Here is a 57,179-nt window from a genome sequence, read left to right as displayed (position 1 = left end):
AACGAGACCCAGAACACCGAGTCCTGCACCGCGAAGACATGTCCGCGCAGCGCGTCGTCGACATCGACTTGCATCGCGGTATCGGTGCACAACTTGACCACCTGTCCGGCCACGGCGAGGAAGAATCCGCACACCACCATCACCGGCACATGCAGGCCAACCCCGGCGACCTGGATGCCCGCCGCAATCGCCAATGCGCCGTTGGCCGCGGTGTAGCGTCCCCATCGCCGCACCACGATCGGGGTCAAGGCGTTGGCCAGAAACGAGCCGGCGCCCGCCGCGGCGACGAACAACACCGCACTACCGAGCCCACCGACGGACACGCCACCGGTGTGGCGGACCAACAGCAGCACCAGCAGCGTGTTGACCCCGAACACCATGCGATGGGTCGCCAGCCCGGCCAGGGTCGCGGTCACCGTTGGGCGGGCCAGCGTGGTGCGCGCGCCGTGCAGCCACCCGGTGACCACCAGGTAGAGGACCGATCCGTGAATGGCACGTTTGGTGTCGTCGGGCCCGAGGACGCGGGCAGCGAACCGCAGTGACAGCAGCAGCGCGATCGAGACCGGGACCATCGCCAGAGTGATGATGGCGGCTGCTCCGTGGTCGCCGCTGCCGAAAAGCCAGCGTGGCACCAACATGAAGTTCGCGCCCGCGAACGCCGCGACCGCGCCCACCGCGGTGGCGATCGAATTCATCGTCACCACCTCTTCGCGCGGCACCAGGTGCGGCAGCGCCGCCGACAAACCGGAGGAGACGAACCGCCCGAAGCCGTTGACGATCAGAGCGCCGCACAAGACGGCCGGGTCACTCGTCCCGAGGGCCAACAGGCCCGCGACCGCACCCACCGACCCCAGCCGGCCCAGGTTCGCGCCGACCAGGACCAGCCGGCGATCCCAGTGATCCAACAGCGCGCCGGCGAACGGGCCCAGCAGGGAGTAGGGCAGGAACAGCACCGCGAACGCGCTTGCGATCGCCAGCGGGCTGGCGGCACGTTCCGGATTGAACAACAAGGCCCCCGCCAGACCCGCCTGGAAGAGGCCGTCACCGAACTGGCTCACGGCGCGCAGCTCCAGCAGCCGCTGGAAATCGCGCAGACTGCGCAGCGACCGCCAGACCGCGACGGACGGGCGGGTGTGAGTCACTGGACCTACTTCCACGGTGCGGCCAGGCGGCCTACCGCCGCGCCTGAGACCCCGAAAAACCAGACTACAAATATCGAACAGCGCGCGGCTTGTTAGCCACGTCGACCTCGCGTGGATGCGATGATGGTCTGGTGGCGCAGCACGAAGATCCCGAGGACTATGTCGCCCCCACCGCGCACCGGGTGCGGGCGGGCACCCTGCTGCTGGCCAACATCGATCTTCTGGAGCCGACCTTTCGCCGCAGCGTGATCTACATCGTCGAGCACAACGAGGGCGGCACCTTGGGGGTGGTGCTCAACCGACCCAGCGAGACCGCCGTCTACAACGTGCTGCCCCAGTGGGCGAAGCTGGCGGCCAAGCCCAAAACGATGTTCATCGGCGGGCCGGTGAAACGTGACGCGGCGCTGTGCTTGTCGGTGCTGCGGGTCGGCGTCGAGCCGGACGGTATACCGGGCCTGCGGCACGTGGCCGGCCGATTGGCGATGGTCGATCTCGGCGCGGATCCCGATGCGATAGCCCCGCTGGTCGAAGGTGTGCGGATCTTTGCCGGGTACTCGGGGTGGACAATCGGGCAGCTCGAGGGCGAGATCGAGCGCGACGACTGGATTGTGTTGTCGGCATTGCCGTCTGACGTTTTGGTGCCGCCCCGGGTGGATCTGTGGGGCCGGGTGCTGCGACGCCAGCCGCTACCGCTGTCCCTGCTCGCCACCCACCCGATCGATCTCAGCCGCAACTGAATTCGTTGCCAGCTGTCAGCGGCAGGGCAAGGTGCAGCTCGCGCAGTCGCCCGCGCAGTGTGCTGCGGCCGCTTCACGACGCAGCGCATACCGTGCGCTCTGCCACGACCCCACGGCCACGGTGCCCACCGCGCCTGCGACGCAGACACCGACCAGCACGACGGCTGCCCGGTGCGGCCCGGCCAGCGCCACCGCACCGCCGGCCGTGAGCATGACCGCCGCGGCAAGCTGAGTCGGCGCAATCGAACGCGTGACCCATTGCGGGTCGTCGGCAGCACCCGACCTCGACAACGACCGCAACCCGAGCACGCCAGACACGAGCGCTGCACACAGGCAGACGACTCCCGCGATCAGCATGGGATCACGATACGAGGCACCGAAAGTCAGTGCGCGGCGGGAGGGACTCCCGGGACGTGCGGCAGCGGGGCCAGGCCGGGCATGCCGGCAGCGGGTGCGGACGGCACGGCAGGTGCCGGTGGCGTGGTGGCCGAAGCGGCACCGGGCACACTCACCCGGAACCCGTTGACAATCGCGTCGGTGGCCGGCGCGTCGGCGACGGCTTGGGTGACACCGGTCGTCACCGCCAGCGACACCAGATACTGGTCGGGTCCGGCGGCGGCAATGACATGGCGCCGAGATGTGTTGAGCGTCATATCGTTCTGGCGGTATGTGCCTTCGATGACCGACGACGGGAACCCGCAGAAGTCGGCCAGGCTGGCGTTGGTGGTCTGCCACGCCGGCAGTTGCTGGCTGTCGACGAACCCGTGGGTGATGGCCTCGCGCGGGTCGAAGTTGCCGATCAACTTGTACACCACGACCTGCGCGTTCGACGTGTACAGGCTATTGCGGGTGGGCGAGCGGTCGGCGATGACCGCGAACGCGTCAGGCACGTTGGGGTCGGGTACCGGCGTCCAACGCGGCGGCAGCGGCAGGGTGATATCGAGCGCTTTCAAGTTCTGTGGTTGTTGCGGTTCGAGTTTGACGCCATTGCTGTCGAAGTATTCGCGCAGCGTTCCGCTGGTGGCCGGGACGATCGTCGGTGGTGCCGGCGCCGCCACGGGCAGGGGCGCAGCAACTTGGCTCGGCGCCGACGGAGCTGCACCCGGGATGGCGCTGCCGACGTAGCCCAGGGTGTTCGGCGACGCGTAAGGCGGCGTGGGAACGGGTGCGGGGGTGGGCGCGGGGGAGAACACCGGGTCTGCAGCTGCGGTCGCGCAGGCAAATCCCACCAGCCCCACGACACCGACAGCAGTGCTTGCCACCAGTACCCGCAAGCTGCGGGCGATCTGCATCATGAGAGTCGGTCCTTCCCAACGGTGCGGCCTTGACGGCGACTGTAACCAGGGGCGACGGGCGCAGCCAGGCTTGGAATAGACCTGGAATAGACCTGGAATGAACCTCTGATCGGTCCGCGACGGAACCGAGACCATCTCGTGGCCGGCAGGGGCCGAGCGTGGCCCTTATACCCTGTGCAAGTGACCGAATCCCCGATCGAGCCCGACTCCGAAGTGCCGCGGTACCGCTACACCGCGGAGCTGGCCCGTCACATCGAACAGACCTGGCAGGACAACTGGGCCAGGTGGGGAACGTTCAACGTGGCCAACCCGGTCGGGTCGCTGGCGCCGACGGACGGCTCGACGGTGCCCGAGGACAAGATGTTCGTCCAGGACATGTTCCCCTATCCATCGGGGGAGGGTCTGCACGTCGGCCACCCGCTGGGCTATATCGCCACCGATGTGTACGCCCGCTACTTTCGGATGACGGGCCATAATGTGCTGCACGCGCTGGGTTTCGATGCTTTCGGTTTGCCCGCCGAGCAGTACGCGGTGCAAACCGGCACCCACCCGCGTGAACGCACCGAGGCCAACATCGTCAACTTCCGGCGTCAGCTGGGCCGGCTCGGTTTCGGCCATGACGCCCGACGAAGCTTTTCCACCACTGACGTCGAGTTCTACAAGTGGACGCAGTGGATTTTCCTGCAGATCTACAATGCCTGGTTCGATGTCGACGCCAACAAGGCTCGGCCCATCGCCGAGCTGATCGCGGAATTCGAATCTGGCGCGCGGACTTTAGATGACGGGCGGGATTGGTCGACGTTGTCCGCCGGTGAGCGGGCCGACGTGATCGATAGTCACAGACTGGTGTATCAGGCAGATTCGATGGTCAACTGGTGTCCGGGCCTGGGCACCGTGCTGGCCAACGAAGAGGTCACCGCCGACGGGCGTAGTGACCGCGGCAACTTTCCGGTGTTCCGGAAACGGTTGCGGCAGTGGATGATGCGGATCACCGCCTACGCTGAGCGGTTGCTCGACGACCTCGAGCTGCTGGACTGGCCGGAGAAGGTCAAGACCATGCAGCGCAACTGGATCGGTCGCTCCACCGGAGCAGCCGCGCTGTTCAGCAGCCCTGCCGGCGATATCGAGGTCTTCACCACCCGACCCGACACCCTGTTCGGCGCCACCTATCTGGTACTTGCCCCCGAGCATGAGCTGGTCGACCGGCTGGCCGCCGCCGATTGGCCGGCCGGCGTGGACCCGCGCTGGACGTTCGGAGCGGGCACACCCGTTGCCGCCGTTGCCGCCTACCGCAAGGCCATCGCGGCCAAATCTGATTTGGAACGCCAGGAAAACAAGGCGAAAACCGGTGTGTTCCTTGGCAACTACGCCATCAACCCGGCCAACGGCCAACAGGTGCCGATTTTCATCGCCGACTATGTGCTGGTCGGCTACGGCACCGGGGCGATCATGGCGGTACCGGGCCATGATCAGCGGGACTGGGAGTTCGCCCGCGAGCTCGGCCTGCCGATCGTCGAAGTCATTACCGGCGGCGACATTTCCCAGGCCGCCCACACCGGTGACGGCGTGCTGGTGAACTCTGACTATCTCGACGGGATGGACGTCGCCACGGCCAAGGAGGCCATCACCGCGCGGCTGGAATCCGAGGGGCGCGGCTGGGCCCGCGTCGAGTACAAGTTGCGGGACTGGCTGTTCGCGCGGCAGCGATATTGGGGTGAGCCGTTTCCGATCGTTTACGACGAGGACGGACGGCCGCACGCGCTGGACGAGTCCGCGTTGCCGGTGGAGCTGCCCGACGTCCCGGACTACTCGCCGGTGCTGTTCGACCCCGACGACGCCGATAGCGAACCGTCGCCGCCGCTGGCCAAGGCGACCGATTGGGTGCATGTCGAGCTCGACCTCGGCGACGGGCTGAAGTCCTACACCCGCGACACCAACGTGATGCCGCAGTGGGCCGGCAGCTCCTGGTACGAGTTGCGCTACGTTGACCCGCACAACCCGGATCGGTTCTGCGCCAAGGAGAACGAGGCGTACTGGATGGGTCCGCGACCGGCCGAGCACGGACCGGACGACCCGGGGGGTGTCGACCTTTACGTCGGCGGCGTCGAGCACGCCGTGCTGCACCTGCTGTACGCCCGGTTCTGGCACAAGGTTCTCTACGACCTGGGCCACGTCACCTCACGCGAGCCGTACCGCCGGCTGGTCAACCAGGGCTACATCCAGGCGTTCGCCTACACCGATGCCCGCGGCTCCTACGTGCCGGCCGCCGAGGTGATCGAACGCGACGGCAAGTTCTTCTACCCGGGACCGGACGGCGAGATCGAGGTTTTTCAGGAATTCGGCAAAATCGGTAAGAGCCTGAAGAATTCGATATCGCCCGACGAGATCTGCGACGACTACGGAGCCGACACGCTACGTGTCTACGAGATGTCGATGGGTCCACTGGAGGCGTCCCGGCCCTGGGCCACCAAGGATGTCGTGGGTGCGCACCGGTTTCTCCAGCGGGTATGGCGGCTGGTTGTCGACGAGCAGACCGGCGAAAACCGCGTCGACAATCATGCCGCGCTGCAACCCGATACGCTGCGGCCACTGCATCGCACCATTGCTGGTGTCTCCGAAGACTATGCGGCGCTGCGGAATAACACAGCGGTGGCCAAGCTGATCGAATACACCAATCACCTGACCAAGACCTACCGCGATGCGGTGCCGCGCGCAGCGGTCGAACCGCTGGTGCTGATGCTGGCGCCGTTGGCGCCGCATGTGGCCGAGGAGTTGTGGCAGCGGCTGGGCAACACCACCTCCCTCGCGCACGGACCGTTCCCGGTGGCCGACCCGGCCTATCTGGTCGACGACACCGTCGAATACCCGGTGCAGGTCAACGGCAAGGTACGCGGCAAGGTGGTGGTGGCCGCCGACGCCGACGCGGACACCCTGCAAGCCGCCGCGCTGGCCGACGAAAAGGTGCAGGCGTTCCTGTCGGGAGCCAAGCCGAAGAAGGTCATCGTGGTACCCGGCCGGCTGGTGAACCTCGTCGTCTAAAAGGTCTGCTCGCGCGAGGTTAGCGCTGGCGGATCACCACCTCGTGGACGTGGCCGTCGGGCGGGGTGGCCACCACGTTCGCGACAACTTCGGCGACGGTCTCCGGCCGCAGGAACCGCGTGGGGTCGTACTCGCCGCCCTCGAACGCGACCAACTCACGCTGCATGTCGGTGTCAACGCGGCCGGGATAGACGGTGGTGACCCGCAGCGCGGATTCGTCGGCGCGTAGCGAATCAGCGAACGCGCGCAACGCAAACTTGCTGGCCGAGTACGACGCCATCCCGGGTGACACCGCCCGCCCCGAGCCGGAATTGATGAACACCACCTGGCCGCGGGAACGCCGCAGCGCCGGCAGCAGCGCCAACGTAACAGCCACAGCTCCAACCACATTGACCTCGAAAGTGGTGCGCCACTGGTCGACCGTGCTTTCGCCGACGTGAGCGGGCATGGACACACCGGCGTTGTGCACCAGCACGTCGAGCTCGGTGATCGACTAGGCGGCAGAGCGGATCGCCTCGGCGTCGGTCAACTCCAACGGTAGCGTCGTCGCATTCAGGCGGCGCGCAACGGCATTCAACCGATCAGAGGGCCGGCCCGCCAGCAACAAGGTGTGCGTGGTGGCCAACGCGGTGGCTATCGCGGCCCCGATACCTCGGCCGGCGCCGGTGATGAGTGCGCTGGGCATCAGCGAAGTCGTTGCCGCGCTACGGCCTTCACGCCTGCTCTTGCTGGGGTGGTGCCGCAGGAGGAGCCGGCTCACGGGCCGCCAACCGCTCCAGCGGCGTGAGCGCCTTGGTCAGGGTTTCCAGGTCGGCCTCGCTGAGCTGGCTGAGCATCCCGGCCAGCGCGGAAATCCGGTTGGCCAGCGACTCACGGTGAACGGCCAAGCCGCGCGGAGTGATATCGACCAGCACAGCGCGTAGGTCGGACGGGTCACGCGACCGCTTCACCAGGCCGATCTTCTCCAGCCGTCGAATCGCCACGGTGGTGGTGGGTGTGCGAACCCGTTCGTGCGCGGCCAGATCGGTCATCCGGATCGGGCCCTGGTCGAGCAGTGTCACCAAGATCGACAACTGCGCCAGGGTCAGCTCGCCGGCAGCAGCCGCACCGGCGCTGGGGTCACCGCGGCGCAAGATGGAAAAGAGTTTCGATAGCGTTCGGTGTAGACCCTCAGCCAGCTGTGTCACCTCTGGCACGGTGGCTTCACGTTCCGCCATAATTCGCCAGTCTAACCGGATAGCCCCATGGCCACCCGAAAACCGTTTTCCAGCGTTACAGCACTTGGGAGAGAAACCGCTGGAGCCGCTCGGTTTCCGCCGATTCGAATATCTGGTCGGGCGCGCCGGTTTCCACCACCGCGCCGTGATCCATGAAGACGACGGAATCGGCCGTCGACCTGGCGAAACCCATTTCATGGGTGACGACGACCATCGTCATGCCCTCCTCGCCCAGTTCGGCGATCAACGCCAGGATGCCCTTGACGAGTTCCGGGTCCAGCGCTGAGGTCGCCTCGTCGAACAGCATGACCTGCGGGGCCATCGCCAGCGCGCGGGCGATCGCCACCCGTTGCTGCTGGCCGCCGGACAACGCGCTCGGGCGGCTGTGCGCCTTGTGTTTCATGCCGACTCGGTCCAGCTGCGCCAACGCCTGTTGCCGCGCGGCCTCGGCCGGCAGCCGCTTGAGCTTGCGTGGCGCGAGCATGACGTTGTCCAGCACACTGCGATGCGGGAACAGGTTGAAGTGCTGGAACACCATCCCGATGCGCTGGCGCAACTGGTTGGGGTCGTCACCGAGCACCGACCGGCCGTCGAGCAGGACATCGCCGCTGTCGGGTTCATGCAAGCGGTTCAGGGTCCGAAGCAACGTCGACTTACCCGAACCTGACGGCCCGATCACAGCCACGGTGGTGCCTGCCGGCACGTCGATGTCGACCCCGCGCAGCACGGTGTTCCGACCGAATGACAGACGAATTTCCTTGCCCGCCAACGATACCGGCGGCGGACGGTCCTGGCCCTCGGTCACGTCATCTCCTGTCCGGTTGCCGATGCGATGCGGTCCAGCGGGTCCTCCGGCTCAGCCGGTGCGCGCCCCTGCCGTAGCCGTTTGTCGACGTAGTTCACCAGGTGGGTCAGCGGGATGGTCAACGCCAGATAGAAGATTCCGGCGGCCACCAACGGCGACAGGCTGCCGGTCTGTGCATTGAGGTCACGGCCCACCTGGAACAGCTCCCGCTGACCGGCGATCAGGCCCAGGAAGTACACCAGCGCCGAGCCTTTCAGCAATGCGATGAACTGGTTGACCAATGCCGGCAGCACCCGGCGAATGCCCTGCGGCACTACCACCAGCCGCATCGAGGACCGATAACTGAGGCCCAGCGCGCGAGAGGCTTCCAGCTGGCCGGGCTCGACGCTTTGGATACCGGCGCGGAAGATCTCGCCCACATAGGCCGCAGCCGTCAACCCCAGCGCGACGATCCCCAGCGGATACGGATTGTTGTTGGTCAAGCCGCCGACGATCGGCCCCACGCCAAGGCCTATCAGCAAAATGATCACCACTTCGGGCAGGCCGCGGAAGATGTCGGTGTACACCCTCGCCGGCCAACGCAACCACCGCGAGCGTGAGATCCCGGCCACCGCCAGCATCATCCCGACCGCCAGGCCGATGACACTGGCGCTGACGGTCAGGAGCAAGGTGTTGGGCAAGCCGGTCTTGAACAGCAGCGGGATGGCTCGCTTGTACATCTCCCAGTCGAGGAAGGATTCCCGCAGCTGGGCCAGCGTGGACGTGGGCACGGGCGGTCCGGCCTTAGGCCGGTGATGATGCTCGGCGATCCTGGCGAAGTCCGGCAGGTGCGGGGTCAGCGCCTCTTTCGACCCCGGCTTCCAGTCCGGTGGTAGCGGTCGGGGAACCCACTCGGAGTACAGGGCGGACCAGGTGGCGTCGGCGATGACGGCGTCCAGCCCCGAGTTCAGCGCAGCGATCAGCGGCCGGTTTTCCTTCGCGACCGCGTAGGCCACGAAATCGCCCTCGCTGAAGGTGTTGGCGACGATCACCGCGGGGCCGCCGGGCCGCACCGCGTTCATCGCCTCCAGCCCGCCGGCAACCCACGCGTCGATCTGGCGGGTCTTCAGGCTCGCATACGCGGTGGTGAGGTCGGGGAATTTCACCGGCTGCAGATGCAGGGTCTCCACGATGTAGGCGTCCTGCACGGTGCCTTGAACGACGCCGATGCGCTGACCGGGCGCCAGGTCATCGAATCCGGTGATCGGTGAACCGGGCTGGACGACAAGCGCGGCATAGCCGAAGTCGTAGCCATTGGTGAAGCTGACCGTGCGCCGCCGCGCGTCGGTGGCCATGATCGACGCCGAGCCGACGTCGAAACGGTGGCTGGCGACTTGGGCCAGCAGACCCGAGAACTCGGTGCCGACGAATCGCACCCGCAAGCCCAGCTTGGCGGCGATGGCGCGCAGCAGCTCGTTGTCGAAACCGCTGAACTGGCCGTTGGCGTTGATGCAGACGTTGGGCGGAGCCTCCGACAGGGTGCCGACGGTCAGGGTTCCCGGGGTGATGAGACCCAACGACCTGACGTCCACCGAACTCAGCGGCTCCACGTTCTCGGTCGTGTACTTATCCTCCCGCGGACGCTTGGCGGTCGACAGTTTCGGCGGCAACTCGGTCGCGCTTTGCAGCCCCGGCGGGGCGCATCTCGTGTCGGCGCGGGCCAGCGGAGCCGACCCGAGACTGCAAACCAACAAGACCACCGCGAGCACTGCTGACAACCTGCCGGCGTGGACATCCATAACCGCAACGTACCGGCCGGTTTGCTCCGGCCGCGGCAGCGCCGGGCCGCATCAGGGTGGGTCGATGGTGTTGTCCGACGGCTCGAGCACACCGCGGCGCACCAGTTCGGTCACCATGACCTTGGCCATCAATGCTGCACCCCCGCTGCACGCCGCCCGCGCGGCGGCGGGCTCGCGGTGGTGGATGGCCGAGGTTTCGTCTTCGTAGAACGGCAGCATTTCGGTCGTGAGATTGGGATAGCTCAGCAAGAAGCTGTGCGGAATCAGTCCTTGCGACGCCCGGATGGCCGCGTGCAGCCGTGGTCCGGCGTACTCGTCGTTGACCGCGGTTCGGTAGTCGCGGGCCGCCTGCTGAAATGCCCGTGGCTCCTTCGCATTACGCAGCGCGCGCATTAGGTTGTCGAGCTGGCCGAGGATATGCGGGGTGGGATTGGCGGCGGCCCGCGCCGAGGCCATGCCGGTCAGCATTCCGTGCAGCTCGTAATGCTCGCGGATGGTGTCTGCGTCGAACCGCTCAACGAACGCGCCGCGGTGGTAGCTGGTGGACAGCAGCCCGTCGTGCTCGAGCTGGACGATGGCCTCTTGCACCGGGACGCGGCTCATCCCGAGATGCTGCGCAATTTCATTGCGGTCGACGCGATCACCGGTGCGCAGCTTGCCGGTCAGCACGAGTTTGAAGATGTGCGCGACGACCAAGTCTTTTTCCTTGGCCCCGTACTTCTTCGGCATGCTATCAACGCCGATCGCGCCACCGGCACAAGGCTTCCGCGCCGCTCAGATCGTAGTCTGGTCCGTCGCAGCCGATGGTCAACAGCGTCACGCCACGCTCGAGCATTTCCTCCGCCTCGGCGATCAGCTCCTCGGCGCTCCTGCCGCGCCCGGTCTCGCCGCCGACCGCGGCGGAGCGTTCAATGCTGTCCGGATCGCGTCCGACGGCCGCGCAGTGGTCGGCCAGCACCGCCGACTTCTTCGGATGGGTTTCGGCGGTGGCGAAGCTGTGCCAGATGTCGGCGTGCTCGGCGACCAGGCGCAAGGTCTTACGCTCGCCCTCACCGCCGATCAACAGGGGAATGTCGCGGGTGGGCGGCGGATTGAGCTTGGGCAGACGCGATTTGATCCGCGGCAGCGCACCGGCCAGGTCGTCCAAACGGCTACCGGCGGTACCGAATTCGTAGCCGTACTGGATGTAGTCTTTGCGCTTCCAGCCCGACCCGATGCCCAGGATCAGCCGGCCGTCGCTGATGTGGTCGACGGTGCGGGCCATGTCGGCCAGCAGTTCGGGGTTGCGATAGGAGTTACAGGTCACCAGCGCTCCGATCTCGATGCGCGACGTCTGCTCGGCCCAGGCGGCGAGCATCGTCCAGCATTCGAAATGGGCGCCGTCGGGATCGCCGTAGAGCGGGAAGAAATGGTCCCAGTTGAACGCGATGTCCACGCCGATGTCTTCGCAACGGCGCACGGCGTCACGGATCTGGTCGTATCGCGGCGCGTGTTGTGGCTGCAGTTGCACGCCGATGCGGATTGCACGATCGCGAGAAGTCATAGCACTACCGTAGGGCCCGAGCTGTTACGCACAACACACCGAGTTCCGCTACGGCGGTTTCGATACCATCAGCATCACCATCGGCATCGAAATAGTCCCCAGTGGGTGGTCAGGAAGGCCGATCGATGCGCATTGCGGTCACCGGTGGAACGGGGTACCTGGGCGCGCACATCGTGCGCGCGTTACTGCAGGCCGGCCATCAGGTGCGGCTGTTGGTCGCCCCTGGCGACTCGACGGCCGTGTTGGATCGATTCCGGGCGCTCGGGTCGGTGACCGTGGTCGTCGGCGACGTCCGGGCGGCCTCGACGATCGAGGATCTTCTTGTCGATGCGGACGCGCTGCTGCACGGTGCGGGCATCGTCGGTACGGATGAGCGTCGCGCCCAGCTGATGTGGGAAGTGAATGCTTATGCCACGGAAGCGATTTTGACTCGTGCGGTCGACCTCGGGCTCGATCCGGTGGTGCTTGTCAGCAGCTACAGCGCGCTGTGGCCGCCGCCGGACGGCATCATCACGCCGGATTCGCCCACCGCATATGGGCGCAGCGCGTACGCCAAGACCAAGGGATACGCCGACCGGGTCGCCCGGCGACTACAAGACACCGCAGCGCCGGTTGTGGCGACTTATCCGTCGAGTGTGGTCGGACCCGCGTTCGGAACAGCTCCGGGTGTCACCGAGCGGGGCTGGTCCCCGATCGTTCGATGGAGGGTCGCGCCGCGGGTGCGCGGCGGCATGCAGATGGTGGACGTACGCGACGTTGCCGAGGTGCACTCGCGCATCATGACGGCCGGTCGCGGTCCGCGCCGATACGTCTGCGGCGGACAGTTGCTCAGTTTCGATGAGATGATCGACGCGCTCGAAGCGGGCCTGGGCCGGCCAATACGTCGCATCGGCTTGTCACCAAAGCTGTTGCGCGCCATGGGCCGGCTTGCCGACGTTGCCGGTCGGTACGTGCCGCTCGGTGACGGCCTCAGCTACGAGGCGGCGGCACTGCTCACCGCCGCAACGCCCACTGACGACACCAAGACGCTGCGAGAACTAGGGATCAGCTGGCGGCCCCCCGCAGCCGCCATCATCGAGTCATTGCGAACCGGACGCGGCGACCCTCAGCGCCCGCCGAGTACTCCGGACACGAGCTCGATCAATGCCCGCGGTTGATCACTTTGCACGGAGTGCCCCGAGTTCTCGACGACGTGCGCCCCGCGGAAGTGCCTTGCGCGACGGCTCAACTCGGCGACGTCCTCGTCGGTGACAAAGCCTGACGCGCCGCCGCGGATCAGCGTGACGGGCGCGGTCACGGCGTCGACGTCGTCCCACAGGCTGGCGAAGTCGGGGAAGTTCCGGATGGTGTCGTAACGCCAGGTCCAGCGGCCGTTGTCGAGTTGGCGCGAGTTGTGGAAGACACCGCGCCGCAGCGCCTTGACGTCGCGGTGCGGCGCTGCGGCGGTGGTCAGGTCCAGCATGGCCTGGAAGCTGGGGAATTCCCGCTCGCCGTGCATCAGCGCAACGGTGCCCAGCTGTTCCTTGGTCATTTCGGCGTGGCGCTGCAGGGCCGAAGGGGTGACGTCGATGAGGACGAGTTCGCGCACCAGCTCCGGCACGATCGCGGCCAACCGGATCGCGGTCAGTCCGCCCAGTGACATGCCGACGACCAAATCGGCCTGTGGCGCAAGCTCGCGCAACACCGGTGCGAGGCTGTCGGCGTTGAGCTGCGGTGAATAATCGCCGTCGTCGCGCCAGGCCGAATGCCCGTGGCCGGGCAGGTCGACCGCCAGGGCTGGCTGTCCCAGGCCGACGATCACGGTGTCCCAGGTGTGCGCGTTCTGCCCGCCGCCGTGCAGGAAGACGATGCGCGGACGCTCGCCCCAGCGCAGCGCGCTGATCGCCCCGACGTGGACGCGCGCTACATCAGGCAGCGGACCGGAAACACCGGCCTGCTCGGCATTCTCGTGCAGCAGCGCGAATTCAGATAGTCCGGCCAGTTCGTTCGTCATTGTTGGTCTACCGCGAAAGTGCAAGTAGCGACGCATTTTCCAAGAAGAGCCGTCGGCAGTTGCACTTTCGCGAAGGGGTTAGCCGATGATGAACTGCTCGAGCTCGGTGCGCGCGATGTCATCGGGGAGCTGCTGCGGCGGGCTCTTCATCAGGTACGCCGACGCCGGGATGACCGGCCCGCCGATGCCGCGGTCCTTGGCGATCTTGGCCGCCCGGATCGCGTCGATGATCACGCCGGCCGAGTTGGGCGAATCCCACACCTCGAGCTTGTACTCCAGGTTCAGCGGCACGTCACCGAAGGCGCGCCCCTCCAGCCGCACATACGCCCACTTGCGGTCATCGAGCCAGCCGACGTGGTCAGACGGCCCGATGTGGACGTCTTTGGTCTTGAACTCGCGCTGCAGGTTAGAGGTGACAGCGCGGGTCTTGGAGATCTTCTTCGACTCCAGCCGCTCACGCTCGAGCATGTTCAAGAAGTCCATGTTACCGCCGACGTTGAGCTGCATGGTGCGGTCCAGCTGCACGCCGCGGTCCTCGAATAGCTTGGCCAGCACCCGGTGCGTGATGGTGGCGCCGACCTGGCTCTTGATGTCGTCGCCGATGATCGGCACCCCGGCGTCGGTGAACTTGCGCGCCCACACCGGGTCCGACGCGATGAACACCGGCAGCGCGTTGACGAACGCCGCCCCGGCGTCGATCGCGCACTGCGCGTAGAACTTGTCGGCCTCTTCCGATCCCACCGGCAGGTAGGACACCAGCACGTCGACCTCGGCATCCCGCAGCACCTTGACCACGTCGACGGCTTCCACGTCGGAGACCTCGATGGTGTCGGCGTAGTACTTGCCGATGCCGTCCAGGGTCGGGCCGCGCTGCACCGTCACGTTGGTGGGCGGCACGTCGGCGATCTTGATGGTGTTGTTCTCCGAGGCGAAGATCGCGTCGGACAGATCGAAGCCGACCTTCTTGGCGTCCACGTCGAACGCGGCGACGAACTTGACGTCGCGGACGTGGTACGGGCCGAACCGCACGTGCATCAGGCCGGGCACCGAAGAATCCTCGTCGGCGTTCTGGTAGTACTCGACGCCCTGGACGAGCGAGGACGCGCAGTTGCCGACGCCGACAATGGCGACCTTGATCTCCGTCGACGCCTCGGCTGGGGTGTGCTCAGTCATAGGGCGTTCTCCTTACTTCTACCTGTGTCGTGCGTTGGTTGGATTTCGGTTAGGACTGCTCTGCACGGCGTTGCGCCACGCGTTCGGCTGCGATCAACTCGTTTAGCCAGTTGACTTCCCGCTCGCTCGATTCCAGCCCCAGCTGATGCAGCTGGCGGGTATAGCGATCGAACGAGCTACTGGCCCGCGCCACTGCTTCACGCAGGCCCTCGCGGCGCTCTTCGACCTGGCGGCGACGGCCCTCCAGGATGCGCATCCGCGCTTCGGCGGGAGTGCGGTTGAAGAACGCCAGATGCACTCCGAACCCGTCATCGGTGTAGTTGTGCGGGCCCGTATCGGCCACCAGCTCGCTGAAGCGCCGGCGGCCAGCCTCGGTCAGCTGGTAGACGCGGCGGGCACGACGCACCGGCGTTCCGGCCGGCGCGGCGTCCTCGGCGATCAAGCCGTCGGCCTGCATCCGACGCAGCGCGGGATAAAGCGAACCGTAGGAGAACGCCCGAAACGCCCCGAGCAGGCCGGTCAACCGTTTCCGCAGCTCGTAGCCGTGCATGGGCGACTCGAGCAGGAGGCCGAGGATGGCTAGCTCCAGCACCGGGTCACCCCCTTTGCTCTGTTCGTTCGGACGCTCTCATATCGAGCTACAGCCTCGCGCCATAGTATCGCCCCGATATATTCGCCACCACACCCGCCGGTATTCACGCAGCGTTCAGCAGCTCACGAGGGATAGATCACCCGGGTGACCGCGCCGTCACCGGCAAATCGGATATAGCCGCTGCCGTAGTCGCCGGAGACATAGACCGACAGCGACACCGCGCCGGGCGTGGTCGGGTCCGAAGATGGCTCCACGATCAGATACGTTGTCTTGACGTCGGACTGTTTGATGCCCAGGGTTTCCGGTGCACCGCGCAGGATACCCACTGTCGTCTTGGCGTCGAAGCTGGCCAAGTCGACGGCAACGGCGTCGCTCCGCTTTGCTGAGCCGGTCGGATCGCCCCACCCGCCGCGGTAGGTGTAGCTCAGTTGGCGGCGCGCCTCGGTGGGATCCTGGCGGTCCATCACCGCGTAGTCGGGGTAGATCACCAGCCGAAAGCCCATGGTGTCGCCGAACTTCTTGCGGGCCTGTTCGAGCAACCCGGTCAAACCGCCCAGCGAGTGCAGCTGGCGGGGCGGTGTCAGCACAACCGGAGCGACACCGTCGGGCTTGGCTCCGGGATCGGATTTCGCGGAGTCTGTGAAAGCCAGCGGCGAGCTGCTGTGGCCATAGAGCCCCCACCCGATGCCCACGCCCAGCAACACCGCCACGATCAGCGCGGCCGCCACAAGCCCCCAGCTGCCCACTTTGGGTCCCGATGTCAGCGCCGGCAGTTGCGCAGGGGCGCTGGCGGTTTGCAGATCACTCACCAGCGCGTGCAGATCGCCCAGGGTGACGGCGCTGGTGGCTGAGCTGATCCGACCCCGATGCTCCGCCATCGACAATTGGCCCTCTTCGAGAGCCTTGTCGAGAATCCGGCAGGTGTCCTCCCGGTCGGTGTCTTTGGCCCGGGTCCCCGCCTTTTGCCACGTCGCCACGGCGATGATCGTAGAAGCCGATGCCGCCAGGTGATCTGCGAATGCCGCACTTCGACCGGGGTCGGGTCGTTCGTCACACATCGGCGATCGCTGCGCCGTCGTACTCTGGTGGGCGTGCGATTGCAGCGACAGGTAGTGGACTATGCGCTTCGGCGCCGCTCCCTGCTGGCCGAGGTCTATTCCGGCCGGACCGGAGTGTCCGAAGTATGCGATGCCAACCCCTACTTGTTGCGCGCCGCGAAGTTCCACGGGAAGCCCAGCTCGGTGATGTGCCCGATCTGCCGCAAGGAGCAACTCACCCTGGTGTCGTGGGTGTTCGGCGACCATTTAGGCGCGGTGTCTGGCTCGGCACGCACCAGCGAAGAGCTGGTGATATTGGCTTCCCGCTACGACGAATTCTCGGTTCACGTGGTTGAGGTATGCCGGACCTGCAGCTGGAATCACCTAGTGAAGTCGTATGTGCTTGGCGCGGCACGCCCGCCCCGGGGTTCGCGCGGCACCCGGACGGCGCGTAACGGCGCCCGCACGGCCAGTGAATAACGAAGGGCGCGAAGACCGCTCAGCCACTGACGCCTCGAACGGATCAAAGGCTGGCGGACGCCCCGCCGATGAGAACCCCGGCGGCCCGCGGCGACCGGCCGGCACACCGCCCCGCCGCCCGGTCCCGCCCGACGACCGGTTGACGACGATCCTGCCGCCCGTAACCGATGACCGTGACGCGATCGAGGCGGTGAAAAGCGCACTCGACAGCCCGTCGAGGCCGGCACCGTCGAGGCCGGCACCGCCGAAGCGCCCAGACCGCGATCCGATCGAAGCGGTCAAGGCCGCACTGGACAGCGTGCCGCCGCCGCGGCGCCCGGGAGGCGGCGGACCGCCAGGCGGGCCCACGCCGGGCGGGCCGCGCCGGCCGTTCCGTGACCAGCTTCGCCAGCTGGACTGGAGCGCGCTGCGCCGGATCAACTGGCTGTGGGTACGCCGGTGCCTGTACGTGACCGCCGCGGTGGTGCTGCTGCTGCCGATCGTCACCTTCGCGATGGCGTATTTCATCGTCGACGTGCCCAGGCCCGGGGACATCCGCACCAACCAAGTGTCGACAATTCTGGCCAGCGACGGCTCCGAGCTCGCCAAAATCATTCCGCCGGAAGGCAATCGAGTCGATGTCAACCTCGACCAAGTACCGGTGCATGTTCGCGAGGCGGTCATCGCGGCCGAGGACCGCAACTTTTACTCCAACCCCGGCTTCTCTTTCAGCGGTTTCGCACGGGCGGTCAAGAACAACCTCTCCGGCGGTGACTTGCAGGGCGGTTCGACCATCACCCAGCAGTACGTCAAGAACGCGCTGGTGGGTTCGGCGCAATACGGGTTGCGCGGATTGATCCGCAAAGCCAAAGAACTCGTCATCGCGACCAAGATGTCTGGAGAATGGTCCAAAGATGATGTACTGCAAGCTTATTTGAACATCATCTACTTCGGCCGCGGCGCCTATGGGATTGCGGCCGCGTCGAAGGCGTACTTCGACAAACCCGTCGAGCAGCTCAACATCTCCGAAGGGGCGCTGCTTGCCGCATTGATACGCCGGCCCTCGTCGCTGGACCCGGCCGTCGACTTCGAAGGCGCCATCGAGCGCTGGAACTGGGTGCTCGACGGCATGGTGGAGACCGGCGCCCTGTCGCCTAACGACCGTGCAGCCCAGCAGTTTCCGGCTACCGTCCCACCCGAGTTGGCCAGGGTAGAGGATGAGACCAGCGGCCCCAACGGCTTGATCGAGCGGCAGGTGACCAAAGAACTGCTCGAGCTGTTCGACATCGACGAGCAGACCCTCAACACGCAGGGACTGCAAATCACCACCACCATCGACCCGCAAGCCCAACGGGCCGCGGAGAAAGCGGTGTCGAAGTATCTGGACGGTCAAGACCCCGATATGCGTGCAGCGGTGGTCTCCATCGACCCGCGCACCGGCGCGGTCAAGGCCTACTACGGCGGCCCGGACGCCAATGGCTTCGACTTCGCGCAGGCGGGCTTGCAGACCGGGTCGTCGTTCAAGGTGTTCGCGTTGGTCGCGGCGCTCGAGCAGGGCATCGGGTTGGGCTACCAGGTGGACAGCTCCCCACTGACGGTCGACGGGATCAAAATCACCAACGTCGAGGGTGAGGGGTGCGGCACCTGCAACATCGCCGAAGCGCTCAAACGGTCGTTGAACACGTCCTACTACCGGCTGATGCTCAAACTGAAGAACGGTCCGGAAGACGTCGCCGAGGCCGCGCACAAGGCGGGTATCGCCGAGAGTTTCCCCGGGGTCCCGCACACGTTGTCCGAAGACGGCAAAGGCGGGCCGCCGAACAACGGGATCGTGTTGGGCCAGTACCAGACTCGAGTCATCGACATGGCCTCGGCGTATGCCACGTTGGCCAACTCAGGTGTTTACCACAAACCACATTTCGTGCAGAAGGTCGTCAACTCCACCGGCAGAGTGCTCTTCGATGCCAGCACTTCGGACAACGACGGCGAGCAGCGGATCGACAAAGCCGTCGCCGACAACGTGACTTCGGCGATGCAACCGATCGCCGGCTATTCACGCGGGCACAACCTCGCGGGCGGTCGGCCCTCGGCCGCCAAGACCGGCACCACCCAGCTCGGCGACACCGATGCCAACAAGGACGCCTGGATGGTCGGCTACACACCGTCGCTGTCGACCGCGGTATGGGTGGGCACAACCACCGGCGATAAGCCCCTGGTGACCAGCGGTGGCGCGCCGGTGTGGGGCTCCAGCCTGCCGTCGGACATCTGGAAGGCGACCATGGACGGCGCCCTCAAAGGCACCAGCAACGAGTCCTTCCCCAAGCCGGCGGCAATCGGTGGATACGCCGGTGCACCGGCGGCGCCACCGCCACCACCTCCGCCACCAGATGTTGCCGGGCCGCCGTCCGAGACCGTCATTCAACCGACGATCGAAGTGGCACCCGGGATCACGATCCCGGTCGGGCCGCCGACCACGATCCCGGTTGCGCCGCCACCAGGGCCGGCGCCGGGTCCGGCGCCAGGGCCGCCCGCAGTTCCCGCGCCGCCGCCGTGACGGACGCTGCACCGGGGCGCGCCACGATCTCGCCGCGCCCGCTGGCGGCTGATTTACGCTCGGCCGGTGATCGCGATTGTCCCAGCCGCACAGACGTTTTGGGTTCGGCGTTGTCAGAGGTCGTCGGCGGCCCGGTAGGCCGACACGCCCTCATCGGGCGGGCCGGGTTCTGGACACCGTTACGGGTGATGTTCTTGTTCGCACTGGTGTTTTTGGCGCTGGGCTGGTCGACGAAGGCGCCCTGTCTGGTCAGCACCGGCACCGGGCCGGGCGATACGCGGGTGGCGAATTGGGCCAACCAGCGTGCCTACTACGAGCTGTGCTATTCCGACACCGTGCCGCTCTACGGCGCGGAGTTGTTGAGCCAAGGCAAGTTTCCGTACAAGTCGAGCTGGGTGGAGACCGACTCCGACGGCAAGACCAAGATCCGTTACGACGGTCAACCCGCGGTGCGGTATATGGAGTATCCGGTGCTGACCGGTATCTACCAGTACGTGTCGATGGCGCTGGCGAAAACCTATACCGCGTTGAGCAAGTTCATCGCGCTGCCGGTGGTGGCCGAGGTGGTGGTGTTCTTCGACGTCGCCGCCCTGGGTTTGTCGCTGGCCTGGCTGGGCACGGTCTGGGCCAGCGCGAGGTTGGCGGGGCGGCGGATATGGGACGCGGCCCTGGTAGCAGCCTCGCCGATACTGATCTTTCAGGCGTTCACCAATTTCGACGCGCTGGCAACGGGTTTAGCAACGGGCGGCTTGCTGGCGTGGGCGCGCAGACGGCCACTGCTGGCCGGCGCACTGCTCGGGCTTGGCGTCGCCGCCAAGCTCTATCCGGTGTTGTTGTTGGTTCCGCTGTTGGTGTTGGCGATCCGCACCGGGCGATTGGCGGAGTGGGGCCGCGCCGCGATTGCGACGGTAGCGACCTGGCTGCTGGTGAATCTGCCGGTGATGGTGTTGTTTCCGCGGGGATGGTCAGAGTTCTTCCGGCTCAACGCCCGCCGCGGCGACGACATGGATTCGCTGTACAACGTGGTCAAGTCGTTCACCGGTTGGCAAGGGTTCGATCCGGGGCTGGGGTTGTGGGAGCCGCCGATAGTGCTGAACAGCGTCGTCGCAGTGTTGTTCTTATCATGTTGTGCGGCAATCGGTTACATTGCGTTGACCGCGCCTCGGCGACCCCGGGTGATGCAGTTGGCGTTCCTGGTGATCGTGGCGTTCTTGTTGACCAACAAGGTGTGGAGCCCGCAGTTCTCGCTGTGGCTGGTGCCGCTGGCGGTGCTGGCATTGCCGCATCGTCGGGTGCTGTTGGCATGGATGACCCTCGACGCTGTGGTGTGGGTGCCGCGGATGTTCTACCTCTACGGCACGGGCAACCGCGGGCTACCCGAGCAGTGGTTCACCGCGACCGTGGTGGTGCGCGACGTCGCGGTGCTGATGCTGTGCGCGCTGGTGATCCGCCAGATCTATCGCCCGGACGAGGACCTGGTGCGCTGGGGCGGACGGATCGACGATCCGGCCGGCGGCGTGTTCGACCGGGCCGGCGACGCGCCGCCGAGCTGGCTGCCCGGGTCGCTGCGCCCGCGGCCTGGTGCTGCCGAGCGGGAATCCCCGGCTTCGAGGGTGAATCCTGGGCTTCCAGCGTGAATCCTGGGCGAGCCTGCCTCGGCGTGTCGCCGCCCTCAGTTCACACTCGACGCCGTGAGCTCACACCCGCCGATTTCATAAGCTCAGCCGCCGTCCGGTAGCCTGAGGCCGTTGCCGACGCAGGCGACCCTCCTGCCACGGACAAGACCGCGGCCGCAGACGACCATAGGAGGTGATGAGGTTCCCGTGCGTCCATACGAAATCATGGTCATTCTTGACCCCACGCTCGACGAGCGCACCGTGGCTCCGTCGCTGGAGACCTTCCTCAACGTCATTCGCAAGGATGGCGGAACGGTGGAGAAGCTCGACATCTGGGGTAAACGCCGACTGGCCTACGAGATCGCCAAGCATGCTGAAGGCATTTACGCCGTGATCGACGTCAAGGCCGAGCCGGCGACGGTGACCGAACTTGACCGTCAGCTCAGCCTGAACGAGTCGGTGCTGCGCACCAAGGTCTTGCGCACCGACAAGCACTAGCCGGCGCTGTCACCTGTGAGCGAATGGCCGCAGCGCGTCGGAGCTGTTGCGTAGGCTCAGCGCCATGCCCGCCGGAGCGCAGGTGGATCTAGGAGGAAATCATGGCTGGTGACACCACCATCACCGTTGTCGGAAACCTGACCGCTGACCCCGAACTGCGGTTCACCCCGTCCGGTGCTGCCGTGGCGAACTTCACCGTGGCCTCCACACCTCGGATCTACGACCGCCAGAGCGGGGAGTGGAGGGACGGCGAAGCGCTGTTCCTGCGGTGCAACATCTGGCGCGAGGCCGCCGAAAACGTCGCCGAGAGCCTGACCCGGGGATCCCGTGTGATCGTGCAGGGCCGGCTCAAGCAGCGTTCGTTCGAAACCCGCGAGGGTGAGAAGCGCACCGTGTTCGAGGTCGAGGTCGACGAGATCGGGCCATCACTGCGCTACGCCACCGCCAAGGTCAACAAAGCCAGCCGCAGCGGCGGCGGTGGCGGCGGCTTCGGCGCCGGTGGCTCCCGGCAGCAGGCGCCCGCTCAGTCCAGCACCGGAACCGGCGACGACCCATGGGGCAGTGCTCCCGCGTCGGGTTCGTTCGGCGCCGGCGACGACGAGCCACCCTTCTGATACCTGAACCTGATACCCGAACGACAGAACGAAAGAGACAGACATGGCTAAGTCCAGCAAGCGACGGCCGGCTCCGGAAAAGCCGGTCAAGACACGCAAGTGCGTGTTCTGCGCCAAAAAAGACGTGGTGATCGACTACAAGGACACCGCGTTGCTGCGGACCTACATCAGTGAGCGCGGCAAGATCCGCGCCCGCCGAGTGACCGGCAACTGTGTGCAGCACCAGCGCGACATCGCACTCGCGGTCAAGAACGCCCGCGAAATGGCGCTGTTGCCCTTCACCTCCTCCGCGCGGTAGACCGCGCTCCGCAGAACGGAAAGCATCCACAGATGAAGCTGATTTTGACCGCCGAGGTTGATCACCTTGGTTCCGTCGGCGACACCGTCGAAGTCAAAGACGGGTACGGACGTAACTACCTGCTCCCCCGTGGGCTGGCGATCATGGCGACGCGCGGCGCGCAAAAGCAGGCCGACGACATCCGCCGCGCTCGTGAGAGCAAGAAGGTGCGCGACATCGAGCACGCCAACGAGATCAAGGCGGCGATCGACGCGCTCGGCACGGTGTCGCTGCCCGTGAAGACTGCGGGTGACACCGGCAAGCTGTTCGGCTCGGTGACTGCCGGCGACATCGTCGCCGCGATCAAAAAGGCGGGCGGGCCCAACCTGGACAAGCGCATCGTGCGGTTGCCCAAGGGACACATCAAAGCCGTCGGCAGCCATTCGGTCACCGTGCAGCTGCACCCCGAGGTGGACGTCGAGCTCACGCTGGACGTCGTCGCGGAGAACTAGAACCCCGTCGAACCCTCAACCCGGCGCGAGGCTCGATGCCTTCGCCGGGTATGCGCGCTGCGCCGGCGAATTTTCCGCCACCAGCGAAGGTTGTGAACGTAACCGCCTGTTCACGCGCGCCAAAGCCCGCCGTCACGCAACACGCCCAAACCGGCAACCTGCACGACACGCCGAAGAGATTCTCATCCACATAAATTTCGTGTCGCTGTGGTCCGCTTATCTGCAGTAATGCCGCACCGTTCAACCCTGGTCCACAGGTTTTCCACACTCGCCCTAACACAGGTGCCGACGGATATGCACACGCGATGCACAGATTCATGAACAACCCAGTTTGGAGGGTGCACCAGCAACCTTTAGCGTCAACCGGGGCGTGGGCGGTGTCGGTGCATTGACTTAGCGTTCAAACAGCCGGATGTCGAATGCACGTTCGAGCCAGGTGCCGAAGGAGGTGGGGACCCTATGGCGGTGGTCGATGACCTCGGACAACCTGGCATGGACGTGCCCAGCGAGGACTTCGGCCGCCAACCACCGCAGGACGTCGCCGCCGAGCAGTCGGTGCTGGGCGGGATGCTGTTGAGCAAGGACGCCATCGCCGACGTTCTGGAACGACTGCGGCCCGGCGACTTTTACCGCCCTGCCCACCAGAACATCTACGACGCCATCCTCGATCTGTACGGGCGCGGGGAGCCCGCCGACGCGGTGACCGTGGCCGCTGAACTGGATCGCCGGGGCCTGTTGCGCCGGATCGGTGGCGCACCGTATCTGCACACCCTGATCTCAACGGTGCCCACGGCCGCCAACGCCGGCTATTACGCGGGCATCGTCGCCGAGAAAGCGCTGTTGCGTCGGCTGGTCGAAGCCGGCACCCGGGTCGTGCAGTACGGCTATGCCGGTGCGGAGGGCTCCGATGTGGCCGAGGTGGTCGACCGGGCCCAAGCCGAGATCTACGACGTCACAGATCGGCGGCTCTCCGAAGATTTCGTTGCGCTGGAAGACCTGCTGCAGCCGACCATGGACGAGATCGACGCGATCGCCTCCACGGGTGGGTTGGCGCGTGGGGTACCGACGGGGTTCACCGAACTCGATGAGGTGACCAACGGTCTTCACCCCGGGCAGATGATAGTTATCGCGGCTCGGCCTGGTATGGGAAAGTCCACTCTGGGACTCGATTTCATGCGGTCTTGCTCAATCAAGCATCGCATGTCGAGCGTCATCTTCTCGCTCGAGATGAGCAAGTCTGAGATCGTGATGCGACTGCTGTCCGCCGAGGCGAAAATCAAGTTGTCCGATATGCGTTCGGGCCGGATGAGTGATGACGACTGGACACGGCTTGCGCGCCGGATGAGTGAAATCAGCGAAGCGCCACTGTATATCGACGATTCGCCGAACCTGACCATGATGGAGATTCGCGCCAAGACAAGGCGGCTGAGTCAAAAGGCGAACTTGAAGCTCGTCGTGGTCGACTATCTGCAACTGATGTCGTCTGGCAAGAGATTTGAGTCACGCCAACAAGAAGTGTCCGAATTCTCCCGCAGCCTAAAGCTTTTGGCGAAGGAGCTGGAGGTCCCAGTGATTGCCATCAGCCAGCTCAACCGCGGTCCGGAGCAGCGCACAGACAAGAAGCCAATGTTAGCTGATCTACGTGAAAGCGGTGCCATTGAACAAGATTCGGACCTGGTCATTTTGCTGCATCGTCCGGATGCATTCGAACGTGACGATCCGCGTGGCGGCGAGGCGGACTTGATCCTTGCCAAGCACCGCAACGGTCCAACCAAAACGGTGACCGTCGCGCATCAGCTGCACCTGTCCCGATTCACCAACATGGCGAGGTAACTAGGCCAGCCGGTTGTAGGTTCTCAGATTCCTCTGCACTTTCTCAGTGTCGACTGCACTTGCTCTGCACTTTCTCAAGTTGGCTGCACCTTGCTGTGGGGCGGGCTGCCCTCGGTGATCCCAGGCCGACGAGAATGGAGCGCCGTGCTTCTCGCCGCCCTGGTTCTGACGGTTTGCTGCTCGCACACCGAGGCGCCGCCGCCCGCACCGCCCGGCGACGATCGGCCAACGCAATGCCCGTTACAGCGCGGTGCGCAAAGCGTTATCGCGGCTGCGCGGCGTGGACTCCGTCGAGCAGATGCTGGATCGCGCGCCGGTTGAACTGTGCCGGTGTGGATTCGACCGGGCCATCATCTCGCGGGTCGAGGAATCGACGTGGTGGGTGGAGGCGGTCCACGTCAACGGCGACCCCGAATGGGCTTGCGAAATCGCCCGGGTGGCACGCGAGCATCCGATGCGTATCGATCACCCGCTGGTCGAGTGCGAGATCATGCGCCGGCGCGCACCGGTTCTGGTCCCCGATGTGCAACGTGACCACCGCACCAATGCGGCGATCGGGCAGGCGTCGCTGTCACGGTCTTATGTCGCCGCGCCGATAATGCCCGACGGGCGGATCATCGGTTTGCTGCATGCGGACTGCTACAACAGCCGACGGCACGTCGATGAAGAGGACATGGCGGTGCTGTGGATGTTCGCCGAAGGCTTCGGCTATGCGTTCCAACGCACTGCGCTCAGTGAGCGGCTCCGCTCGGCGCGGAGCGAAATTCAGCGAATGGCGCGCGACATCGCCAGCGCCGCAGACAATTTGTGTACCGCGCAGACCGTGCTGGGCCGGCGGCGGCCGGTGAGCGAGCTTGGTACGCCGGCGCCGGTGGCTGCGTCACTTGCCCCCGGCTCCGGTATCGATTCGCTGCTGTCGCGACGCGAGATCGAGGTCGTCTCCCTGATGGCTCAAGGCAAGAGCAACGGCTCGATCGCCACCCATCTGGTGATCTCGGAGGGGACGGTCAAAACACACGTCAAGCACATCCTCCGGAAACTCAAGGCGTCCAACCGCGCCGAGGCGGTGTTTCGCTACATGCGGATGACCGCAGTGCACGGAACCCCACCAGCGATCTCTCACACACCTTCGGACATTGCGCCCTAACGGATTTCAGACAGCATGAGGACGCCGCGTGCTGCGCTCACGTCTCACCTGACCGCCATCAGCAATTGAGCTAACCCCGAACGAGCAAGCGATCTCCCGCGACCGCGATAGGCTCAGCCGGGTAACTACGCGCATCCGCCGACCCGGCAGGGGAAATTATGGATCTGCAGTGGTCAGAAGCTGACCGTGCATTCCAAGAGGAAGTTCGGGCTTTCCTCGACGCGAAGCTGACCCCGGAACTGCGGCGGGCGGGGCGTTTGATGACCAGCGTCTACGCCGATCACGAAGCGAGTATGGCGTGGCAGGCGATTCTGCATGAGCGGGGCTGGGCGGCGCCGGCCTGGCCGGTCGAGTACGGGGGCTGCGACTGGAGCCTCACCCAGCACTACATCTTCAACCGCGAGACGACGCTGGCCGGTGCGCCGACGCTGTCGCCGATGGGAATCGGGATGGTCGCGCACGCGATCATCAAATACGGCACCGACGCGCAGAAGGACTACTTCCTGCCCCGGATCCTGACCGGCGAGGTCTTCTTCTGCCAGGGTTACTCCGAGCCCGAGGCCGGCTCCGATCTGGCCGCGCTGTCGATGGCTGCCGTGCAGGACGGCGATGACCTCATATGCACCGGCAGCAAGATCTGGACCACCCATGCCGCCGAGGCGAATTGGATGTTCGCACTGGTGCGCACCTCCCGTACGAAGAAAAAACAGCAGGGCATCACCTTCGTGCTGATCGATATGACCTCGCCCGGCATAACCATTCGCCCGCTGGTGATGATCTCGGGCGAACAGATCCAAAACCAGGTGTTCTTCGACGAGGTGCGGGTGCCCAAAGCCAACGTCATCGGCGAGATCGATGACGGCTGGACAGTCGCGAAGTATCTGCTGGAGTTCGAGCGGGGCGGCGGTGCGGTGTCGCCGGCGTTGCAGGTGCTGGCCGAGGAGATCGGCGAAGCGGCAAAGACCCAACCTGGATCAGGCTCGGCCAGCCTTGCCGACGATCCAACCTTCAGGCACAAACTCGCTGATGCGCGTATCCGCGCCGAGGTGTTGGAGATTCTCGAATACCGAGTACTCGCCGCGGTAGCCGAGGGCCGCAACCCCGGTGCGTCGTCGTCGATGCTCAAGATCTTGGGCACCGAACTCAGTCAGACACTCACCGAACTCGCGTTGGAGGCGGCCGGGCCGCGTGGCCGCGCCTATCAACCGCATGCCACAGCGCCCGGAGGCCCGGTCGCCGAATACGAACCACCCGCTGACGGATACCTGTCGGGCGAGCCGTGGCAGGCTGTAGCGCCCTTGCGGTACTTCAACGACCGGGCGGGCTCGATATACGCCGGCAGCAACGAAATCCAGCGCAATATCCTGGCCAAGGCCGCATTGGGGTTATAGATGGACTTCGACCTCACCAACGAACAGCAACTCCTACGTGATGGAATCACCAAGTTCCTGGCCGCGCGGTATCACCTCGAGAGCAGCCGCGCAGCCGCCAAGACCGGTGCCGGTTGGCAACCCGATATCTGGCGTGGCTTTGCGACGGAGCTGGGCATCCTGGGCGCCACGCTGCCCGAAGAGGTCGGTGGAATCGGCGGCGGCCCCGTCGAACTCATGATCATCACCGAGGCGCTTGGTCACGCCTTGGTGATCGAGCCGTACGTCGACACCGTTGTCGTCGCCGGCGGGCTGCTGCACCGCGCGGGCGGCGAGGTGGCGAAATCTGTGCTGCAGCAGATCGTTGCCGGCGGCGCGGTGGTGGCGCTGGCCGCAGCGGAGGCGGATTCGGCTGATCGCTGGCAAGAGGTGTCGACCGTGGCCGAACCCGACGGCGATGGTTGGGTGTTGAACGGCTCGAAGATCATGGTCGTGGGCGCACCGCTGGCAACACAACTGCTGGTCACCGCGCGCACACCGGGCGTAGACGGAATCTCGTTGTTCATCACCGATGCTGACTCGGCCGGCATCGAGGTTCACCCGTACCGAACCATCGACGACCGTCGCGCCGCCGATGTCACCTTCAAAGATCTACGGCTTTCACCGGAGGCCCTACTCGGCGAGCAAGGCCAGGCAGGCCAATCGTTGGCCCGGGCGCGGGACGACGGTGCTGCGGCGGTTTGCTCCGAGGCAGTGGGCTGTATGCGAAAAGTGTTGGCGGACACTATCGAATACTGCAAGCAACGCCAGCAGTTCGGACAGCCGATCGGCCGGTTCCAAGTGCTGCAGCACCGCATGGTGGACATGTATATGGAACTCGAGCAGTCCGTCGCCGCCGTGTATCTGGCGATCCTCAATCTCGAGGCGGACGAAGCGACCCGTGCCCGCGCGGTATCGGCCGGCAAAGCGACCGTCGGACGCGCGGCACGGTTCATCGGTCAGCAAGCCGTGCAGCTGCACGGCGGGATGGGGATGACCGAGGAGCTGGCGATCGGTCACTACTTCAAACGCCTCACCGCAATTCAGTACGAGTTCGGCACCACCGACCAACACATCGCGCGGTACGCCGAGCTGACAGCGTCATAGCTGCTGCCGGAGCCGACGGCGCCGTCGCCTAGTTACGCAACCGCGCAAAATACCGGAAGTACCCGGTAACGCACCTTGAAAGTTGCTTTGCCGCACTCGATTCCGACCTCACCGTCGAGGGCTAACACCGTGGGACCATGCACGGGGGTGAACGTGAATTCCGGCACGTGCATCTCGTGATAGAGCGGGCTGCGAACCAGCCGGCCCAGCGCCAGCGCGACGAGGATGCGCAGTCGGCTCAACGTGCGGCCCGTCTCGAGGATGCGGACATCCATCAAGCCGTCGTCTAGCCGCGTTCGAAGCGACGGAGCGAAACCCGACGGCAGATAGGTCGAATTACCAAGGAAGAACAGCGATGTCTGCAGCGTCTTGTTGTCGTAGGAGATTGTCACTGGCTCATCGCGCCGCAGCGTGTGGAACATCGAGTAAAGGCTCGCCAGCGGCTTGCCGATCCTGTGCTCGAGTTTCTCGCGAGTCTGGACGAACTGCGGGTACGCGCCGATGCTGGCGGTGTTGACGACGATGTGGTCCTCGTTGAGGCACACCACGTCGACGCACGCAGCATCGCCTTTCTGGATGGCGGCGACGGTCTTGGCCACGCTGTCGCAGCCGATGTCCTTCGCGAAGTGGTTGAGGGTGCCGGCCGGGAAAACCGCCAGCGGAACCCCGGCCTCGATGGCGACGCCCGCCGCGCATGACACGCTGCCGTCGCCGCCCCCGACAGCGAGCACCTCCGCTCGGTCGGCCGCCGCGCGCAGTGCCGCCTCGAGACTGTCGTCCTCGGCCGGCGTGACGATCTCGGCTGCGGGCAGCGCCTCGCGCACCTCGTCGCGGAGACGCGCTCCCGCCCCGGTGCCGGAGGCCGGATTGATCACCAGCACCACGCCGGCTCCATCGGGACGTGCCGGGGTGTCGAGCCGGAGCGGGTCCGCGGTCGGAATCTTCGTCGGCACGGTCGGCGGCACGATCCGCGCACCCAGCACCGCGATCGCTGCGCCGATGCCGAAGCCGGCGAACACATCGCCCGGATAGTGTGCTCCGGTAGCGACGCGGGACAGTCCCACCAGTCCGGCAAGTAGTGCGGTCCCCAGTCCGAGCAGGGGGTTCTCCAGTCCGACGCTGACGGCAAACGCGGCGGCGCTCGCGGTGTGGCCGGACGGTAGCGAGTTGGACGTGGGGATTCGTGTGCTCTGCCTGCCAAGCGGCACCAATAACCGGTTCGGCCGCGGACGCTTCCAGGCCCGCTTGGCGAGTTGGTTAGTGAAGGCACTGGTGACGGCGAGGGTTGCGACGCCGCGAACCGCGCCGCGCCGCGAAGCGCGATGCCCCGATGCGGCCAACACGGCGGCGATCGCCAACCACAGCTTCGAATGGTCCGCCGCCCGGGTCAGTCGCGGCATCACTGCGTCGAGCAGGGGACTGGGCGATTCGGCGACGGCTTCGAACACCTCACGGTCCAGCGTGCCCAAGCCCTCGCCGATCTGGCGGATACCGCGAAGACTCCGAGTGCGTAGCAAGTCCATGCCGCCAACTTAACCGCGCCTCTGTGTCTCGCAGGCAAAGCGGCCGAAGTCGGAGTTCAGCGGAAGCGGACGTTCACTGTCGCCAGACCGAAGATCTTCCGGCCGCCGGACTTCGCGCCGACAATGACCACACCGCTGCGGGTCGCCGGATCCAACGACTTGATCTTGCCGCTGAATTCGATGTCTGCGCCCTCGGCGGCCGACACGATCGCGGGCGCGGAGAGTCGCACCGCGTAACGGGTGACCGCACCGGGATCACCCGACCATGCCGAGACGAATCCGGCGCCCAACCCCATGGTGAGCATTCCGTGCGCGATCACGTCGGGCAGCCCGGCCAGCTTGGCGATGTTCTCGTCCCAGTGGATCGGGTTGGCGTCACCGGCTACACCGGCATAGTTCACCAAGTCGCCTCGCGACAGTCGCGCGTGGTGCGTTGGTAGCTCGTCGCCGACATGCACGTCGTCGAAGCTCGGCGTCCCTGGCACGCGGGTCATGCCTGCGTCGGCGATCCGAATCTCCGCCTCGGGACGCACAGTCTTGTGATACTCGGATTCGCCGACTCCGAAGATGTCCACGTCGTGCATCATCATCTTTTGCACGGCCGTCTTGATTCCCGGACCGACATCCTCGTTGGTGAGGCCGACGACGGTGGTGTGCAGGGTGTGCACCCGCTCACCGGCGGTGTCGGTGAACGTGTTGGTCACGGTGATCAGGTCTCTGCCGGCGATCCTGCGCACCGATGTCAGCTCGACGTCGACCCGCAGCTCGTCGCCGGCGACAATCGGGCGGTGTTGCTCGAACACCTCTTCGGTCTGCATGTACGTGTCGTAGCCGACGACCACGTCTTCGAACATGCGGCGATTGCACGTCATGCCGGGGGTGGACGTGAACGTCAGCGGCGCCACCAGGTCCGAATATCCCAGTTCGGCGGCAGCGGCGACATCCCAGTGCGCCGGGTGATAGTCCTGCACGGCCCGGGCGTACTCGCGGAGCTTCTCGCGGCCAACCAGATAGGGGAGGTCCATCTGGTAGTAGTGACCGACCCGCGATTCGAGCGCCGACGTCTCTGCTGCTGTGGTCATGAATGTGCTCAGCTCTTCTCTTCGGCTCGTTCGCTGTGGCCGACCAAAGCACACTAGCCTGCCGGATACCAGGGCGACACCAGCCGATGCGTTCGGTAATTGACGCCGGACGTTTTGATGCACTAATTTTCCGGGGCGTGATGCTCTCGGTTGCCGCCCAACTGGCGCGCTGGATCGCCCCTTTACTGACAATTGCCACCATTGCCGGCCCGGGTCTTCTTTCCGGCGCGGCGCAAGTCGGGCCCGCTCCGAAAATTCGTCTGGCCTCTGACGATGCGAACCCGTTGGCTGGAGCGCCGTTCTACGTCAATCCCGCCTCGGCGGCCATGCGCGCCGCGCAAAAGGCCGATCCGCCGAGTCCTGAGTTGACCGCCATCGCTAACACGCCGCAGGCGTACTGGATTGTTCCGGGCGGTTCGGCGGGCACGGTCGGGAAGTACGTCGGCCACGCGCAGGCTGCCGGTGCCATCCCGGTGCTGGCGATTTACGGAATCCCGCACCGCGACTGCGGCAGCTTCGCTGCGGGTGGCATGGGCTCGGCCGCCGAATACCGTGGCTGGATCGACGGCATCGCCGCCGGCGTGGGCGGCTCGCGGGTGGCGATCGTGCTCGAACCCGATGCGTTGGCCATGGCCGACTGTCTGTCGGCTGATCAGCGCCAAGAACGCTACGACTTGATTCGTTACGCGGTCGACACGCTGACCCGCAACCCGAACGCGGCGGTGTACGTCGACGCCGGGCATCTACGCTGGCACAGCCCCGAGGACATGGCCGCCAGGCTCAACCAGGTCGGTGTGGACCACGCGCGGGGTTTCAGCGTCAACGTTGCCAACTTCTACACCACCGAGGACGAAATCGGTTACGGCGAGGCGATTTCGGGGCTCACCAACGGATCGCATTACGTGATCGACACGTCGCGCAACGGTGCCGGCCCAGCGCCCGACTCCGAACTCAGCTGGTGCAACCCAAGTGGTCGAGCGCTGGGCACGCCGCCTACCGCGGCTACCGCGGGTGCGCGCGCCGACGCGTACTTGTGGATCAAACGTCCCGGCGAATCGGACGGGTCATGCGGCAAAGGCGATCCACCGGCGGGCAACTTCGTGAATCAGTACGCCATCGAGCTGGCCCGCAACGCGCACCACTAACTGCTGTATATGGTCGAGCAGTGACGATCACGTACGACGATGCGCTGCGCGACCGGATCCGTGCACACTTAGCCGGCCACGACCGCCGTGCCGTGACCGATCCGACCAAGAGACATGCGGCCGTTGCAGTAGTGCTGGTCGACTCCGAGGCAGACGAGGAGCCGATGCCGGAGGCCGGCCTGGGGCGTCGTATGGTCGGCGTATCGGGTGGTGCGGCATTTTTGCTGTGCCGCAGAGCATCTCGCCTCACTTCGCATCCCGCACAGTGGGCGCTGCCCGGCGGCCGCCTCGACCCTGGCGAGAAGCCCGTCGTCGCCGCGCTTCGAGAGTTGAACGAAGAGCTCGGTATCTGCTTGGCCGACTCGGCCGTACTAGGCCTGCTCGACGACTACCCGACGCGATCCGGATACGTCATCACACCGGTGGTGATCTGGGGCGGCGGCCGACTGGATCTGAAACCTGCGCCCGACGAGGTAGTGGCGGTTTACCGAGTGGGGCTCTCCCAGCTGCAACGCGACGATTCACCGCGATTCATCGCCATCCCGGAGAGCCCGAGACCGGTCGTGCAAATCCCGTTGGGCGACCACCTCATCCACGCACCGACGGGTGCTGTGCTGTTGCAACTGCGGTGGCTGTGTCTGGAAGGTCGCCACGATCGCGTCGACGAACTCGAGCAACCGGTGTTCGCCTGGAAGTAGGTTCACACCGGACGCGACCGTACCAGTGTCGGCCACCAGAACCACGGGCCCAGGATTCGCACGATGCACGGCACGATGAACGAACGCACGACCAGCGTGTCTAGCAGCAGGCCAATACACACGGTCGACCCCACCTGACCGATGGTGCGCAGATCGCTGGTGAGCATTGCCAGCATGGTGATTGCGAACACCAACCCCGCGGATGTCACTACAGCCCCGGTGCTTCCGAGTGCGCGGATGAGACCGGTGTTCAGCCCGGCGTGAAGCTCCTCTTTGACTCGGACGATCAGCAGGAGGTTGTAGTCCGAACCGACCGCCACCAGGATGATGAACGTGAGCGGCATTACCAGCCAGTGCAGGGGTAGGCCGACGAGGTGTTGCCAGACGAGTATGGACAGCCCGAATGCGCCGGCGTACGAGAACGCCACCGTGCCGGGAATGACCAAGGCGGCCATCAGGCTTCGCGTGAGGAACAACATGATCAGGAAGATCAGCACGAAGGCGGCGATCGCCACGATAAGCAGATCCGATGCGGCGTATTCTTTGATGTCCTTGTCGTTGGATCCTGAGCCGCCGATGTAAACCCGCGCGCCGGCCACCGACGTCTCTTTCAAGATCGTGGTTATCGCCGTGGGGAATTGTTCGACGTGCTCTACGCCTTCGGGTCCCATGGCGTTGCCCTCGTGGGTGACGATGAACCGAGCGGCCTTGCCGTCGGGTGACATCAGCAGCTGCATGCCGGTCTTAACGTCGTCGTTGTCGAAACCTTCACGGGGAATGTAAAAGAAGTCATCGCTGCGAGACCGGTCGAAGTCAAGCCCGACATTGATCAGATCATCGAATGTCTGGTCGGTCTGCGTGGACTGCAACGCCGACTGTCCATAGGTGCTGACCAAAAGAGCAGCCAACGCCTCCGAGTCGTCAGCAGTGAGTTTCAGCTGTGTGATGACTTGCGGCAGCAGCTTGTCCAGCGCCTCGAGGGAGGTCCTGGCGTCCTTGATATCGGCGGCCAGGTGGTCGATGTTGTCGAGGCCGTCGAAGAGTGATCTGAACGCCCAGCAGATGGGGATGTCGAAACAGTGCTTCTCCCAATAGAAATAGCTCTTGATCGGCCGGAAGAAGTCGTCGACGTTCGAGATTTCCTGGTTCATCTCGTCGGTGATCTGTTGGAGATCGGCGACCGTGAGAGCCGTCTTGTGCAACTCGTCTGACATCCGTTCAAAGAAGACGATCTCTTTACGCAAGACTTCGACAGTGTGCGCCGTGATCTGTGCCTGCATGTCGGTATTGGCGTTCTGCTGCTTGTTGAACGGGAGCTGTTGGCCGTTTCCGCTGCCCTGCGTGGTGAACAGGTAGGGCAGCGTGGCGTGTTCCAGCGGCCGGCCCAGGGGCCTGGTGATGCTTTGCACCATCGCGACGCCGGGAAGACGAATGAGACTCTTGGCCACTCGGTCTAACGAGATGAAGTCAGCCGAGTTTCGCATGTCGTGATCCGTCTCGATCATCAGCATCTCGGAGAACAGCTTGCTCTGCGGGAAGTGTCGATCCGCCGCGGCGAAACCCTGATTGGCGGGGGCGTTGTGCGGTTGGTACTGACGGTCGTCGTAGTTTTGCCGGTATGTCGGCACGAAGATCGCCCCGAGCATGACCGCAGCAGCACTGGCCGTGAGGATCGGCACCGGCCACCGCACCACGCTCGCCCCGATCCGCCGGTACAACGTCGCCTTAGCCTGTTGCCTCGGGTCGAAGAGCCCGAAGGCGCTGCCCACGGTCAAGATGGCCGGGCCGAGCGTCAACGCTGCCGCGATGGTGAACAGCATGCTGATCGCCACAGCCGGCCCCATGGTGTGGAAGTAGTTGAGCCGCGCGAACGTCAGGCAATAACACGCCCCGGCGATCGTCAGCCCCGAACCGAGGATGATGGGTGTCACACCCTTGTAGGCGGTGTAGAACGCGTCTTCTCGACTTTCGCCGGACTGTCGCGCCTCGTGATAGCGGCCCATCAAGAAGATCCCGTAATCGGTCCCCGCGCCCAGGGTCAGCGCCACCAGGATGTTCACCGCGAACGAGGACAGTTCGATGTACCCCAGATGCCCGAGGGTTGCGATAACCCCTTTCGCGACCAGCATCTCGATCAGAACGCCGAGCAAGGGCACCAGCACGTTGGCGATGGAGCGGTACACCAGCAGCAACATCACGACGATGAGGCAGATCACCACGATCGTGATGTTGTTCAAGCTCGAATTGGCAATAGCCACCGTGTCCGAGGCGAGCGGTGCCGCGCCGCTGACGTAGACCTTGAGTCCGGGCGGTGCGGGATCTTTGGCGACGATATCCCGAACGGCGGCAACGGATTTGTTGGCTTCCATCTGGCCGATGTCGCCCGCCAGACGCAACAGCACGTACGCGGCCTTGCCGTCGACGCTTTGTGCCCCTGCCGCGGTGATCGGTTTCCCCCACAGATCCATGACGTACTGCACGTGCTGGGTGTCTTGCTTGAGTCGGCGCACCAAATCGTCGTAATAGCGGTGGTCCGCATCACCCAACGTGCGGCCGGCTTCCAACACGAGCATGGTCAAATTCGTCGAGTTGGACTCCTGGAACTTCTCACCGATGCGCAGCAGCGCCCGCTGCGACGGTGCGTAGTGCGGGACCATCGGGCCCGCGAGCTCCTCTGCGACGCGCTCGACCTGTGGCATAAACGTGTTCGTCGACACGGCGAGAAGCGCCCAAAACGCGATGATCGGTATCGCGAGGAGGCGGATTATTCTGGGGACGAGAGGCCGTCTCGCCCGATGCTCGCTCACGCGGACTTCACCCGGCACATGACGTGCGCATCCTCATGGTTGTCCGACTGTTCGTCGCGGACAATGCCATTCACCAGCATCCGGCAGCCGAGCTGACCACCATGAACCTGCGCCGAGATGCTGCCGGATACCACGGTGAGCGTCGTCGTCTCGGTGTGCGACCACGGCAACGTCGTCAGGTCAACCTGATGCGGATGCCCGTCGATGTCCAGGTAGACGAGCATCCCGCCGTCACCGACCGAACCGAACAGCTCGTAGGTGAGTTCTTTGGGCGTGGTCTGTTCCGGTGCGGCCGGGCCGTTGACCGTGATGACGGGCGGGGGAGCGGAGAACTGATGCACCTTCCACATGCCCACGGCTCCCGCGCTGACGGCAACGACGGCCACCAATGGCATCCACGTCCGCGCCAACACGGTCCTGCCGACTGAACGGGGGCTCACTCGATCGCCTTTCAGAACCCGGTCTCACACCTCACGTTTTCGAGAAGGCCGCTCCTATATCAATGTGCTTGACATAGGAACGCAAAGAGACTACCAGCCCAGGTTCAAAACCCGGACACGAGGTATCGGAGTCACTTCAAGATGACGTCTGCCAGGCGTCCCTTCAACCTGGCGCTGATGAGCATCCGAATGGTGAAGTTTGTCGCCGCCAACATGGGAAACACCCCGAGGAACGTCCGCTCGGAGGGCGTCGCTCCGTGCAATTGTTCAAGGCTGCCGAAGACGAAGAAGCATCCCACCGAGAAGAGGGCACCGGGGATGGCGTAGGCCATCAAGGAGCTGCGGTCGGTAACGACTTGCCGCGCATACTCCAATTCATCCCGCGACATAGCTTCGCGTTTGCGCAACTTGGCCACGACGGCTTTGGAGCTTCCGATTTGTTCGCCGATCGGGCTTGTCGGTCGACGCAGCAACCGGTTTACGAAGACGGTGGCGACGGCGGCAAACACCAGTACCAGTACGAACGAGAGCAAGGTCAAATAGCCATACAAACCCGAAACCATCGCTCGCGCCTCCTTCGCTTTGCGGTCGAACTTAGCGCATCGCTCGGCCGAAGCGATCGGTTACTGCAGTGGGTGCATCTCCTGCAGCACGGTCGGCACCAATTCGCTGACGGTCGGATGAATATGCATGGTGCGTGAGATTGCGGTGTAGGGCTTCTTCGCGGTCATGATGTCGATGATGGAGTGGATGACTTCATCACCTCCGACTCCGAGGATCGCGGCGCCGAGGATCTGTTCGGTTTCAGCGTCAACGACCACTTTCATGAAACCCTGGGTTTCGCCCTTCTCCACGGCGCGTCCGACTCGCGTCATCGGGCGCTTGCCCACCAAGGCTTTTCGGCCCGATCTGCGAACTTCGTCGGCTGTCATGCCAGCCCGGCCCAGCGGGGGATCGATGTAGAGCGCGTAGGAGGGAACACGGTCGCTGACCCGGCGTGGCACACCGTCGAACACGCCGTTGTTGGCCGCGACGATCTCGAAATCGTTGTATGCGGTGTGGGTGAACCCGCCGCGGCCGTTGCAGTCGCCCATCGCCCAAATATGCTCCACACTTGTGTGCAGTTCGTCGTCGACGACGACGTATCCCCGGCTGTCGGTTTCGACGCCGGCGTTCTCCAAGCCGAGGTCATCGGTATTCGGGCGCCGGCCTACCGCCATCAGCAGGTGCGTCCCGGCAATGGGCGGTGCGCCATCGCGCGGTGTCACTTCGAATCCGTTGTCACGCTTGGTGAATCGAACATCGTCGGCGTCGACGATGACGTAGACGCCCTCGCCCTCCAGGATCTCACGGATCGCGGCGGAGACGTCTTCGTCCTCGCGTGGGATCAGCCGCGGAGCCTTTTCGATAACCGTGACGTGTGCCCCGAACCGCCGGTACATCTGGGCGAACTCGAGCCCGATGTAGCTACCGCCGACGATGACGAGATGCTCTGGCACCGCGTCGAGTTCGAGGATCCCGACATTTGTCAGATAATCGATGTCGGAAAGTCCCGGCATGTCGGGCACTGCCGCCCGTTCGCCGACATTGAGGTAGATCTTGTCGGCCGCGAGCAGCCGCTCGTCGACTCGGATCTCATGAGACCCTTCGAACCTGGCATGGCCACGGATGAAGGTGAGTCCCTGCATACTGGCTAGCCACGACTCGACGCTATGACGGTCGTCGCCGGAGACCCGGTCTTTGCGCGCCTTGACTTTGGCCATATCAACGGTGATCTCACCGGTTCCGACGCCATAGTCAGCGCCGCGGCGCGCGACATGGGCGGCGTGCGCGCTCGCCACCAGTGTCTTGGTCGGGATGCAACCGTAGTTGACGCAGGTGCCTCCGACCAGGTGGCGCTCGATCAATGCCACCTTCTGTCCGGCGTCGGTCAGCCGCGCGGCCAGAAACGGGCCCGCCTGACCGGCGCCCACAATGATCGCGTCGAAATTTTCCGCCATCGGTCTAGTCGGTCGCCACATGCGGCGGGTCGTAGATGACGAGAAAGACGAGGTCGTCGTCGCCGGTGTTGACCAAGCTGTGCTCGTCGTTTGCCGGAACCTTGACCAGCGTGCCCGGCTTGGTCTGCCAACTCTGATCGCCGATCTGCACGCGGCACGTGCCCGTCAAGAAGTAGAACGCGTGGTTGTAGTCATGGTGATGAGGTGTGGATCCGCCACCCGGGCCGAACTTGGTCAGTTGGGCGCTGAACAGTGTCGAGTAGTCGGTCCCGACGAGTTCCTCGCTGATCCAGAAGCTTTCCCCGAGATTGGTTTCGTGCCACACGATGTCTTCCGGTGCGAACACTTTCGGCAATGTGCCTTGATTCATTCCAAATCGTCCTTTCGTGCACTTGTATGATGACTCAAACGTTTTGAAAGGCCAACTCTTCATAACTCAGTTGCTATGCAACGATCACCTTGGCGATATGGAGGGTCGATGACGACCTTGTCGCAGCTCAAGACGTTCATCACGGTGGCCGAGCAGGGTGGTTTCACGGCGGCGAGCCGGCGCCTCGGGTTAACGCAGCCGGCTGTCAGCCGCACCATCGCCACGCTGGAAAAAGAGCTCGGCTTGCCGTTGTTCGTTCGCCGCCGCGAGGGGCTAGTGCTGACCGAAGCCGGCTCTGTGGCCCTTGCACATGCCAGAGAAGCGGTTCATCACCTGACGTTGATGCATACCGAAGTTGCCGGCTTGGCCGGTGACATCACCGGGACGCTGTATCTGGCGAGCATCCCGACGGCGACTGCCACTCTCGTTGCTCCGCAGCTGCAGACCTTCGCGCAACGGCATCCGGCCGTCAGCATTCGATTGCTCGAAGGCAGCGAGGAAGAGGTCCGCGACTGGCTCGATCAGGGCGCCGCCGAGGCTGGGGTGGTCCGGTTGCCGATCAAGGGGCTTGAGGTCGCGGCGCTCGGTGACCAGGAGATGGTGGCGGTCGTGCCGGCGAGTAGCCGGCTGGCGTCGAAGGACACCATCACCTATCCCGAGTTGGCCGAGGAGCCTTTTGTCCGCGGCCACGGTGGCTGCGCCGATGTGTTCATGCCCATCGCGCGGCAGGCCGGGGTCGCGTTCGACGTCGCCTTCGACGCTCGCGAGATCGCGGCGGCGCTGGAGATCGTGCGCGCGGGACTAGGGGTGAGCATCTTGCCGCGCGCCGGCCTGCCCGACGTACCCGGCGTCGCGGTGCGCGCGCTGATCCCAAAGACGGTGCGGCATCTCGGTATTGCCATCTCCGCCAGCGCGTCAGCGGCCGCGCGCGCGTTCCTCGAGCAGATCGCCGTTCAGTCCGGCGGCGTGGGGCTCATCGAGCCGATGAAATAGGTTTCGTGCCCGGTGGGGTATCCGCCGCCGTTGGTGGCGATATGAACATGGTCGTAGTGGTTGAGGGTTTCGGAACCGTAGTCGGCCGTCCAGCTTCCCCCGCCGACGCCCGGATAAATCTTCTGGCGCCAGATCACGTGATTGACGCCCCAGCGCTTCGCGTTCGCCAAGGCATACCCAGCGATTTGGTTGCCGAGCTCGATGCCTTCGGGGCTGTGGTAGTTGGGGATCATCACGTCGATCGCCAGCCCGTTGGGATGCCACTTCAGCGCGTCCTGCCGGAATCCGCCGATGGTGGTGATCTGCGGGAACAACACACTGATTGCGCGGGCTGCCCAGATCGTCTTCACCTGCAGACCTTCCTCGGGTGCGACACCGGCGGGCAGCGCGATCTGGAAATTCTGGGCAGCCAGCGGCGCGTTGGCATCTGCCGCGAGCGCTTCCACCTCCGCGGGGGTGGCAATGTGCGGCTGCGCGGGATGAACCGGAGGCGGCGGGCTAGTCGGAACAGCGGTGGGGCTGGGCGGTGCACCGATGTGAGCGTTGACGCAGCACGGCGGCTCTGCGCGTTGGGCGTAAAGCATTCCAGCCGACGCGATGAGCGAGGCCACTATTGCCAGCCAGCGGCCACGGCCATTGGCTAACACGTTCGTGCGCACGAACAGCACCTTAATGCCGTGCACGATGCGTCGCGGCAATCTCTACAATTCCTCAGTCGTCTAGTACAGCGGTACAAACCGGCTGTCAGCCACGAAAGAGCTTACGTCCCCGCGTAAACGACGCCACTAGGTGATGGACGCCGCGTAGATCTGCTCGATGTTTGATCGGAGCTTCTCGTCGAATTCCGCATCCGTCTGGTCGGCGCTCAAGCCCTCGGTCAAGGCTCGCGAGAAGCTCGCGATGAGGTGGTGATTGCGGGCCAGGATCGTGCAACTGTCGGCGAGGCTGTAGCCGCCGGACAAGGCGACCACCCGCAGCACCCGGGGATGCTCGATCAACGGCGCGTAGAGGTTGTCTTCATCTGGCAGGGTCAGTTTGAGCATGTACTGGGTGCCTTCGCTCAGCTCGTCGAGCTTCGCCTTCAGTGCCGCCACCAGCATGCTGTCAGCTTTGGCCTTGTCGGGGCATTTGATGCTCACCTCCGGCTCCAAGATCGGCATGAGGCCCCGCTCGGCGATTTTGTGTCCGTACTCGAACTGCTGGTCGACGATGGCTCGGATGCCCTGCTCGTTCGGCTCTTGAATGAACGACCGCATCTTGGTGCCGAATACGCCCTTATCGACAGCTCGGTCAAGCAGGGAGTCGAGCTTGGTCATCGGCTTCATCAGCTGCACGCCGTTGTCGACGTCGCTGAGCCCCTGGTCGACCTTCACGAACGGGACGATGTGCTTTTGCTTCCACAGGAATGCCACCGTGTCCTCGCCGTTGATGGTGCGGTCCATCGTCTGCTCGAAAAGGATGGTTCCCAGTATTTTGTCGCCGGAGAAGCTCGGGCTCGACATCAGCCGCTCACGCATCTGATGGATGAGATCGAACATCTTTTCTTCGGTGTCATAGGCGTCCTCGGGAATGCCATACAGCTTGAGAGCCTTTGGGCTGCTGCCACCGCTTTGGTCCAGCGCAGCGATGAAGCCCTGCCCGGACGCCATCACGTTGAGTTGTTCCTGGTTCACGGCAGTCCTTCCTCTTTCTCGATCGGGCCGAAAACCTGCGGCCACCACTAATGGGTATACCCGTTACCACCGTGGCACGGTCGCGGGCCTCCGCGACGGCCAGTCACAGAAGGAGTATCCGATGGCACAGCGTGACCATGACTCCGGCGATGACTTGTTGCAGGAACTGCTGCTCGCCTACGGGCCGTGTGGTCAAGAAGACGCGGTGCGCGAGCTGTGTGCCCGCGAATTACAGCCCGTCGTCGACGACATGTGGACTGACGAGGCCGGCAACCTGATCGGTCACCTGCGCGCCACCGATGGCGCAGGCGACGATGCGGCGACGCGGCTCATGGCGCACATGGACGAACTATCGATGATGGTCAAGCGGATCGGATCCGACGGAACGCTGCATCTGACGCAGCTGGGCACGATGTATCCGGGAAACTTCGGGCTCGGCCCGGTCGCAGTGCTCGGCGATCACCAGACGTTCACCGCCGTGCTCACACTCGGCTCCGAACACACCACCAAAGAAAGCCCGAAGATCTGGGAAACCAAGCCCGACCAGGGCGACAAGGCGCTGGACTGGCAGCACGTCTACGTTTTCACCGGCCGCACCGCCGAAGAGCTCACCGCCGCCGGTGTGCACCCCGGTACCCGGGTGTGCGTCGACCGGAGCAAGCGAACCCTGGTCGAGCTGGGCGACTACCTCGGCAGCTACTTCCTCGATGATCGCGCCGCAGTGACTGCCCTGCTGCGTGCGGCTCGCCTGCTGCGTGAGCGCGAGCAACGACCGGCTGAAGACGTGTATTTCGTGTTCACCACCAACGAGGAGATCGGTGGGGTGGGCGGCTCATACGCCAGCGCCAGCCTGCCGGGCCGACTCACCCTCGCCTTGGAGGTGGGGCCCACCGAGCAGGAATACGGGACCAGCGTTACCGGAGGGCCCATCATCGGCTACAGCGACGCCCAGTGCGTCTACGACAAGGACGTCGCCGACCGGCTGATGGCGATCGCTACCGAGCGGGGACTGGCGCCGCAAGCGGCTGCGCTGGGGGCGTTCGAGTCCGATGCCTCGCACGCCAAGGCCAGCGGGCTGACCCCATGCGCGGGCCTGCTATGCCTGCCGACGCTGAGCACCCATGGTTTCGAAGTCATCGCTCGCAGCGCGATTGATGCCATGGCGGCGATCGTCGTCGACTTTTTGCTGCCGAGCCGCGCGTCTTAGGGTCAAACGATGAAATTCGAAGAGTATCGGGGATACGACGCCACCGGACTGGCAAAGCTGGTCGCCGATCGGCAGGTATCGGCTGCCGAGCTACTCGTCCTGGCGCGCGAACGAGCGGCCGCGGTGAACCCGCGAATCAATGCGATCGTTCGTGACGTTCCCGCCTCGCCGGCACAGGAACTCAGCGGCCCGTTCGCCGGGGTTCCCTTTCTGATCAAGGACATCGCGCAGGACTACGCCGGCCTGCCCACCTCGCAGGGCTCGCGCGCGTTGAAGTCGTTGCCGGTCGCCGAGCATGCGACCGTCGTTCAGCGCTGGATCGACGCCGGGCTGGTCATCTTCGGCAAAACCAACCTGCCGGAATTCGGGGCGAAGGGCATTACCGAACCGGTCGCGTGGGGCCCGGCGCGCAATCCGTGGGACGTGCAGCGAACCCCGGGTGGGTCCTCGGGCGGGTCGGCGGCCGCGGTCGCGGCCGGGATCGTGCCGTGCGCGGGCGCCAACGACGGCGGTGGATCGATACGGATCCCGGCGGCCTGCTGCGGCCTGGTCGGCCTCAAACCCGGGCGGGGCCTGACACCCATGGGCCCGGCACTCGGCGAGTTCATGCACGGTGCCGCCGTGCAGGGCGTGGTTTCACGGACGGTGCGCGACACCGCCGCGATGCTCGACGTCATCTGCGGCGGTGAGCCTTTCGGCCCCTACGCGCCGGGCATGCCCGCGTCGCCGTTCGCATCGTCGGTGGGAGCCGATCCCGGCAAGCTGAGGATCGGCGTGCGGGTGCCGTCGGCGATCAACCCCACGCCGCACCCTGAGGCGTTCGCGGCTGTCGAATCCGCCGTTCGCGGGTTGACTGAGCTCGGCCACCACGTCGAGGAACTGCCACAGGCGCCCTACGACGACGCCGCGCTCGCCCGGGATTTCCTGTGTAGCTGGTTCGTCTACATCGCTCGCCAGGTCGCCGAGGCCAAGCGACTCACCGGTGCGGGTAACGAGTCGTTCGAGCGGGACACACTCATCATGGCGGCCCTCGGTCGCGCGACCAGCGGAGTCGAATACCTCGACGCCGTCGAGCGCCGGCACGAGCACACCAAAAGATTGACCGAGTTCTTCGACTCCTATGACCTGCTATTGACGCCCACCCTCGCAACTCCGCCGCCCAAGATCGGTGAATTCGATCTGCCGATTGCGCTGCAATACGGGGCCGACGCCCTAATCAAGACCCGCACAACTCGCCTATTGCGTGCCACCAACATCGTCGACGACATGGTGGACAAGAACCTCGGCTGGGTGCCCTACACGCAGTTGGCGAACTTAACTGGGCGCCCGGCGATTTCGCTGCCCCTACACTGGACGGCCGACGCGCTGCCGCTCGGCGTGCAGTTCGTCGCCCCGCTGGGTGGGGAGCCGTTGCTGCTGCAGCTGGCGGCCCAGCTCGAGCAGGCGCTGCCGTGGGCCGATCGGCAGGCGCCGCTCTAGGCTGGGCCCGCCGCTCAGTTGACTCTGCGTCCACCACGTAAAAGTGCGAGTGCGATGCGTGGTCAGCGCAGAGTCAACGGAAGGAACTAGGCCGCCGACTTTTCCAGGATGTGCACGCCGCAGGCCGAGCCCAAGCCGATCACGTGGGCGAGCCCGACCTTGGCGTTTTCGATCTGGCGGTCGCCGGCTTCGCCGCGAAGGTGGTGGCAGATTTCCCAGATGTTGGCGATGCCGGTGGCCGCGATCGGGTGGCCCTTGGACTGCAACCCGCCTGAAACGTTGACCGGGGTAGCGCCGTCGCGCCAGGTGGCGCCCGAGTTGAAAAAGTCTGCGGCGCCGCCCTCTTCGCACAACATCAGGTTGTCGTAGTGCACCAGCTCGGCGGTGGCGAAGCAGTCATGCAACTCCACGAGATCCAGATCGCTCGGGCCGATGCCGGCCTGCTCGTAGGCGGTCGCCGCAGCGTTGCGGGTCAATGTGTTGACGTTCGGCAGCACCTGGCAACCCGCCTCATAGGGGTCGGTGGTCAGTATCGACGCCGACACTTTCACCGCGCGCCGACGTTGTTCGAGGGAAAGCGATTTGAGCGTCTCACCGTTGCACACGATCGCCGCTGCAGCCCCGTCGCAGTTGGCCGAGCACATCGGCCGAGTGTTGGGGTAGGCGATCATGACATCGTTCATGATCTGCTCGAGGGTGAAGCGCTTCTGGTAGGCGGCAAGCGGATTCAACGTCGAGTGAGCGTGGTTCTTCTCGCTGATCTTGGCGAAGAGCTCGAAGCTGGTGCCGCCGTACTTGTGGCCGTATTCGGTGCCGATCTGAGCGAACACACCCGGCATCGATTCGGTGCCGATCCTCCCGTCGATCGGCGCGACCGCGCCATAGCGGCCGTTGGGCTCCCACACCTCGGCGTCCTTCTTCTTGCCGCCCGCGCCGAGCAACCCCGCGCCGGAGAGCTTTTCCACGCCGACCGCCATCCCGTAGTCGACCTCGCCGGCCTTGACAGCCATGATGGCGGTCCGCAGCGCGGTGGCCCCGGTAGCGCAGGCGTTGGCCACGTTGTACACCGGGATACCGGTCTGACCGATCTGTTTCTGCAATTGCTGACCGATCCCCGCGTTGGCGGCCATCAAGTTCCCAGCCGCCAGCACTCCGATATCGGCCATCGACACGCCGGCGTCGGCGAGCGCACCGGTTGCGGCCTCTGCGGCCAGATCGACGGTGTCTCTGTCGGGGTGTTTGCCGAACTTGGTCATCTTGATCCCGAGGATCCAGATTTCGTCGCTAGCGCTCATCGTCGCTCCTTACTGTTCAGCTGGCCGGCTCGAAGCCAAAGCCAATCGCTTCGGTACCGGCGGTGTCGGTGCCGATCGGGTAGGTGGCCAGCCGCACCTTCATCCCGTCATGCACGTGCTCGGGGTCGGGCTCGACATTGATGAGATTGGCGCGAACCTGGGTGCCGTCGCAGTCGACCACGGCGGCGACGAATGGGACGGGGATGCCTGGCGCGGCGAACGTGACAATCGTGAACGCCCGCACCGTGCCCTCGGTCGCGACCGGGACCGTCTTGAACTCGGTGGCGAAGCAGCTCGCGCACCCGTTGCGCCGATCGAAGAAGCGGGCGCCACAGTTCGTGCATTCCTGCGCGACCAGGTGCGGTTCGCCGTCGTCAAGCACCAGATAGTCGACCAATGGGATCTGCCTGGCCATAGGAACCTCCATGTTCTCTTCAACGGACGTTAGCGAACCTGCGCCCGGCAGGACAGATCGGGCACCAAGCGCCGCCAAAAAAGTATCGCGGTACCGAGGACAGCCCGTCGCGGCGGCGTGATGATCAGACGATGACCGATCCAGCCAGTGCAGACCGGCCGACACCTGACGTCGACGTTGTCGTCGTGGGCGCGGGTATGGCCGGCTTATACCTCGCCTACCGACTGAGCCTGGCCGGATACCGGTTCCGGATATTCGAAGCGGCCGACGGCGTGGGCGGCACCTGGTACTGGAACCGGTATCCGGGTGCCCGGGTCGACGTGCCCAGCATCGACTACATGTACAGCTTCGATCCCGATTGGCAGCGCGACTGGCAGTGGTCGGAGAAGTACGCTACCCAGCCGGAGCTCTTGCGCTATTTGAACCACGTGGCCGACAAGCACGACCTGCGGCGCCACATCACGTTCTCGACGCGAGTTCAGCAGGCGCGCTGGGCCGACGACGCGTCGCTATGGCATGTCAGCACCGACCGCGGCGACGAGGTCACTTCCCGTTTCCTCGTGATGGCGACGGGCTGTCTGTCCATGCCCAAGCAGGCCGAGGTCGACGGACTCGAACGGTTCACCGGTGAGGTCTACTTCACCAGTCGCTGGCCGCACGACCCGGTCGATTTCAGGGGCAAGCGGGTCGCTGTCATCGGAACGGGTTCCTCCGGGGTTCAGACGATTCCAGTTATCGCCCGGGAAGCACAAGAGCTGGTGGTGTTTCAACGCACCCCGTGCTTTTCGATCCCGGCGCGTAACGGCCCGTTGCCGCCAGACAAGGCTGCGCGCCTGATGAACGAGCCGGAATACCGTGCGGCGGCGAAGAACTCGCCTGGCGGCATTCCGATGGAGCGCAGTATCACCCCGACGTTCACCGTGTCGGAGACCGAACGCCAACAGCGCTACGAGGACGTTTGGCAGGGCGGAATGCTGTTCGACGTCCTGAACGTCTTCGCCGACGTGATGAGCAATCCGGCAGCCAACCACAAATTGGCCGAGTTCTTCCGCAACAAGATCCGCACCATTGTCGACGACCCGCAGACCGCGGCTGATCTGTGCCCCACTGATTACCCCATCGCGACGAAGAGGCCGTGCCTGGACACCGACTACTACGCGACCTACAACCTGCCCCATGTACGGCTTGTCAACGTCCACAAACACCCCATCCGGCAAATCACCGAGACCGGCATCGATACCGCCGGCGAGTCGTTCACCTTCGACGTGATCGTGTTCGCCACCGGCTTCGACGCCGTCACAGGTGCGCTGACAGCCGTCGACATCAGAGGCCGTAATGACTTGGCGCTGAAGGACAAATGGGCGGACGGGCCCAAGACCTACCTCGGGTTGACCACGAACGGATTCCCCAATCTGTTCCTGATCACCGGCCCGGGAAGCCCCTCGGTGCTGTCGAACATGATCGTTTCGATCGAACAGCACTCGGATTGGGTGCTCGACTGCCTCGATCAGCTCAACGCCGGCGGCTTCGACGTCATCGAGCCCACCGAACTGGCCGAAGCCGGCTGGACGCAACACGTCAACGACTGCGCCGAGATCACCCTCTACCCGCAGGCGAACTCCTGGTACATGGGCGCCAACGTGCCGGGCAAGCCGCGGGTTTTTCTGGCCTACTGCGCAGGCCTCGACTTCTACCGCGCCAGCTGCGACGAGGTCGCCGCCCGCGACTATCTGGGCTTCACGCGTTCGGGCCCCGGCGGCTCGCGTTGCAACGACGGGGTGGTGCGACGGCTGCAACCCGACGTCGAGATGATGCTCGACGCGACGGCCGAGCTGGGCCTGCCGCCGATCGAATCGATGTCGGCAGCGGACGCCCGCACCTTTTACCTGCAGATGTCGACGGCCCGACCACCCGGACCGGATGTCGGCGAGATCATCGACGGTGTGTTCTCCGGCGCCACAGGCGATTTAGCGTACCGGCTGTACCGACCCACGACTGCGGGTCCGCACCCGATCGTCGTGTACTTCCACGGCGGCGGTTACGTCTTGGGCGACGCGATCTCCGACGATCCGCTGTGCCGGGACCTGTGCGTGCGAAGCGACACGGTTGTCGTCTCGGCGGACTATCGCCACGCCCCCGAGCACCGCTTCCCTACGGCGATCGACGACGCTATGGCTGCGGTGCGGTGGTTCGCCGACAACGCCGAGGTGCTCGGCGGCAGACCGAACCAGCTCGCGGTGTGCGGCTGGAGCGCGGGCGGTGGCATCGCCGCGGTGGTATGCCAGCTGGTGCGGGACTTGGGCGGACCGGCCATCGCGGGCCAGGTGTTGTTGACGCCGATGATGGCCGGTGCGACAACACGGGCATCCATCACCGAGAACGGCGACGGCTACGGTCTCACCACACCGCTGCTGCGGTGGTTCTGCGACCACTACATCGATCCGGCTGATCGAAATGACCCCCGCTTCGCACCCCTACACGCCCCGGATTTGTCCGGGCTGCCGCCGGCCATCGTGGTGACCGCCGAGTTCGATCCACTGCGCGACGACGGGGAGGCCTACGCCGCGGCGCTGGCCGCGGCAGGTGTTCCGACGGAGCATGTCCGCGCCCGCGGCCACACCCACCAGTCGGTGGCGATGGTCGATGCGGTCATCTCGGGCGCACCGGTACGCGCACGGATGGCCGACTCGCTGCGCCGGTTGTTCGTCGCGACGCGTGCGCCCGAACCCGCTTCCTGACGAGGTCAGTACGTCAGCGCGCAAAGCAGTGGCAGCAGCGCGAGCGCCAGCGGCTGCGGTTTCGTCGCCGGGTTGTAGGCATAGCGTCGCGCCCTGCGCAGCCCGAGATGCATCGAGCGGGCATAGGCGGCGGTGTTCAGGGCAAACTGCGGGTCAACCAACACCGATACGCCCACGGCTCTCGACGGTCCTGGTTCGCCGGCGAGGAGTTCACCCAGGGTGGCGCCGTCACCGTCACGCACAGGCCACGGACCCTCGCCGCCGCACGTGATTTCGGCGATTCGTTCGTCATTCGGGCCGTACACGGTGAGGGTGTCGCCGCGGCGTTCACTGCGGGCCACCCGAACGCCCGCTGGATCCGTCACCGTCACGATCGCCGGTTTGTCGTTGATTGAAGTTGCCCGGGCCAACGGGCCGTCCGCGCCGATCAGGTCGATGTGGATGTTGTCGCCGACGCCCATGCCGGTGAGGGTCCACAGTTTCCAGAACTTCTGAGCCAGCTTGCCCCCGTGGTGCACTCGCCGGCTAGCCGCGAGCACGGCGTCGTTTCCGTCGATGATCTCCCAGTGGTGGCCGAGGGGACTCGCGCCGGCATGAAAGACGGCGCTGATGGCGCCGCGGGTCAGGTCGTCGAGCGAACGCGCAGCGTAAGACATATCAGTAAAGAAAATGACACGCGTGGGGGCGCCGCAGCGCGTTTTGATCGAATAGGCCCATGGATGCACAGGACGCACAGGACGAGCCGGACGCTGCGCCATTGATCAGCGCCATCGGGCTGGGGGTTGACGGCGAACACGGACCGCTCTTCTGTGCCGTCCATCTCGCACTCACAGCGGGCTTGCACGCCATCCAGATGCCGGGTGGACCAGGGCAGACTGCCCTGTTGTTGACGCTGGCCGGGCGGCTCAAGCCCACCCACGGCACGGTAAGGGTGTTCGGTGACTCGCAACCGCGCGCAATCCGCCGGCACTGCTCGATCGCGGCGTTCGCCGACATCGACGATTTGGAGGAGTCGGTCACGGTGCAGACCGTGCTCGCCGAACAACGCCGATGGCTGGCGCCGTGGTACTCGCAGGTGCCGATGCAGGCCGGCCAAGCCGAGCTGAAGGAGGTGTTCGGCGAGATCGCCCCGCCGTCGGCGAACTCCTACATCGTCGAGTTGTCCGACCTCGAACTGTTCTTGCTGCGGATCACTCTGGCGCTGATGTCGGACCGGCCGATCCTGGTCGTCGGCGACCTTGAACAGGTCCGGGACAACGCTCGACGGGCGACTGCGGTCGAGCGGCTCGGCGCGATCGCGACCCGGCGCACGGTCGTTGTGGGGGTGACCAATCCGCTGGGCGCGGACGCTCCCGAGCACGAGCTTCACGATTACCGGACGCTGACCGGGGAGGGCTGACGATGCTGGCTGGTCTTGCACTGGGCTCGGAGATCAAGCGGTTCGGCCGCAGCCGGATGACGCGGGCCGCGATCGTGGTGCTGATGCTGCTGCCCCTCGTCTACGGGGCGCTGTATCTGTGGGCGTTTTGGGATCCGTTCGGCCACGTGAACAAAATGCCCGTAGCGCTGGTCAACGCCGACCGCGGTGCCGTCGTTTCCGGGCAACGGCTAAATGTCGGCGATGAGATCGCCAAGGGCCTGACCGCTGACAGCGACCTGGACTGGCATGTCGTGGATGCCGAGCAGGCACGCAGCGGAGTCGACCACGGCAAGTACTACTTCATGCTCGAATTGCCGCCGGACTTCAGCGAAGCAATCGCGTCGCCGGTGACCGGGCACCCTAAAAAAGCCGATCTGATCGCCGTGTACAACGACGCCAACAACTACATCTCGTCAAGCATCGGCCGCACCGCCGTCGACCAGGTCCTCAACGCGGTATCGACGCGGATCTCCGGACAGGCAGTCAACCAGGTGCTGTCGGTCGTCGTCTCGTCCGGTGCGGGCATCAAGCAGGCTGCCGACGGGGCCCAACGACTCGCCGACGGCGCGGCTCAGGTCGACGGCGGTGCCGGGCAACTGGCGACCGGCCTGCACACTGCCCGGTCCGGATCAGCGCAGCTGGCTGCCGGCGCCAAGCAGCTCTCCGATGGGATCAACCAGGCCACCGACCCACTGCTCGCGGTGGCCAAAGTGCTGTCCGCGGTAAGTGGCAGCACCAGTGCGATCCAGCAAGTCGCCGACCAGATCGATGCGATCGCCGCGGCTCAGGACGCCGCCGCAACCTCCTTGTCAGGGGTCATCGATCAGCTGTCGGTAAGCCAGGACCCGACAGCACGCAACGCCGTGGGAGCGCTGCACGGCATACAGGATCAGCTCCGGCAGCACCAGTTCACACCCCAGCTCCGCCAGCAGCTCACTGACGCGCAAAACGCCACCGGCCCAGTGAGATCCGCGCTCGACAGAGTCGGCAGCGGCGCGCAGGACCTGACCGACAAGATCACCCAACTACGCAACGGAGCCCAGCAGGTCGCCGCTGGCAACGCCGAATTGGCAAGCGGTATCGCCAAACTCGACGACGGCGCCCAGCAGCTGAAATCAGGCACCGCACAACTCAAGGCCGGGTCAGCCGAGCTCGCGGCCAAACTCGCCGACGGGGCCAAGCAGGTCCCCGACTGGACCACCCAGCAGAAGAACGCCATCGCCGACACCATCGGCGGCCCGGTTCATCTGAAAGCCACACACGAGAACGCCGCACCCAACTTCGGCACCGGGATGGCGCCATTCTTTTTGACCCTCGCCTTGTTCTTCGGCGCGCTGGTGCTATGGATGGTGTTGCGACCCTTACAAAACCGTGCGATCGCCGCAGAAGTACTTGCGCTGCGCGTGGTGCTTGCCAGCTACCTGCCCGCAGCGGCCATCGGGATCATCCAAGCGATCATCTTGTACTGTGTGGTGCGCTTCGCGCTTGGAATGCACGCGGCCCATCCCGTCGGGATGCTCGTTTTCATGGTGCTGATCTCGTGCGCGTTCGTCGCCGCGACACAGGCGATCAACGCGCTCGTCGGCCCGGCGGTGGGCCGGGTGCTGATCATGGCCTTACTCATGCTGCAGCTCGTCAGCGCCGGCGGCATGTACCCGGTGGAAACCACCTCAAAACCGTTCCAGACCCTGCACCGCTTCGACCCGATGACCTTCGGCGTCAACGGGCTGCGGCAACTCATCCTCGGCGGTATCGATTTCCGGCTGTGGCAGGCGATTATCGCGCTGGTCGGCATATTGGTCGTCGCGGTGACGATCGCTTGCCTATCGGCTCGACGCAATCGACTCTGGACTCTCACCAGGCTGCTGCCGTCGATCAAAGTCTGATGCGCTCAGTCGTTGCGGTGCAGGAAGCCGTGCAGGATCGCCTGGACGAGTTCCTCGACGATCGCCTCCCGCGACGGCTGCGCGGCTCCGGAGTAGGCCGAACGCAGCGCGGCCATCCCGGCGATCATGGCGACCGTCGAGCGCGCCGGCAGGTCCGGCTGGCTTGACCGCAGTCCCCGCAGATGCATTCCCTCGGCGCTGATTTGGCCGAGCACGGTGAGCGCATGCCTGATGTCGGCGATCCCGGCCTCAGCGATCTCGTCATCGCTGAGCGTGTCCGATGCGATGAGCGTCACGAGCAGGCCCCGGTGTTCCACCAGTAGGTCGTAGAGCTGCCCGACGAAATGGCGAGTCAGTTCCTCCTCGTCGGTTTCCTCGGGAACCACCGACCGCCACGTCTGACCGAACTCGTCGACGAAGTTGGTGAACGGCAAGACGAGGGCTTCGCGGAACAGGCCGGCCTTCGACCCGAAGTGGCGAAAGAGCAGATGCTCGGTGACACCGGCCGCCTGGGCGATCTCCCGCGTCGTGGTGCTGCGGTAATCACGGCGGGCAAACAGATCACGGGCTGCGTCGAGCAGCAAGGTCCGCGGCGCGCCGCGCGGGCGGCGGGTGGCCTGAGCGGAAGGTCCTGGGGGCATCGTTGTTCGCTACTCCAACTCGGCTGTTGGCGCACTCGAGCCAACCAATCTTCAATCTTAAGATAGTGTGCGCTATCCTTTCGATCCGGGAAGGGGCGCAGCTATGGGCGTAGTCGTGGTGCTCGGCACACTCATCGGACTGATCGTCCTGATATACGGCCTGGTCATCTACCTCGACCCGGAAGTACGCGGGGCTACGACCGATGAACGCTGAGCTGACGCCGCTGCTGAAAGCAGCCATCGCCTTCGCCTACGTCGGCGGGGTCTCGTTCGTGGCGATCGGTGTCTACCTGAGCTACCGCCGTCGACGCCTGCACCCGCTGTTGCTGCTCTGCATCTCGGCGATCTCGTTCTCGTGGATCGAGGCACCGTACGACTGGGCGGACTACGCGCAGTTCCCGCCGGCCATTCCACGCATGCCGTCCTGGTGGCCGTTGAACATGACGTGGGGCGGTCTGCCCTCGTCGGTGCCCATCGGCTACATCCCCTACTTCGTGCTGCCTGCTGTGATCGGCGCCGTACTCGGTCGTTGGCTGAGCTCGAAGATGCACTGGCGCAGGCCGATCACCCTGCTCAGCGTTGGGCTCGTCGTCGGGTTCGTGTGGGCTTTTCTGTTCAACGCCATCCTGGGGGCCCGACTCGGAGTTTTCCACTACGGCAAGGTGATACCCGGCCTGGGGCTATGGGAAGGGACCAAGCAGCAGTACCCCATCGACGACGCCCTGGCAATGGGGGTGCAGATGATGGTCTTCACCTACCTGCTCGGACGCACGGATTCCCAGGGGCGCAATGTCATCGACATGTGGGCCGACAAGCGATCCTCAACCCGGCTGCAATCTGCCGTGCTGTCCATCGTTGCTGTGGTTGTCATCGGAAACTTGCTCTACGGAGCGGTTTTCGCACCGCACCTCGTTGCGAAGCTGCAAGGTTGGACGACCGCGGGGCCCGCGGCTCTGCTGTTTCCCGGCGTAGAGAACCAACCCCTGTAGGAAGTAGACCAGTGATCAGCAACCAAACTGCGCAGCTGTACTACGACCCGTTCGACATCGATATCGACGACGATCCGTACCCGGTGTGGAAGCGGATGCGGGACGAGGCGCCGCTGTACTTCAACGACAAGTACAACTTCTATGCACTGAGCCGCTACGACGACGTTGCGAGCGCACTTCCGGATTGGCAGACATACCGGTCCGGTCGCGGCACCACCGCCGACATTCTGTTCAGCGGCATCGAAGTACCGCCCGGCATCTTGCTGTTCGAAGATCCGCCGCTGCACGACTTGCACCGGCGCTTGCTGTCGCGGGTCTTCACTCCGCGCCGGATGCTGGCGGTGGAGGGTTTGGTGCGCGATTTCTGTTCGCGCGCGCTGGATCCGCTTGTCGATCTGGACGGATTCGACTTCGTCGCCGATCTTGGTGCGGTCATGCCGATGCGGACAATCGGCTACCTGCTGGGCATCCCGGAGGAGGGCCAACAGCTGATCCGTGATCGCAACAACGAGCGCCTCGCGGTCGACCGGCGGCCGGGAGGCGAGGTCAGCCCGACGGTTTTCGAAGATGCGATCACGATGTTCGCCGAATACATCGAGTGGCGGGCGACGCATCCCTCCGACGATCTGATGACGGAGCTGCTCAACGCGCACGTCGAAGAACAAGACGGATCGTCGCGTCCGCTCGAGCGCACCGAAGTCCTCGCCTACACCGCGATGATCGCCGGCGCCGGTAACGAAACCACCACTCGGTTGATCGGGTTCATGGGTCAGCTGCTCGGCGAACATCCCGACCAGCGACACGAACTCGTCGCCGATCCATCGCTCATTCCGGGCGCGGTGGAAGAAACGCTGCGCTACGAGGCGCCATCACCGGTGCAGGCCCGCTACGTCGCCCGCGACACCGAGTGGTACGGCCGCACCGTGGCGGAGGGCTCGTACATGTTGTTGCTCAACGGGTCGGCGAATCGTGACGAACGACGGTTCAGCGAACCGGACCGCTACGACATCCACCGTACGGGTGGGCATTTGAGCTTTGGACACGGTTTGCACTTCTGCCTCGGGTCGGCGCTGGCGCGGCTCGAAGCGCGGGTGGCCTTCGAAGAGGTGCTGAAGCGGTGGACCGACTGGGAAGTTGACTACGCCAACGCGCGAAAGGCGCACACCTCCAGTGTGCGCGGATGGGCAAAGTTGCCCGTCAAGACCAAATAACGGGCCTCAGCGGCCGGTGCGCTCCCGGTGCTTGCAACCCGGCCAGCAGCATGGTCGTCGCTTGCCTTCTTCCAGCTCTTCTTGGGTCCGGCGGATGCGGCGTTCGCGGGTCTTCTGTTGCTTGGCGTCCTCGACCCAACAGATGAACTCGTTGCGCGCCAGCGGCGTGATGTCGTTCCAGGCGGCCAGTGCTGTGGCATTGCCGACCAACGCCGTACGCAGGTCCGGGGGCAACTCGTGCACCACACCACCGGGAACTTGATCGCTGCTCACGCGGCCAGCGTACTTGCCGCGTCGTTTTGCCCACGATGGCGCATAAAGGACGCATAAAGAATGAGCCCAGCGATTCTCGGCTGGGCCCATCCTGGCGACACGTCTAGTTGTTGTCCTGGTTGGCCTTCTGACGCTCTTCTGCGGCCTTGGCGCTGGCGCGCGCCGCTTCGGCTTCGGCTTCCCTTTTGGCCGCGTCTCGTTGAGCCTCGGCCTTGTCCTGCTGGGCTTTGGCTTCCTCGACCATCTCGTCGTTGCCAGTGACGGAACCGACCGCTTCTTTGGCCAGCCCCTTGGCGCCCTCCACGACGCCCCTGACGGCCTCTCCGGGACCGCTCTTGTCGTCCGCCATTTTGTCCTCCCTCAGGTCGGCGGCGTTCCCGCCTCCGGCCTTTCAGTTCCCGCCGTGCGTGGAACGCAAACCCGTTCATGCGGACTGATTTCACGGGTTGCGGTGAATGCCTCAGCTGACCGATACTCGCCGGTCGTCGATGGTGGCGAAGTCTGCGGCCACGTCGCTGAGCACCGCGAGCAGGTTTTTGACTTTGGCCGCTTCCTCGTGGGTGGGAATCTCGCCGGCCTCGAGGTCGTCGAGGAGTTCGGGGCGCAGGCCGGTACCGTTGGCCACTTCCTGGGTGGACAGTTTGGCGTGGATACGCGCGGCGTAGAGCTGTTGGCCAAGACTCGAGCCGGGCGCGGCCGCCACGCGACTCATCAACTGGTCGTAGCGCCGGCGAACATCGCTGAGCGCCATGATCACGCTCGGAGAGGATCGGCTGCGGCCGGCTGCTTCGGTGAGCGCGGCCCGCAGTTTGCGCATGCCGGCCAGAACGACGTCGGCGCGTTGGTGAAACGTCGCGTCCTGTGCGGACGGCAAGGCATCGATGGCGGCCACATGCATGTGGATGGCGGCCTCGGAAAGGCTGACGATGACTGACGACTCACCGTCGTGCGGCGCGGGCTGCGACGGCATTGCTCCACGTGACACCGAATCGACATTAGCGGTCCGCGCCGACGTCGTACACCATGAGTGACGGCCCGCCGGTGCGATCGGCGCGGGCCGACGAGTATCGCCTTGACCGCACCGCTCTAGTCTGAACCGCATTGCGCGGTGTGCTCGGTGAGAGGGGAGGCAGGTGACTGAAGTAATGCAATCCGGCGGGGCCGCCGGGCCTCGGCAGCTCGGCGACTTCAACGGTGCGCCGCCGCCGTCGCCCCGCCTCGAGCCGCCTCGCCGTGCACCGCGGTGGTCCGACTTACCGGGAGGGTGGGGCAGCGTCGGCTGGGTGACCTGCGGAATCGTCGGCAGCGCCGCCATTGTCTGGTTTATCTTTCTCAGTCCCGCCCCGAGCGAATCCAAGGCGCAGTGGTTCTTCGGTGCGGTCGTCTTCGGCGTGGTGCTGGTGGCGCTGTGGCAGACCATCACCATCCAGCGTTACGCGGCGCGCACCGCTGCCGAAGCCGTCGAACGACTACGCGGGCAGTTCGTCGCCGCCGAGGAACGTTCGGCCCGCGAGGTCGCCATAACGCGCAGGTTGCACCAGACCGAGATGGAAGCCCAACAGGCATTGCATCGTGCCGCGATGGACGCTGCGCGGGAGCACGCGGCCGTCGAGCGCACACAGCTGCTCGAGCGGCTACAGAAGCAAGCGATGATCGAGGTGTCGCGTGCCGTCGCGGCGCACACCCGGATGCTGGCAATGCTGTGGAACGAGGCTGCACGGGTTCTGCGCATCGAGGACGCCGCTGAGCGGGAAATCGCGATGAACCCGATTTTCGAACAGATCGGGCAAGTCGTGAGCGACTTCTCCGTCGAACTGGGCAATGCGCACCTGCTGATCGAGGATCACGACCTGCACGCCGCCCTGGACCGGATCAACGAGGCGGCGGTCATGGCGGTTCGAGTGGCCGAGGAGATCCACGCCGCAGTTGTCGAAGGCCAAGAGCTCGACCCCAACCCCGTCCCCGCGGTCCAGCGACTGATGCATGCGCGGGCCGCAGATGCCCGGCGGTTGGCATGGCAGTTGTTGCGTGCCGGCCTCGACGACGACGGCCGCGGTAGCTGATCGCTCTGGCGTTCTTGCAGCGCGGTCAAAGCACGCCGCGTCGAAGCGGTTGCGGCGACCGCCAGCGCTTCGCGTTCGGATTCCGGGTCGGGCGACAGCAGGCTGCCTGTCGCCGGCACGCCACCCGAGCCCAGCTTGTTCATCCGCTTAGGCACAGGTGCGCCTTGGTATTTCAGCGGGACGGGGCCAAGCTCGGTCGATACCGGTCTAGTGCTAGGTGCCGCAGAAGGTCTGGTATGGCCCGAAATCTTCCGGTGCCGCAGCGGCATAGCGCTGTCGGCCCGGCCGCTCGTCATAGGGCGCGGCCAACACCGCCAGTAGTCGCTCGAGCGGGTCCAGGTCGCCGTCGGTTGCCGCGGCAAGAGCTTCTTCGACGAGATGGTTGCGGGCGATGTAGACGGGATTGACGCGGTCCATTGCGTCGGCGTCCGGATCCAGCGCCAGCCAGCGCGCC

Annotated in this window: 54 protein-coding genes and 2 pseudogenes (2 of these 56 cut by a window edge); 25 read left to right on the top strand and 31 right to left on the bottom strand. The window is 65.1% G+C overall.

The genetic code is table 11. The annotated features are described in order from the left end of the window. Positions 1-1,157, bottom strand: the 5' portion of a protein-coding gene (locus tag MSP7336_RS05270) for an MFS transporter (RefSeq protein WP_113963206.1). 130 nt of this gene lie to the left of the window's left edge; 1,157 of the gene's 1,287 nt are visible here — the first part of the coding sequence; it begins with the start codon at positions 1,155-1,157; the stop codon falls past the left edge of the window. Positions 1,158-1,270: 113 nt separating this feature from the next. On the opposite strand from MSP7336_RS05270, the gene MSP7336_RS05265 reads away from it, so the two are divergent. Further along, on the top strand, positions 1,271-1,879 hold the full coding sequence (locus MSP7336_RS05265) for a YqgE/AlgH family protein (protein WP_113964782.1): 609 nt from the start codon (positions 1,271-1,273) through the stop codon (positions 1,877-1,879). A gap of 15 nt (positions 1,880-1,894) precedes the next feature. Here MSP7336_RS05265 and MSP7336_RS05260 read toward each other — a convergent pair whose 3' ends face one another. Continuing rightward, complete coding sequence (locus MSP7336_RS05260; protein ID WP_113963205.1) at positions 1,895-2,236, bottom strand: hypothetical protein; 342 nt, start codon at positions 2,234-2,236, stop codon at positions 1,895-1,897. Positions 2,237-2,262: 26 nt separating this feature from the next. Continuing rightward, entirely contained in the window at positions 2,263-3,174 is a 912-nt protein-coding gene (locus MSP7336_RS05255) for an LpqN/LpqT family lipoprotein (protein WP_113963204.1), read from the bottom strand. A 180-nt stretch (positions 3,175-3,354) separates the two neighbouring features. Between MSP7336_RS05255 and leuS the strand changes: the two genes are divergently transcribed. After that, positions 3,355-6,213: a leucine--tRNA ligase gene (gene leuS / locus MSP7336_RS05250; RefSeq protein WP_181786565.1), complete on the top strand. Its 2,859-nt coding sequence runs from the start codon at positions 3,355-3,357 to the stop codon at positions 6,211-6,213. Positions 6,214-6,232: 19 nt separating this feature from the next. Here leuS and MSP7336_RS05245 read toward each other — a convergent pair. The 6 genes and pseudogenes from MSP7336_RS05245 to MSP7336_RS05220 all read right to left on the bottom strand — a co-directional run bounded on the left by MSP7336_RS05245 (position 6,233) and on the right by MSP7336_RS05220 (position 11,556). Continuing rightward, a pseudogene (locus MSP7336_RS05245) lies at positions 6,233-6,898 on the bottom strand (SDR family oxidoreductase). Between the two features lie 28 nt (positions 6,899-6,926). Then, positions 6,927-7,430 carry a MarR family winged helix-turn-helix transcriptional regulator gene (locus tag MSP7336_RS05240; RefSeq protein ID WP_069394103.1) on the bottom strand — a complete coding sequence of 168 codons (504 nt, stop codon included), beginning with the start codon at positions 7,428-7,430 and terminating at the stop codon, positions 6,927-6,929. A gap of 55 nt (positions 7,431-7,485) precedes the next feature. After that, a complete protein-coding gene (locus MSP7336_RS05235) occupies positions 7,486-8,199 on the bottom strand; it encodes an amino acid ABC transporter ATP-binding protein (RefSeq protein ID WP_220178584.1) in 714 nt (237 codons plus the stop codon). Between the two features lie 32 nt (positions 8,200-8,231). Next, positions 8,232-10,013, bottom strand: a complete 1,782-nt coding sequence (locus MSP7336_RS05230; protein WP_181786563.1) for an ABC transporter substrate-binding protein/permease — start codon at positions 10,011-10,013, stop codon at positions 8,232-8,234. A gap of 51 nt (positions 10,014-10,064) precedes the next feature. Further along, positions 10,065-10,742 carry a GntR family transcriptional regulator gene (locus MSP7336_RS05225; protein WP_069394105.1) on the bottom strand — a complete coding sequence of 226 codons (678 nt, stop codon included), beginning with the start codon at positions 10,740-10,742 and terminating at the stop codon, positions 10,065-10,067. Positions 10,743-10,746: 4 nt separating this feature from the next. Continuing rightward, the gene (locus tag MSP7336_RS05220; protein WP_069394106.1) at positions 10,747-11,556 is read right to left on the bottom strand and encodes an LLM class F420-dependent oxidoreductase; all 810 of its coding nucleotides are present in this window, start codon (positions 11,554-11,556) and stop codon (positions 10,747-10,749) included. A gap of 125 nt (positions 11,557-11,681) precedes the next feature. Between MSP7336_RS05220 and MSP7336_RS05215 the strand changes: the two genes are divergently transcribed. After that, positions 11,682-12,713: an NAD-dependent epimerase/dehydratase family protein gene (locus tag MSP7336_RS05215; RefSeq protein WP_113963201.1), complete on the top strand. Its 1,032-nt coding sequence runs from the start codon at positions 11,682-11,684 to the stop codon at positions 12,711-12,713. Here MSP7336_RS05215 and MSP7336_RS05210 read toward each other — a convergent pair. The 4 genes from MSP7336_RS05210 to MSP7336_RS05195 all read right to left on the bottom strand — a co-directional run bounded on the left by MSP7336_RS05210 (position 12,662) and on the right by MSP7336_RS05195 (position 16,291). Then, positions 12,662-13,549 (bottom strand): alpha/beta fold hydrolase, encoded by an 888-nt coding sequence (locus MSP7336_RS05210; RefSeq protein WP_113963200.1) that lies wholly within the window; start codon positions 13,547-13,549, stop codon positions 12,662-12,664. The two genes, MSP7336_RS05215 and MSP7336_RS05210, sit on opposite strands and share 52 nt — an antisense overlap. A gap of 78 nt (positions 13,550-13,627) precedes the next feature. Then, positions 13,628-14,722, bottom strand: coding sequence for an inositol-3-phosphate synthase (locus tag MSP7336_RS05205; protein ID WP_069394108.1), 1,095 nt, complete (start codon positions 14,720-14,722; stop codon positions 13,628-13,630). A 49-nt stretch (positions 14,723-14,771) separates the two neighbouring features. Then, positions 14,772-15,314, bottom strand: a complete 543-nt coding sequence (locus tag MSP7336_RS05200) for a PadR family transcriptional regulator (RefSeq protein WP_069394109.1) — start codon at positions 15,312-15,314, stop codon at positions 14,772-14,774. Between the two features lie 122 nt (positions 15,315-15,436). After that, a complete protein-coding gene (locus MSP7336_RS05195) occupies positions 15,437-16,291 on the bottom strand; it encodes a DUF1707 SHOCT-like domain-containing protein (protein ID WP_244917415.1) in 855 nt (284 codons plus the stop codon). 114 nt (positions 16,292-16,405) lie between these two features. Between MSP7336_RS05195 and MSP7336_RS05190 the strand changes: the two genes are divergently transcribed. The 11 genes from MSP7336_RS05190 to MSP7336_RS05140 all read left to right on the top strand — a co-directional run bounded on the left by MSP7336_RS05190 (position 16,406) and on the right by MSP7336_RS05140 (position 28,377). Further along, positions 16,406-16,831 carry a DUF5318 family protein gene (locus MSP7336_RS05190; protein WP_069394312.1) on the top strand — a complete coding sequence of 142 codons (426 nt, stop codon included), beginning with the start codon at positions 16,406-16,408 and terminating at the stop codon, positions 16,829-16,831. Between the two features lie 139 nt (positions 16,832-16,970). After that, the gene (locus MSP7336_RS05185; RefSeq protein ID WP_244917519.1) at positions 16,971-19,364 is read left to right on the top strand and encodes a transglycosylase domain-containing protein; all 2,394 of its coding nucleotides are present in this window, start codon (positions 16,971-16,973) and stop codon (positions 19,362-19,364) included. Continuing rightward, positions 19,361-21,001, top strand: coding sequence for a glycosyltransferase family 87 protein (locus tag MSP7336_RS05180; RefSeq protein ID WP_113963197.1), 1,641 nt, complete (start codon positions 19,361-19,363; stop codon positions 20,999-21,001). Before MSP7336_RS05185 ends, MSP7336_RS05180 begins: the two co-directional genes overlap by 4 nt. A gap of 186 nt (positions 21,002-21,187) precedes the next feature. Continuing rightward, complete coding sequence (gene rpsF / locus MSP7336_RS05175) at positions 21,188-21,478, top strand: 30S ribosomal protein S6 (protein ID WP_069394112.1); 291 nt, start codon at positions 21,188-21,190, stop codon at positions 21,476-21,478. A 101-nt stretch (positions 21,479-21,579) separates the two neighbouring features. Beyond that, complete coding sequence (locus MSP7336_RS05170; protein ID WP_069394113.1) at positions 21,580-22,092, top strand: single-stranded DNA-binding protein; 513 nt, start codon at positions 21,580-21,582, stop codon at positions 22,090-22,092. Positions 22,093-22,135: 43 nt separating this feature from the next. Beyond that, complete coding sequence (gene rpsR / locus MSP7336_RS05165) at positions 22,136-22,390, top strand: 30S ribosomal protein S18 (RefSeq protein ID WP_069394114.1); 255 nt, start codon at positions 22,136-22,138, stop codon at positions 22,388-22,390. Positions 22,391-22,422: 32 nt separating this feature from the next. After that, positions 22,423-22,881 carry a 50S ribosomal protein L9 gene (gene rplI, locus MSP7336_RS05160; RefSeq protein ID WP_113963196.1) on the top strand — a complete coding sequence of 153 codons (459 nt, stop codon included), beginning with the start codon at positions 22,423-22,425 and terminating at the stop codon, positions 22,879-22,881. 459 nt (positions 22,882-23,340) lie between these two features. Beyond that, positions 23,341-24,714, top strand: coding sequence for a replicative DNA helicase (gene dnaB, locus MSP7336_RS05155; protein ID WP_069394116.1), 1,374 nt, complete (start codon positions 23,341-23,343; stop codon positions 24,712-24,714). A 280-nt stretch (positions 24,715-24,994) separates the two neighbouring features. Then, on the top strand, positions 24,995-25,861 hold the full coding sequence (locus MSP7336_RS05150) for a LuxR C-terminal-related transcriptional regulator (protein WP_142706733.1): 867 nt from the start codon (positions 24,995-24,997) through the stop codon (positions 25,859-25,861). 158 nt (positions 25,862-26,019) lie between these two features. After that, positions 26,020-27,252, top strand: coding sequence for an acyl-CoA dehydrogenase family protein (locus MSP7336_RS05145; RefSeq protein WP_069394118.1), 1,233 nt, complete (start codon positions 26,020-26,022; stop codon positions 27,250-27,252). Further along, positions 27,253-28,377 (top strand): acyl-CoA dehydrogenase family protein, encoded by a 1,125-nt coding sequence (locus MSP7336_RS05140; protein ID WP_113963195.1) that lies wholly within the window; start codon positions 27,253-27,255, stop codon positions 28,375-28,377. It abuts the gene before it with no gap. Positions 28,378-28,409: 32 nt separating this feature from the next. On the opposite strand, the gene MSP7336_RS05135 is transcribed toward MSP7336_RS05140, so the two are convergent. Continuing rightward, positions 28,410-29,900, bottom strand: a complete 1,491-nt coding sequence (locus MSP7336_RS05135; protein WP_113963194.1) for a bifunctional phosphatase PAP2/diacylglycerol kinase family protein — start codon at positions 29,898-29,900, stop codon at positions 28,410-28,412. Positions 29,901-29,956: 56 nt separating this feature from the next. After that, entirely contained in the window at positions 29,957-30,982 is a 1,026-nt protein-coding gene (locus MSP7336_RS05130; protein WP_113963193.1) for a fused (3R)-hydroxyacyl-ACP dehydratase subunits HadA/HadB, read from the bottom strand. A gap of 140 nt (positions 30,983-31,122) precedes the next feature. Between MSP7336_RS05130 and MSP7336_RS05125 the strand changes: the two genes are divergently transcribed. Both MSP7336_RS05125 and MSP7336_RS05120 read left to right on the top strand, forming a co-directional pair. Next, positions 31,123-32,127, top strand: coding sequence for a glycoside hydrolase family 6 protein (locus tag MSP7336_RS05125; RefSeq protein WP_181786940.1), 1,005 nt, complete (start codon positions 31,123-31,125; stop codon positions 32,125-32,127). A gap of 20 nt (positions 32,128-32,147) precedes the next feature. Continuing rightward, complete coding sequence (locus tag MSP7336_RS05120; RefSeq protein WP_113963191.1) at positions 32,148-32,825, top strand: NUDIX hydrolase; 678 nt, start codon at positions 32,148-32,150, stop codon at positions 32,823-32,825. A gap of 2 nt (positions 32,826-32,827) precedes the next feature. Here the strand turns inward: MSP7336_RS05120 and MSP7336_RS05115 are convergent, their stop codons facing one another. From MSP7336_RS05115 to MSP7336_RS05095, 5 genes are all read right to left on the bottom strand, one after another. After that, entirely contained in the window at positions 32,828-35,593 is a 2,766-nt protein-coding gene (locus tag MSP7336_RS05115) for an MMPL/RND family transporter (RefSeq protein WP_232320917.1), read from the bottom strand. A 35-nt stretch (positions 35,594-35,628) separates the two neighbouring features. After that, entirely contained in the window at positions 35,629-36,072 is a 444-nt protein-coding gene (locus tag MSP7336_RS05110) for an MmpS family transport accessory protein (RefSeq protein ID WP_084226268.1), read from the bottom strand. 131 nt (positions 36,073-36,203) lie between these two features. Then, positions 36,204-36,635 carry a hypothetical protein gene (locus tag MSP7336_RS05105; RefSeq protein WP_069394124.1) on the bottom strand — a complete coding sequence of 144 codons (432 nt, stop codon included), beginning with the start codon at positions 36,633-36,635 and terminating at the stop codon, positions 36,204-36,206. Positions 36,636-36,695: 60 nt separating this feature from the next. Next, positions 36,696-38,072, bottom strand: a complete 1,377-nt coding sequence (locus MSP7336_RS05100) for an FAD-containing oxidoreductase (RefSeq protein WP_069394125.1) — start codon at positions 38,070-38,072, stop codon at positions 36,696-36,698. Between the two features lie 4 nt (positions 38,073-38,076). Next, positions 38,077-38,442: a cupin domain-containing protein gene (locus MSP7336_RS05095; protein ID WP_069394126.1), complete on the bottom strand. Its 366-nt coding sequence runs from the start codon at positions 38,440-38,442 to the stop codon at positions 38,077-38,079. Between the two features lie 108 nt (positions 38,443-38,550). On the opposite strand from MSP7336_RS05095, the gene MSP7336_RS05090 reads away from it, so the two are divergent. Further along, positions 38,551-39,435: a LysR family transcriptional regulator gene (locus MSP7336_RS05090; protein ID WP_069394127.1), complete on the top strand. Its 885-nt coding sequence runs from the start codon at positions 38,551-38,553 to the stop codon at positions 39,433-39,435. Here MSP7336_RS05090 and MSP7336_RS05085 read toward each other — a convergent pair. Continuing rightward, positions 39,396-40,094, bottom strand: coding sequence for a VldE C-terminal domain-containing protein (locus tag MSP7336_RS05085; RefSeq protein ID WP_113964780.1), 699 nt, complete (start codon positions 40,092-40,094; stop codon positions 39,396-39,398). The genes MSP7336_RS05090 and MSP7336_RS05085 overlap by 40 nt on opposite strands. A 126-nt stretch (positions 40,095-40,220) precedes the next feature. Then, complete coding sequence (locus MSP7336_RS05080) at positions 40,221-41,108, bottom strand: fructose bisphosphate aldolase (protein WP_069394128.1); 888 nt, start codon at positions 41,106-41,108, stop codon at positions 40,221-40,223. Positions 41,109-41,229: 121 nt separating this feature from the next. On the opposite strand from MSP7336_RS05080, the gene MSP7336_RS05075 reads away from it, so the two are divergent. Both MSP7336_RS05075 and MSP7336_RS05070 read left to right on the top strand, forming a co-directional pair. Beyond that, on the top strand, positions 41,230-42,315 hold the full coding sequence (locus MSP7336_RS05075; RefSeq protein WP_069394129.1) for a M42 family metallopeptidase: 1,086 nt from the start codon (positions 41,230-41,232) through the stop codon (positions 42,313-42,315). Positions 42,316-42,324: 9 nt separating this feature from the next. After that, on the top strand, positions 42,325-43,794 hold the full coding sequence (locus MSP7336_RS05070) for an amidase (RefSeq protein WP_069394130.1): 1,470 nt from the start codon (positions 42,325-42,327) through the stop codon (positions 43,792-43,794). Positions 43,795-43,880: 86 nt separating this feature from the next. On the opposite strand, the gene MSP7336_RS05065 is transcribed toward MSP7336_RS05070, so the two are convergent. Together MSP7336_RS05065 and MSP7336_RS05060 are read right to left on the bottom strand one after the other, a co-directional pair. Further along, entirely contained in the window at positions 43,881-45,089 is a 1,209-nt protein-coding gene (locus MSP7336_RS05065; protein ID WP_069394131.1) for a thiolase family protein, read from the bottom strand. Between the two features lie 16 nt (positions 45,090-45,105). After that, a complete protein-coding gene (locus tag MSP7336_RS05060) occupies positions 45,106-45,504 on the bottom strand; it encodes a Zn-ribbon domain-containing OB-fold protein (RefSeq protein ID WP_069394132.1) in 399 nt (132 codons plus the stop codon). A 131-nt stretch (positions 45,505-45,635) separates the two neighbouring features. On the opposite strand from MSP7336_RS05060, the gene MSP7336_RS05055 reads away from it, so the two are divergent. Beyond that, positions 45,636-48,242 (top strand): flavin-containing monooxygenase, encoded by a 2,607-nt coding sequence (locus MSP7336_RS05055; RefSeq protein WP_113963189.1) that lies wholly within the window; start codon positions 45,636-45,638, stop codon positions 48,240-48,242. 5 nt (positions 48,243-48,247) lie between these two features. Here MSP7336_RS05055 and MSP7336_RS05050 read toward each other — a convergent pair whose 3' ends face one another. After that, positions 48,248-48,898 (bottom strand): hypothetical protein, encoded by a 651-nt coding sequence (locus MSP7336_RS05050; protein ID WP_113963188.1) that lies wholly within the window; start codon positions 48,896-48,898, stop codon positions 48,248-48,250. Between the two features lie 59 nt (positions 48,899-48,957). On the opposite strand from MSP7336_RS05050, the gene MSP7336_RS05045 reads away from it, so the two are divergent. Further along, entirely contained in the window at positions 48,958-49,641 is a 684-nt protein-coding gene (locus MSP7336_RS05045; protein WP_069394135.1) for a P-loop NTPase family protein, read from the top strand. 2 nt (positions 49,642-49,643) lie between these two features. Next, positions 49,644-51,548 (top strand): YhgE/Pip domain-containing protein, encoded by a 1,905-nt coding sequence (locus MSP7336_RS05040; protein ID WP_113963187.1) that lies wholly within the window; start codon positions 49,644-49,646, stop codon positions 51,546-51,548. 5 nt (positions 51,549-51,553) lie between these two features. Here MSP7336_RS05040 and MSP7336_RS05035 read toward each other — a convergent pair whose 3' ends face one another. After that, on the bottom strand, positions 51,554-52,189 hold the full coding sequence (locus MSP7336_RS05035; RefSeq protein WP_069394137.1) for a TetR/AcrR family transcriptional regulator: 636 nt from the start codon (positions 52,187-52,189) through the stop codon (positions 51,554-51,556). A 203-nt stretch (positions 52,190-52,392) separates the two neighbouring features. On the opposite strand from MSP7336_RS05035, the gene MSP7336_RS05030 reads away from it, so the two are divergent. Next, positions 52,393-53,178: a spirocyclase AveC family protein gene (locus tag MSP7336_RS05030; protein ID WP_113963186.1), complete on the top strand. Its 786-nt coding sequence runs from the start codon at positions 52,393-52,395 to the stop codon at positions 53,176-53,178. 11 nt (positions 53,179-53,189) lie between these two features. After that, complete coding sequence (locus MSP7336_RS05025; protein WP_113963185.1) at positions 53,190-54,389, top strand: cytochrome P450; 1,200 nt, start codon at positions 53,190-53,192, stop codon at positions 54,387-54,389. 6 nt (positions 54,390-54,395) lie between these two features. On the opposite strand, the gene MSP7336_RS05020 is transcribed toward MSP7336_RS05025, so the two are convergent. The 3 genes from MSP7336_RS05020 to MSP7336_RS05010 form a co-directional block, all read right to left on the bottom strand. Continuing rightward, positions 54,396-54,662: a YdeI/OmpD-associated family protein gene (locus tag MSP7336_RS05020; RefSeq protein ID WP_069394140.1), complete on the bottom strand. Its 267-nt coding sequence runs from the start codon at positions 54,660-54,662 to the stop codon at positions 54,396-54,398. A 103-nt stretch (positions 54,663-54,765) separates the two neighbouring features. Beyond that, the gene (gene mbp1 / locus MSP7336_RS05015; RefSeq protein WP_069394141.1) at positions 54,766-55,011 is read right to left on the bottom strand and encodes a microaggregate-binding protein 1; all 246 of its coding nucleotides are present in this window, start codon (positions 55,009-55,011) and stop codon (positions 54,766-54,768) included. Positions 55,012-55,122: 111 nt separating this feature from the next. Continuing rightward, positions 55,123-55,647 (bottom strand): helix-turn-helix domain-containing protein, encoded by a 525-nt coding sequence (locus tag MSP7336_RS05010; protein WP_232320901.1) that lies wholly within the window; start codon positions 55,645-55,647, stop codon positions 55,123-55,125. Between the two features lie 148 nt (positions 55,648-55,795). Between MSP7336_RS05010 and MSP7336_RS05005 the strand changes: the two genes are divergently transcribed. Continuing rightward, complete coding sequence (locus MSP7336_RS05005) at positions 55,796-56,725, top strand: hypothetical protein (protein WP_232320902.1); 930 nt, start codon at positions 55,796-55,798, stop codon at positions 56,723-56,725. A gap of 5 nt (positions 56,726-56,730) precedes the next feature. Here MSP7336_RS05005 and MSP7336_RS24075 read toward each other — a convergent pair. Continuing rightward, positions 56,731-56,910, bottom strand: a pseudogene (locus tag MSP7336_RS24075) (cytochrome bc1 complex cytochrome b subunit); the annotation flags it as partial. A gap of 28 nt (positions 56,911-56,938) precedes the next feature. Further along, positions 56,939-57,179, bottom strand: the end of a protein-coding gene (locus MSP7336_RS04995) for a protein adenylyltransferase SelO (protein WP_113963184.1). It continues 1,208 nt past the right edge of the window; 241 of the gene's 1,449 nt are visible here — the last part of the coding sequence; its start codon lies off the right edge, out of view — the gene reads right to left on this strand; the stop codon is at positions 56,939-56,941.

Source organism: Mycobacterium shimoidei (assembly GCF_900417275.1).
Classification (GTDB): domain Bacteria; phylum Actinomycetota; class Actinomycetes; order Mycobacteriales; family Mycobacteriaceae; genus Mycobacterium; species Mycobacterium shimoidei.
The sequence above is the reverse complement of the archived record's forward strand: the minus strand, read 5'-3'. Positions and strand labels throughout refer to the sequence as shown.

Excerpts from the sequence above, each read along its gene's own strand:
- MSP7336_RS05205 (WP_069394108.1), bottom strand. The coding sequence starts at position 14,722 with ATGACTGAGCACACCCCAGCCGAGGCGTCGACGGAGATCAAGGTCGCC.
- MSP7336_RS05060 (WP_069394132.1), bottom strand. The coding sequence starts at position 45,504 with ATGGCCAGGCAGATCCCATTGGTCGACTATCTGGTGCTTGACGACGGC.
- MSP7336_RS05065 (WP_069394131.1), bottom strand. The coding sequence starts at position 45,089 with ATGAGCGCTAGCGACGAAATCTGGATCCTCGGGATCAAGATGACCAAG.
- MSP7336_RS05125 (WP_181786940.1), top strand. The coding sequence starts at position 31,123 with ATGCTCTCGGTTGCCGCCCAACTGGCGCGCTGGATCGCCCCTTTACTG.
- MSP7336_RS05230 (WP_181786563.1), bottom strand. The coding sequence starts at position 10,013 with ATGGATGTCCACGCCGGCAGGTTGTCAGCAGTGCTCGCGGTGGTCTTG.
- MSP7336_RS05140 (WP_113963195.1), top strand. The coding sequence starts at position 27,253 with ATGGACTTCGACCTCACCAACGAACAGCAACTCCTACGTGATGGAATC.
- MSP7336_RS05240 (WP_069394103.1), bottom strand. The coding sequence starts at position 7,430 with ATGGCGGAACGTGAAGCCACCGTGCCAGAGGTGACACAGCTGGCTGAG.
- MSP7336_RS05090 (WP_069394127.1), top strand. The coding sequence starts at position 38,551 with ATGACGACCTTGTCGCAGCTCAAGACGTTCATCACGGTGGCCGAGCAG.
- MSP7336_RS05040 (WP_113963187.1), top strand. The coding sequence starts at position 49,644 with ATGCTGGCTGGTCTTGCACTGGGCTCGGAGATCAAGCGGTTCGGCCGC.
- MSP7336_RS05055 (WP_113963189.1), top strand. The coding sequence starts at position 45,636 with ATGACCGATCCAGCCAGTGCAGACCGGCCGACACCTGACGTCGACGTT.
- MSP7336_RS05145 (WP_069394118.1), top strand. The coding sequence starts at position 26,020 with ATGGATCTGCAGTGGTCAGAAGCTGACCGTGCATTCCAAGAGGAAGTT.
- MSP7336_RS05075 (WP_069394129.1), top strand. The coding sequence starts at position 41,230 with ATGGCACAGCGTGACCATGACTCCGGCGATGACTTGTTGCAGGAACTG.
- rpsR (WP_069394114.1), top strand. The coding sequence starts at position 22,136 with ATGGCTAAGTCCAGCAAGCGACGGCCGGCTCCGGAAAAGCCGGTCAAG.
- MSP7336_RS05215 (WP_113963201.1), top strand. The coding sequence starts at position 11,682 with ATGCGCATTGCGGTCACCGGTGGAACGGGGTACCTGGGCGCGCACATC.
- MSP7336_RS05220 (WP_069394106.1), bottom strand. The coding sequence starts at position 11,556 with ATGACTTCTCGCGATCGTGCAATCCGCATCGGCGTGCAACTGCAGCCA.
- MSP7336_RS05050 (WP_113963188.1), bottom strand. The coding sequence starts at position 48,898 with ATGTCTTACGCTGCGCGTTCGCTCGACGACCTGACCCGCGGCGCCATC.
- MSP7336_RS05070 (WP_069394130.1), top strand. The coding sequence starts at position 42,325 with ATGAAATTCGAAGAGTATCGGGGATACGACGCCACCGGACTGGCAAAG.
- MSP7336_RS05135 (WP_113963194.1), bottom strand. The coding sequence starts at position 29,900 with ATGGACTTGCTACGCACTCGGAGTCTTCGCGGTATCCGCCAGATCGGC.
- MSP7336_RS05035 (WP_069394137.1), bottom strand. The coding sequence starts at position 52,189 with ATGCCCCCAGGACCTTCCGCTCAGGCCACCCGCCGCCCGCGCGGCGCG.
- MSP7336_RS05210 (WP_113963200.1), bottom strand. The coding sequence starts at position 13,549 with ATGACGAACGAACTGGCCGGACTATCTGAATTCGCGCTGCTGCACGAG.
- MSP7336_RS05170 (WP_069394113.1), top strand. The coding sequence starts at position 21,580 with ATGGCTGGTGACACCACCATCACCGTTGTCGGAAACCTGACCGCTGAC.
- MSP7336_RS05225 (WP_069394105.1), bottom strand. The coding sequence starts at position 10,742 with ATGCCGAAGAAGTACGGGGCCAAGGAAAAAGACTTGGTCGTCGCGCAC.
- MSP7336_RS05095 (WP_069394126.1), bottom strand. The coding sequence starts at position 38,442 with ATGAATCAAGGCACATTGCCGAAAGTGTTCGCACCGGAAGACATCGTG.
- MSP7336_RS05105 (WP_069394124.1), bottom strand. The coding sequence starts at position 36,635 with ATGGTTTCGGGTTTGTATGGCTATTTGACCTTGCTCTCGTTCGTACTG.
- MSP7336_RS05260 (WP_113963205.1), bottom strand. The coding sequence starts at position 2,236 with ATGCTGATCGCGGGAGTCGTCTGCCTGTGTGCAGCGCTCGTGTCTGGC.
- MSP7336_RS05030 (WP_113963186.1), top strand. The coding sequence starts at position 52,393 with ATGAACGCTGAGCTGACGCCGCTGCTGAAAGCAGCCATCGCCTTCGCC.
- MSP7336_RS05255 (WP_113963204.1), bottom strand. The coding sequence starts at position 3,174 with ATGATGCAGATCGCCCGCAGCTTGCGGGTACTGGTGGCAAGCACTGCT.
- MSP7336_RS05130 (WP_113963193.1), bottom strand. The coding sequence starts at position 30,982 with ATGACCACAGCAGCAGAGACGTCGGCGCTCGAATCGCGGGTCGGTCAC.
- rplI (WP_113963196.1), top strand. The coding sequence starts at position 22,423 with ATGAAGCTGATTTTGACCGCCGAGGTTGATCACCTTGGTTCCGTCGGC.
- MSP7336_RS05045 (WP_069394135.1), top strand. The coding sequence starts at position 48,958 with ATGGATGCACAGGACGCACAGGACGAGCCGGACGCTGCGCCATTGATC.
- mbp1 (WP_069394141.1), bottom strand. The coding sequence starts at position 55,011 with ATGGCGGACGACAAGAGCGGTCCCGGAGAGGCCGTCAGGGGCGTCGTG.
- MSP7336_RS05100 (WP_069394125.1), bottom strand. The coding sequence starts at position 38,072 with ATGGCGGAAAATTTCGACGCGATCATTGTGGGCGCCGGTCAGGCGGGC.
- dnaB (WP_069394116.1), top strand. The coding sequence starts at position 23,341 with ATGGCGGTGGTCGATGACCTCGGACAACCTGGCATGGACGTGCCCAGC.